Consider the following 57,001-nt stretch of genomic DNA (forward strand, 5'->3'; position numbering starts at 1 on the left):
GGGCGGTCCGGCGTTCCCGGCTAAGGTTCTCACCCGCTCCCCGCCCCCTCCCGCGCTTTCCCCCATCGGTCCCCCTGAGCGGCCCCCGTGCCGGCGTCCCGCCCGCCGCTCCCGGGCGGTGACCGGCGGGCGCCCTTCGCCGCCGTACCGGCTATCCGCTCTCGCGACCCAGGACCCGGCGGGCCGCCTCGGCCTCCGCCGCCGGCGGGGACAGCTCGTCCAGGGTGTCCAGCTCGTCGTCCGCCGCCAGCTCCCGCTCCCAGGCCGCCGCGAGCCGCTCCTGCTCCTGGCGTGGCCTGCCACCGACGGTGTCCCGGTGCTCCGGGTCCAGGGCCGCCAGGAATCGTCCGACCGGGTTCGTCGACATACCGTCCTCCTCGCCGGGAAGGTGCTCCTCACTCCAGAGTCTCAGGGTCTACCGCTCCCGGCCGTCCGGTGCGGCGTCCAGGCCCGTGCAGGCCAGCTCCCCGCCCACCTCGGCACAGGCCTCCACCCCCCGGGGCGAGGCCACCGAGAGCATCGGGCTGCTGTCACCGGTGGTGTCGCCGGCCGGATAGCTCGCCGAGAGCACGTCCTGGCCCGCCCGCACGGACACCTCCCGGCGTCCGGGGGCGCGCGTCCCCACCTCGGACCAGACTGTGCCGCAGGCCGGTGAGTAACGCAGCCGGACGGTGTAGGTCCGGTCGGCGACCGTGCTGCGGGTCTGCGCGTCGCGGGCGCACGCGGAGGCGGCGGGCAACTCGCCCTGACAGGACCGGCGGTGGCAGCGGGGCACCGCCGGCAGGTGCTGCGCGGCGGGGACGGCACCGGGGCGTGGGGACACGGCCAGCGCGGCGGCGAGGGCCGTGGCACCGCCGCCTAGCACCAGCGCCGACAGCGGGAGCCACGGGAGCCACCGGAGCCGGGTGCGCCGTCGGTCCCGGTCCGGCGGGGGTGGGGGCTGGGCTCCGTCGGCGTCCCACAGGGCCAGTACGGCCCCGGGTTCGGCGCCGGCCAGCCGGCACAGCGCCTCCACGGCGGACCGGGGCGGGCGCTGGGCCCCGGACAGATAGCGGTGCCAGGCGGACTTGCTGTACGGGGTGCGCGCCGCCAGCGCCGCGAGGCTCAGCCCCGTACGGCCCCGCAGTTCCCGCAGTTCGGCGGGCAGTTGTCCGTCCGGGGTGATCGACGCTCCGGGGTGGTGCATCCTGCGTTCCTCGACTCCCATTCCGCTATGGGCCATTTCGCCCCTGTTGCCGGAATGGCTTCCCGCTCCCGGGGCGCCTGGAACCCCCCGGGAGGCCCGAGGTGGGTGAGGTGAACGCACGCCCGAAGGCCCGTTCGGGGTCGCCGAACGGGCCTTCGGTGTCAGGGGATAGGACGGTGACGGAGCGTCAGCACCAGGGCAGGGCCCGGTTCGCGCGGACGTAGTGGGCGGAGACGTAACCCCGGTGGTGGGGGAGGCGGTACCAGACGTGGTTGCCGTACACCGCGGAGCCGCGGGTCCGGCAGGTGAGGCCCACCAGCCGGTGCGCGGAGCGGTACCCGACCACCCGGTAGCCGGTGCCCGGTCCCGAGCGGACGTTGAGCCGGGCGCCGCGCGTGACGACCCGGCCTAGGGCCGGGGTGCGGCGGGCCGGAGTGGCGAGCGCGGCGGTCCGGTACGGCGTGCCGAGGGCGGCGGTGCCGTAGACCGCGCGCGGCAGGGACAGGTGGCGCGCCCGGTGGTGGGTGCGGTGCGTGACGCGCCCGCGGTGGTGGTGGGCCCGGTGGTGGGTGTGGTGGTGCCGCACGGTGGCCGTGGCGGCGGGGCGTGCGGTCGCGGCGTTCGCCGGAGCGGCTCCGGCCGCCGTCGGCAGGATCGCGAGTACCGCGACCGCGGCCAGCAGGCCGCCCTTGAGAGTCCGTCGGATCATGGAAACCTCCGCCTGTCGTTCTCGTGACCACGAGTGGTGATCACGACACCCAGCGTTGCCGTGGCCGGCCCCCGCGATGCCGTCCCCGCGTCCCGGGGGACGGCCGGGACGTCCCCCGGGACGCCCGCGGCGGCCACCGGGCCGCCCACCTGGCCGTCCACGCGGCTGTGCCGTGCCGTCCCGCGGCTTGGAACACCGGCGGGGAACACTGGCGGGGAACGGCGACCCCCGTGCTTACCGTCGAGTAATATCCGGCGGCAGGTCACCAGAGGAGGAACCGTGCCCCGGTCCGAACGCTCACCCCTGCTGCTCGCCGGCCTGCTGGCCGCCGCCGGCGTCGTGCACTTCGCCGCCCCGCGGCAGTTCGACGCCACCATCCCCCGGCTGCTGCCGGGCTCGCCCCGGACGTGGACCCACGGCAGCGGGGTCGTGGAGCTGGCGCTGGCCGCCGGGATCGCCGCGCCCCGGACCCGCGCGCTCGCCGCGAAGGCGGCGGCGGCCTTCTTCGTCGGCGTGTTCCCGGCCAACGTGCAGATGGCCGTGGACTGGCGGCACCGGCCCGCGCCGCAGCGGACGGCCGCCCTGGCGCGGCTGCCCCTCCAGGTGCCGCTGGTGCTGTGGGCCCGCTCGGTCGCCCGGAGCGGGGAGGGCCGGCCGTGAAGGACTCCGTCGAGACCGGTGACCTGGTCGAGGACTTCGCGCTCCCCGACGAGACGGGCATCGAGCGCCGGCTGTCCGACCTGCTCGCCGACGGGCCGGTCGTGCTCTTCTTCTACCCCGCCGCCCTCAGCCCCGGCTGCACCGCCGAGGCCTGCCACTTCCGGGACCTGGCCGCCGAGTTCGCCGCGGCGGGCGCCCGCCCCGTGGGCGTCAGCGGGGACGGCGTCGACCGGCAGGCCGAGTTCGCCGGGAAGCACGCGCTCGGCATGCCGCTGCTCTCCGACCCCGACGGCACGGTCCGCGCGCGGTTCGGCGTCCGGCGCGGCTTCGCCCTCGCCCCCACCCGGCGCGCCACCTTCGTCATCGCCGAGGACCGCACGGTACTGGAGGTCGTCCGCAGCGAACTGCGCATGAACACCCACGCCGACCGGGCCCTCGCCGCCCTCCGCGCCCACCGGGGCGGATAGCGGCTGTGGCTCCCGCCCGCCGGGGCGGACAGCGGCCTTGCCGGGCCGGGGCCGGAACAGGGTGCTGCGGGCTCAGCCGGCCGGGCGCTCCCGTGCCACCTCGCGCGGCTTCTTGTCCGTGCGCAGTCCGAGGGACCGGGGATGGCGCAGCATGCCGTCCCGGGTCCACTCGGTGAACGCGATCTGCGCGACCAGCTCCGGCTCCACCCGCCGGCCCCGCGCCTCCCGTACCGCGCCGGTGAACGGCGAGCCGGTCCGGCGGGCGCCCTCCAGCCGCTCGCGCAGCGCGAGCAGGGTGCGCCGGTCGAAGCCGGTGCCGACCTTGCCCGCGTACCGCAGCCGGCCGTCCTCGTCGTGGCCGAGCGGCAGCGCACCCAGGCCGACCCGGCTGCCCGCCGGTTCGGTGAAGCCGCCGATCACGAACTCCTGCCCCTGCTCGCACTTGAGCTTCAGCCACTCCGGCGACCTGCGCGTGTGGTTCGGCCCGCTGGGCGATCAGCCCCGGCCACAGGCATCGGCCGGCAGCTCGGCGCCGCCCGCGTTGCGGTGCGGGGTCAGCCGCAGCGGCGCGCGGCAGGAGAGCGTCAGTTGCAGCGGCGTATGAGTCTCACCCGAGGTGACCGCCACTCCGGACGCCTCGATGTCCTTCGGCCGGGTCAGGCCCATACGCCGCCCGAGAAGGCGGCGACCTCGCCGTCCACCGTGAAGTCCGGGCACTCCTGGGCGGCGAGCGACGCCACGATCTCCCGACAGGCGGCATCCAGCCGCTGACCGGTGCGGGAGAGCAGCCGGACCGTCCCACCCTCGCGGACCGCCGGCAGCCGGACCCCGTCCAGCTTCCGTTCGAACAGCCGGCCGTCGTCGAACTCGCGCCGGTCGCTGAGGGTGGCGAGCATCGGGGAGGCGGCCACTTCGGCACCCGGCGGCGCCGGCCGCAGCAGCCGTCGCCGCTCCTCGGGCAGGGCGGTCACCGGCGCTCACTCCCGTCCGTCGGCCGCCGCCACCTGCGCGAGGGTGCGGCCGGTGCGCACCGAGCGGGCCCGCCGGGGATCGGGCGTGCCGTGCTCCCCGCCGCGTGCCGGGCCCTTGTGCACCAGCAGCCAGGCCTCCTCCTCGTCCGCGCCGCCGCGGAACCGGGTGAGGGCGTACTCGCCGTGCAGCTTCGTGCCGCGCAGCCGGAACGTGGCGTGCCCGCGCTCCAGCGACTCGGCGAAGTCCACGGCGCGGCCCCGCCGGTCGTGGCTCAGCGGCTCGTACGTGCCCCGGTCCCACACGATCACGGTGCCGCCGCCGTACTCGCCCTTCGGGATCACGCCCTCGAAGTTCTCGTAGTCCAGCGGATGGTCCTCCGTCGGCACCGCCAGCCGCTTGTCGCCGGGATCGCCGGACGGCCCCTTGGGAACCGACCAGGACTTCAGCACGTCGCCGACCTGGAGCCGGAAGTCGAAGTGCATCCGGCGGGCGTCGTGGATCTGCACCACGAACCGCGGCCCGGCACTCCCCTCACCGGCCGCGCCGCCCGACGGTTCCCGGGTCCGCTCGAAGTCGCGCTTGCCGCGGTACGTCCGCAGCCGGTCCTCCTCCGCTGCCACCTGCGGCTCCTTCCGTGCGTGCCTCTCGGGCGCCCCGGGTACCCCGCGCGGCGCCGGTCAGCCCGGGATCGCGTCCAGCTCAGAGGTGCCGTGCCCGGCCCGTACCGGGGGCAGGCGGGTGCGCGAGCCGGCCGGCAGGTGTCACGATCTTCCCGGAGCCGGTTCACCACGAGCATCGGAGCGCGTATGACGACGCACAGGGCCACCGAGAACGACACCCCGGAGGTCGAGGGCGTGGAGGTGAGACCGGTCGCCGGGCACATCGGGGCCGAGATCGAGGGTGTGGATCTCGCCGGACCGCTGGACGACGCCGTGGTGGCCCTGATCCGGGCGGCCGTGCTGCGCTGGAAGGTGGTGTTCTTCCGCGGCCAGCGCCTCGACCACACCGCGCACGTGGCCTTCGCCCGCCGCTTCGGCGAACCGGTCGTCCTGCGCCGCCGGGGCAGCGCCTCGCCGGACGGCTTCCCGGAGGTGGAGACCACCGCCGACCGGCTGGAACTGGGCGGCCGGTACGGCATGGAGCACGACGAGTGGCTGCGCCGGCGCCGGCACTCCCTGCTGCGCGGCTGGCACTGCGACCACGGCGCCCGGATCGACCCGCCGGCCGCGACCGTGCTGCGCGCCGAGACCGTCCCGCCCTACGGCGGTGACACCACCTGGGCCAACCTGGCCGCCGCCTACGCAGGTCTGTCGGCGCCGGTCCGGGCCTTCGTGGACGGGCTGCGTGCCGAGCACCGGCTCGGCGTCGGCTACCAGCCGCGCCCCGGCGACGACGCCTACCTGCGCCATCTGCTGGACCACCAGGTGGCGTCCGTGCACCCGTTGGTGCGGGTGCATCCCGAGACCGGGGAACGGGTGCTGTCCGTCAACGGCTACTACCTGGAGCAGATCGAGGACGTCTCCCGGCCGGAGAGCGCGGCCCTGCTGGAGATGCTGCTGGAGCAGGCGGTCCGCCCCGAGTACACGGTCCGCTTCCGCTGGGAGCCCGGCAGCGTCGCCTTCTGGGACAACCGCGCCACCATCCACCTCGCCCCGAGCGACAACGCCCACCTCGGCCACCCCCGGATCATGCACCGGGTGATGCTCGCCGGGGACGTGCCCGTCGGCGTGGACGGCCGGACGTCGCGGGCGCTGACCGGCACCGAGCCGGGCCGCTGGTGAGCCGTCAGCCCGCCGCCGCTGCCGGCCGCCGGCCCAGCGCGGGCCCGAGCCGCGTCGCCATGTCCGTCAGGATCTGCGCGTAGTCCTCGGGCCCGAAGGTGAACGGCAGCGCGAACGCCACCTCGTCCACCTCCCGGAACGCGGCGTGCGCGTGCAGCCGCTCGGCGATCTCCTCGGAGGTGCCGACCAGGTCCGGCGCGAACAGCAGCCGCGCCGGACCCTGCGGGGTGGTGGTGCGGGGCAGCCGCCGGGCCGCGTACTCCGCGTACCGGGCGCGCTGCTCGGGGCTCGCGGAGTCGGTCGGGATGACCACCAGGCCCTGGGAGACCCGGGCCGCCTCGCCGTCGGGGTGACGGGCGCGGAACTCCCTGATGTGGGACAGCTGGATCCGCGCGAAGTCCGGCGGCCCGTCCGACCCCTCGGCGTCCTGCTCCACCTTGACGACGCTGCTGGTCAGCAGGTTCATGCCGTGCTCGCCCGCCCAGCGCGCCGAGTTCAGGCTGCCGCCGCCGTACCACAGCCGGCGGCCGAGGCCGGGGGAGTGCGGCTGGACCACGTCCGAGAACACCTCGAAGCCCTCGACCCCGCTGAAGTCGCTGGCGGGCTTGCCACGCACCAGGTCGAGCAGCCGCCGCACCCGCTCGTACCCGAAGTCCTCCGCGTCGGCGGTGTCCGGGTACAGGGCGTCCTTGACCTGATCGAAGTGCGTCGGCGGCCCCACGCTGACACCCGGGTTCAGCCGGCCCCCGGACAGCAGGTCGACGGTCGCCAGGTCCTCCGCGAGGCGCAGCGGGTTCTCCCAGCCGAGCGGGGTCACCGCGGTGCCCAGTTCGATACGGCGGGTGCGCTGGGAGGCGGCGGCCAGCACGGCGACCGGGGACGAGATGCCGTACTGGAGGTGCCGGTGCCGCAGCCAGGCGCTGTCGAAGCCGAGCCGCTCGCCCAGTTCGATGATCTTCAGCGTGGACTCGTGGCCCCGCGCCGGGTCCGCCGCGTCGAACAGGCCGATCGTCAGGAAGCCCAGCTTGCGCAGCGGGCGGGGGGTGGACGGCACGGGCTCCTCCAGCGGTCGTACGGCGGCTCCCGGCCGATTCTCCCAGGGCAATGTGACAACCGTGTGATCACTTCAGCGGGATGACCACCTCGTCCTCCACCGGCGGCGCCAGCTCCTGCGCCCGGTTGCCGGTCGCCGCGAAGCAGCGCAGCCGGACCTCCTCCTCGCTCACGTCCAGACGCAGGAAGCACTTGAAGAACGGCGGGCTGTAGGTGGTGGAGGACGGCGAGAACAGCTGGGTGTAGACCTTGCGGACCGGCAGCCGGAACCGGGCGGCCCGCTCGGGGCGGCGGCCGGTGCCGAGCAGCGACGCCACCAGCCGGACCCGCCGGGTGACCCGGGCGTCGGCGCCCGGCTTGCGGGCCGGCTCGATCCCGAGACGCTCGGCGACCACGGCGGTCGCCTCGGCCTCGGTCAGTGTGAAGAAGCGGCGCAGCCGCAGCCGGTGGCCGTACAGGCGGCTGTAGAAGGCCAGCGAGTCGCCGCGCAGCGGGTAGCAGCGGAAGTCCCGCTCGGTGACGCCCCCGACGGACACCCGCGGGATGGTGTGGGTGGCGTGCGTGAACGCCCCGCCGCCGCCCGCGACCACGTACTGCACGGTGCGGCCCGCCACCTCGACCGGGTAGCGCTGGTAGTTGTGGATGTCGCCGCCGATCGCGGCCACGTAGTGGTGCGCCGGGTCCCGGACGACGTCGTCCACCGTGCCGCCGCCCTCGACCGGGCACGGGTGGTGCTCCCCGTCGACGTACAGCGGCGACCCGGTGATGAGGATCTTGGGCTTCGGCCCCCGGGACACCTCGCACAGCCACGCGCCCTGCTCGGCGTCGATCGTGCCGAGCAGCCCGGTGTCGATGCCGACGATCCGCACCGGACCGGCGTCGAGCGCCCAGTACGGCCCGGGCTGGACGGCCTGTTGGCCCGGCGCCGACCGCAACTCCCGTGCGGCGGCGAGCCGTTGCTCGTCCACCGGACCGGGCCGGTGCCACAGCAGGTCACGCCACCAGGCGCGGGCGAGCGGGCGGGGCCGGGGCCCCGACGGCGTGTCCTCCCGGCCCTCCGCCGTCTCGCCGCAGAAGACGCGCATGAAGGCGCCGAGGTCCTCGTACCAGTCGTGGTTGCCGGGTATCGCGTAGATCGGCGCCGGGTAGTCCCGGTACGGCCGGAAGAACTTGTCGCCGTAGTCGCCCGCGCTGCCCACCGGGTAGATGACGTCGCTCGCGATGACCGCGAACTCGGTGCCCCGGCCCTCCTTCAACAGGCCCGGCACCACGGCGTACTGGGAGGCGCCGCCCTCGCCCGTGTCCCCGACGACCAGGAAGGAGAACCGCTCGGGCACCTCCCGCCCGACCACCTTGTCGGCGGGCGCCCCGGCGGCCCGCCGGCGCGCGACCCACCGCCCCCGGGTACGGCCGGTGGGATCACCGAACCAGGACGCCAGCACGCCGTTGCGGGCGGCCCACAGGACCCGGGGATCCAGCCAGGACAGCCTCTCCACACGGGCCGGCAACAACCGCTGGTAGACGCCGGGTTCGGCCGCGCCCCAGCCGGCGCCCTGCGGGGTATCACGAGAGGATTCAGACACGCGGTGCACGGTAACAACGCACCCGCCGGACGCGGCGCACGGGTCCGGGTACGCCAACGCGACCGGTGAGCAGGGCGGTTGTCACCGGTATCGAGGTGGCCGTGCGCCGGTGACGGAGCCCGGTGTCACCCGGTGACCCGGGCGGCGAGCGCCTCCAGCAGGTGCCGCTGGTGCCGGTGGCCGACCGTCTCGTAGCCGACGACGGTGACGAAGGGCGCCAGCATGACCACGAGCAGGCAGACCGCGAGCGGGACATGTACCGCGGACAGCAGCACGGCCAGCGCGAGCACGGCGAGGGTGCCGGTGATCAGCAGCAGGTGGAACCGGTCGGCGCGGGACAGCAGCAGCGTGTGCAGCAGGTACACCACGAGCAGGAACAGGCCGACCGGCAGGGCCAGCGCGAGGACCACGGCGACGTCGCCGATCTCCGCGTGGTGCTCCAGCCTCAGGCCGGCCACGTGCAGCCCGGCCCCGGCGCCCGCGATCCCCATGAACACGGGGATGTGCCCGTAGCCGAACAGGTAGCCGCGCTCACGGCGGTGCACCAGCACCTCGCCGAAGGGCGTCGCGAAGTACACCCACCACATGCCGAAGGTCAGCCCGACACCGGCCACGACGACGGCGACCGCGTTTCCCGTCCAGTGCGTCCCGCCGGCCCCGCCCAGCAGGTCACCGGAGGAGGCGACGGTGCCGACCACCCCCTCGCCCAGGGTGATGATCGCGAACAGGCTGTACCGCTCGGCGACATGGTGCGGATGCCACGGGGTGCCGCCCGCACCGCCCTGACTGAGCACCGGCAGCAGCAGTTCCAGCACCCCGAGCAGCGCGAACGCGACGAACACCACCGGCAGCGGCAGCGCCACGAAACCGACGACGAGCCAGCCGGCCTGGGCGGTCGCGGTCCAGCGGATCTGCGCGCCGCCCACCTCACGGAACGCCGGCGACTCCCGGCACGCGCGCCGCCACTGCGCCAGCATCGCGATCCGCATGACGACGTACCCGATCACCATCGCCCGCAGTTCCAGGTGGCCGCCTTCCCGCACGGAGTGGAACATCGCGGGCAGCCCGAGGGCGAACACCACGACGCCGATCATCTGGAGCATCGTCAGGGCACGGTAGAGCCAGTCGTCGGTGTCGAAGGCCGACGCGAACCAGCTGAAGCTGATCCAGGCCACGCTGATCGCGAACATGGCCAGCACGAACGCCGTGACCGCGGCGCCGAAGCGGCCCTCCGCGATCAGCTCGGCGAAGTTCGCCGCGGCGGTGCCGACCGCCACCACGAACGTCAGGTCGAACAGCAGCTCCAGCGGTGTCGAGGCCCGCCCGGGCTGTCTCGGGTCGCGGCCCGTCATGGGCACTCTGCTGTGCGCCAGCCTGCCGCCGCGTGGTTCGGTTGCGCTCATGGGGAGGATCATGCCGCGTCCCCGGGCCGGCGCGCCCGCTTCGTCACTCGTACGCCCATTCGGAGTGCACGGCCCGGACCGGCGGCCCGACCGCCGGCGGCCCGGCCTGCCTTGGCCGAGGCGGCCTTCCGGCGCGTCTCACCGGCCCGTCTCCCGCCCGCCCCGGAGTGCGTGGGCGGTCGGCGCTCCCTACGGTCGGTGCCACGGACCAGCAGACCCCGGAGGCCGCCTGCTGTGGTCAACGGGCCCGTCCGATGCGGGAGGGCGCCCCGAGGCCGCCGGCCGACCAGTCAGGGAGACAGGCATGAGCCGAGCCAGGCGCAGGACCCGCGGCACCGCCCGCACCCAGGCGACCCCGAAGCAGGGCGCCGCCGTCTCCCCGCACTCCCCGCAGGACGGCCCCACCCGCCTCATGCCGGCCCACGATCAGACGCGGGCACGTACGGCCACGGAGACCGGGCACGACGAAGCACCGGCCGCGCCGGGGCGGGCCGGGGGGCGCCCGGAGCCCTCGCAGGGGGCCGGGGACGTCCCGGACGCGTCGGGGTCCGCTGCGGAGCGCGCGGCACTCGTGAAGGGGGCGCGGGAAGTTCCGCGTACGCCGGGGGCGGCCGAGGGAGTCCCGGTGCGCGCGAAGCGTGCCGACCCGCGGGCGTCCAGGCCGGCTGAGGAGCGCGCGGCGTCCGCGAACCGGACCGGTCCCGCGGCCGGTGCCCCCGTGCGGCCGGCGCCGGCGGTCCACCCCGCGCCCGCCGGACCGCGCACGATACGGCTGCGCATAGCCGAGGGCGACCCCTGGTCCGCGATGGTCATGAGCTTCCTGCTGCTGACCGGACTCGGGATCGTCGCCCTCTGCACCACGCTCGCCGTCTGCGTCATCCTCCAGTTCACCGCGCCGGACGTCCTGCCACCGCTGACCACCGTGCTGGCCGTCGGGGCCGCCGTGACCGCCCTGGAAGTGGTCCTCGGCACCTGCCTGGCGACGCTGTCCACCTTCCTCTACAACCTGTCGGCGCCCTACAGCGGGGGCGTCGAAGTGGCCCTGACCGACGACCTGTCCGAGCCGACCCCGGCCGCCGCCCGCGCCCTGCTGCGCCTCGTCCGGGCACGTGTCCGCGCCCGCCGCCGGCTGCGCGCGCACACCCCGCCCTGGGCCGTCGCCGCCGTACGACGCCTGTCCGCCGTACGACGCCTGTCCGCGGTCCGCGTCCCCTGGAGCGGCGGCACCCGGCCCGCGCCGGCCCGGCGCCCGGCCGACGCGCCGAACGGCCGGACCGGCGACGGCCTCGACACGACCCCGGAAGTCTCCGACACGGCGTGACCTGGGCCCGGGCCGCCCGGCCGGCGGGCCCGTCGACGCCGACGGCCTGAAGCCTTCGGCATCTGACGAGGCCGCCTGCCCCTAAGCCCTTCGGCATCTGACGAGGCCGCCCGCCCCTCCGTCACCGGCGCGGACAGAGCCCGTGCACCCGCCCGGGGCCCCTCGAAGACCCGGGCACGCTCCCCTCGACGCGTAGTCGGCCGGCCAGGACCGGAGCTTCCGCGTCCGCGCTCCCCTCCCCGCACCCGGCAAGGGACGCGCCCGCGTTCGCGCTCCTCAGCACGGCCCCGCCACTCCGAGCACCCCCTTGCCCGCAGCCGACCGCCTACGCCACCGCGTTCCACTTCGCGCCCGGCGTCGCACACCCCGTGCCCAAGTCCTCGCACGGGTACGGCGTTTCCGCAGGCTGTCGCCACAGTCGGCGCTCCGCGGGAACCCCGCATAGGGAAAACCCTCGAATGACCCTCACTCGCATGACATGAGCGAGTCAAAGCTGCGACTCTTCCCCCGCGCTCCCGCACAGCTCAGCTCAGCTCGCCCGGGCGGCGGACCCGTCCGCCCGGTCTGTCACCGGCCGCCGTCAGCGGTCGCAGCAGGAGGAGTACGGAGTGAGATCCCTTCCCCACAGACCCCTTCCCCACAGAGGTCACAAGCGGGCCACCGTCGGAGCCGCCCTGGTCTCCGCCGCGGCTTTCATCGCCGTCGGTGTGCAGGCGGTCCCCGCCACCGCCACGCCCGCCGCCTCCCACCCCGGCTCGCTGCGCTCCGGCGGCCTGGAGGCCAAGCTCTCCCCGGCCCAGCACCGGGCGCTGGTGAAGAGCGCCCAGGACAAGACCGCCACGACCGCCCGCACCCTCGGCCTCGGTGCCAAGGAGAAGCTGGTCGTCAAGGACGTCGTCAAGGACAACGACGGCACCGTGCACACGCGTTACGAGCGCACCTACGCCGGCCTCCCCGTCCTCGGCGGCGACCTCGTGGTGCACACCCCGCCCGCCTCCCTGGCCGCGGGAACCGTGAGCACCACCTTCAACGGCAAGCGCACCATCAAGGTCGCGAGCACCACCGCCGCCTTCACCAAGTCCGCCGCCGAGTCCAAGGCGCTCAAGGCCGCCAAGGCCCTCGACGCCGACAAGGCCACCACCGACAGCGCCCGCAAGGTGATCTGGGCCGGCGACGGCACCCCGAAGCTTGCCTGGGAGACCGTGATCGGCGGCTTCCAGGACGACGGCACGCCCAGCCAGCTGCACGTCATCACGGACGCCACCAGCGGCGCGGAGCTGTACCGCTACCAGGCGATCAAGAACGGCGTCGGCAACACCCAGTACAGCGGCCAGGTCTCGCTGACCACGACGCAGTCGGGCTCGAACTACACGCTCACCGACGGCGCACGCGGCGGCCACAAGACGTACAACCTCAACCACGGCACCTCCGGTACCGGCACCCTGTTCTCGCAGACGAGCGACACCTGGGGCAACGGCACCACCTCCAACGCCGCGACAGCCGGCGCCGACGCGCACTACGGCGCCGCGACCACCTGGGACTTCTACAAGAACACCTTCGGCCGCAGCGGCATCCGCAACGACGGCGTCGCCGCGTACTCCCGGACCCACTACGGCAACTCGTACGTGAACGCGTTCTGGGACGACAGCTGCTTCTGCATGACCTACGGCGACGGCTCCGGCAACAACGACCCGCTGACCTCGCTCGACGTCGCGGGCCACGAGATGAGTCACGGCGTCACCGCGGCCACCGCGAACCTGGAGTACTCGGGCGAGTCCGGCGGCCTCAACGAGGCGACCTCCGACATCTTCGGCACCGGCGTGGAGTTCTACGCCAACAACTCCACCGACGTCGGCGACTACCTCATCGGCGAGAAGATCGACATCAACGGCGACGGCACGCCGCTGCGTTACATGGACCAGCCGAGCAAGGACGGCGGGTCCAAGGACAGTTGGTACTCCGGGATCGGCAACCTGGACGTGCACTACTCGTCCGGTCCCGCGAACCACATGTTCTACCTGCTGTCCGAGGGCAGCGGCACCAAGGTCATCAACGGCGTGACCTACAACAGCCCGACCGCCGACGGTGTCGCGGTCACCGGCATCGGGCGGGACGCCGCGCTCCAGATCTGGTACAAGGCGCTGACGACGTACATGACGTCCAGCACCAACTACGCGGGCGCCCGCACCGCCGCCCTGAACGCCGCCGCCGCGCTGTACGGCACCAACTCCACGCAGTACGCGGGCGTCGGCAACGCCTTCGCCGGCATCGCCGTCGGCGGTCACATCAACCCGCCGAGCAGTGGCGTGACGGTCACCAACCCGGGCAGCCAGTCCGCGACCGTCGGCACCGCCGTGAGCCTCCAGATCCAGGCGAGCAGCACCAACAGCGGTTCGCTGACCTACAGCGCCACCGGACTGCCGGCCGGCCTGTCGATCAACAGCTCCACCGGTCTGATCACCGGCACGCCCACCACCGCGGGCAGTTCGAGCACCACCGTCACGGTGACCGACTCCACCGGCGCCACCGGCACCGCGACCTTCACCTGGACGGTCTCCGGCGGTGGCGGCGGGGGCTGCTCGGCGACCCAGCTGCTGGCCAACCCCGGCTTCGAGTCCGGCGGTTCCGGCTGGACCGCGACCAGCGGCGTGATCACCACCGACAGCGGCCAGGCGTCCCACGGCGGCTCCTACAAGGCCTGGCTGAACGGCTACGGCAGCACGCACACCGACACCCTGTCCCAGTCGGTGACGATCCCGGCCGGCTGCAAGGCGACCCTGACCTACTGGCTGCACATCGACAGCGCGGAGACCACCACCAGCACTCAGTACGACAAGCTGACGGTGACCGCCGGTTCGAAGACCCTGGCGACCTACTCGAACCTGAACAAGGCCTCCGGGTACAGCCAGAAGTCCTTCGACCTGTCCTCGCTGGCGGGCCAGACGGTCACGCTGAAGTTCAACGGCGTGGAGGACTCCTCGCTCCAGACCAGCTTCGTGGTGGACGACACCGCCCTCACCACCGGCTGAGCCACCGCACGACCGCGGTCCCGCACCCCGCTGTCCGGGGTACGGGACCGTGCCGTGCCGGGGCTCAGTTCAGCGGGTCCAGCGTCAGGGACGCCGCCTGCGGGTCGCCGTCGTGCACCAGCGACTCCTGGTCGCCGACGTCGTCGAAGGCGAACGCGTAGGCCTTGCCGTCGGCCATCCGCTCGTGGATGGCGCGCGCGTACTGGTTGGTCACCGCGTCCTGGTAGAAGTCGCCCGGCGTGGTGTCCGGCTGGTCGGAGTCGGTCAGCAGCGTCGAGCGGTTGTAACCGGCGCACAGCGTGCGGGAGATGGGTCCGCGCACCTGGTCGTTGGGGGCGTCCAGCAGGTTGTGGCAGCCGAAGACGCTGGAGGCGTCCGGCTTCCGGAAGCTGGTGACGACGGCACCGGAGGAGTCGGTGAAGTTCATGACGTCACCCGAGACCCGCCCGAAGTACTTGGTGTCCGGCTTGTCGGCGAACGGCGTCACGGTCAGCGTCGACGTCGTGTACTTCTGCCAGACCCGGTTCACGTAGTCGTCCATCGCGCCGGCCGGCAGCGCCCCGGTCTCCACGCCGTACAGCGGGGACAGCGCGCGCAGCACCGTACCGTCGGAGCGTGTCTGGATCAGACCGCCCCAGCCGCCGCCCTGGGCGCGCAGCGCGTCGAAGAAGCCCGTGTACCCGCCGGGCTTCAGGTGTCCGGTCTCCGCGGTGGTGCCGCCGCCCCCGCGCACGCCGACCGCGTACGGCGCCGAGAACATGTCGACCTGGGTGCTGTTGAGCCACAGCCCGGAGTCGTTGAGCGTGTACTCCGACCAGTTGAACAGGATGTCCCGGTTGGGGTCCGAGGCGTTCTGCACGGCCGGCTGCACCAGTCCACCGGTGGCCAGGCGGAAGTCGAGCTTGCTGCCGTAGGAGAAGTAGATGCGGCCGGAGAACTTCGGTATCCGGATCGTCGTGGTCTGCCCGGCGGCCGGACCGGGGATCGACGCGTCCGGCGCGGGCGCCGGGGGGTTCGCGCCCGCCGGCCAGGCGTGGAAGGTGCCGTCCGCGTCGGCCCAGCCCTGCTGTCCCGAGGAGAGCTGGGTGCCGAGGTCGTAGAGGTGGACGGGCTCGGAACGGCCCGAGTTGTTCGTGATCGTCAGGGTGATGGTGTCGGGTACGGCGGCATCCGCCCGGTCCGTCGCGCCGAACACGAGCACTCCGCCGACCAGGGCCACCGCGGCCGCCAGGGGCAGCGCGGGGCGCGTGAGCCTGTGAGGCACTCTCCACCTCCGTGTGGGGTCGGGGTCGTACGGACGGGTGGTCCGTACCTAGTGTGAGAGCGCTCTCAGGGTGGTGTGGGGATGCGTCCATGTCAATGATGTGGACGAGATCCGTCCGGCGCCCGCCGTGTGACGGACGCCGTGGACGGATGGCGGAGACCGAGCGGAAGACCCGGCTTGACCTGCTACGACGTCAGCAGACGTCAGAAGGTCCGCTCCAGCAGGGCCAGCAGCGCGCCCCAGTGCCGTTCGTCGGCCGCACGGTCGTACGCGGGGGTGTCCGCCTGCGTGTAACCGTGCTTGGCGCCCGGATAGACCTCGCAGGTGTGCCGCACCCCGGCGTCCGTCAGCGCCGCCTCGAAGCGGGCGATGTCCTCGGGGGTCAGCGAGGGGTCCTCGTCGGCGTGCCCGAAGTACAGCTCCGCGGTGACGCGCGGGGCCCCCAGGTGCGGACTGTCCGACTCGTCGGTCACCAGCCTGCCGCCGTGGAACCCGGCCCCCGCCGCGACCCGGTCCGGGTACGCCGCCGCCGTCCACAGCACGAGCCGGGCGCCCATACAGTAGCCGGTCAGCGCCACCGGCCCGGCGGCCGCCCGCGGACTGTCGGCCAGCCAGCGCAGGTAGGCGCCCGCGTCCCGCCGGACCAGGTCCGGAGTCAGCGCCGACATGACCGGGCCGAGCCGCTCCCAGATCGTCGGGTCGCCGCCCGGGTCGATGAACTCGGGCAGGTCGAGGAGCGGGGCGCGGCCGGACCGGTAGAAGACGTTCGGCACCAGCACCGTGTAGCCCGCGGCGGCGAGCCGGTCGGCCATCGACCTCAGCTGCGGACGCAGGCCGTAGGCGTCCTGGTAGAGCAGCACGGCCGGCCGGGGCCGTCCGTCGGCCGGGTGGACGAGGTAGGCGTCGGCGACGCCGTCCTCGGTGGGGATGTCGACTGCGGTTCCCTGGACGTCGGTCATGGTGAGCGGGCCCTTCCCTCGGCGGACGGGCGTCGGGCGGCGGATGCCTCCTCGACGCCGCGGCTGGGGCCATGCTGTCACGCAAGATCGCCCGCACCGCACCGGGCGGGCCGGTTCCGGCGGGCGCGCCCGCCGGAACCGGCCACGCGGGCCTACTCGAAGCGGCTGGGGTCCCCGGCGCCCCGCCGGACGATCTCCACCTCGCCGCCGGAGAAGTCCACGACGGTCGTCGGCTCGGTACCGCACTCGCCGCAGTCGACCACCGCGTCCAGCGCGTGGTCGAGCCGGTCCTTGATCTCCCAGCCCTGCGTCATCGGCTCCTCCTCGTCCGGCAGCAGCAGCGTGCTGGACAGCAGCGGCTCACCCAGTTCGGCCAGCAGTGCCTGGGCCACCACATGGTCCGGGATGCGCACGCCCACCGTCTTCTTCTTCGGGTGCCAGAGCTTGCGCGGCACCTCGCGGGTCGCCGGGAGGATGAAGGTGTAACTGCCTGGTGTGGCCGCCTTGATGGCCCGGAAGACGTCGTTGTCCACCTGGACGAACTGGCCGAGCTGGGCGAAGTCACGGCACATCAGCGTGAAGTGGTGCCGGTCGTCGAGCCGGCGGACGGACCGGATCCGGTCCATGCCGTCCCGGCTGCCCAGACGGCAGCCCAGCGCGTAGCAGGAGTCGGTCGGGTATGCGATGAGTGCCTCCGAGCGGACCGCGTCGGCGATCTGGGCGATGCTGCGCTGCTGCGGGTTCTCGGGGTGCACGTCGAAGTACTTCGCCATTCACCGAGCTTATGCTGTCCTTGCGCGACGCACGCGCGGGGCCCGCCGCCCGGAGACGGCCCGGCCCGCCGCCTCGTACGCGTCCCGTGCGAATCCGCTGGGTGTACGCCCCCGGATCCGGGGCAACCGACCTCTGAGCAACCCGGGGCCTGTCCCCCCGCCCCGGGTGCGGCAGTCTCCGCCGGCGGCCCATCCCCCCCAGGCCGCCGGCGGAGCCGTGTCCCGGCACAGGACCGGGACCGGGGCGCGTCGGGTAGCGTCCCGAGGCGTATGCCCGATCGATATGCGGACGAGGGGAAAGGCACGTGGCCGGCCGAACGGACGCGGGAGCGGCGCCCCGGGCGCACCGGGGCGGGGGCGAGGACTGGGAGCGGGAACTGCTCGGCCAGCTGCGGCCCGCGGGGCGCGACCTCGGCCGGCTCATCGCGTGGCTGGCCCGTGCCACCGGGGCCGCGGTCTGCCTCCAGGACGCGGACGGCGCGCTGCTCGCCGGGGAGCCGATGGCCCTGGACGCGGCCGTGGTCGCGGATCTCGTCGCCGGCCGGATCTCCGCCGCCGCCCTGGACGACGGCACCCGCCGACTGCGCCTGGCCGCGATCCGCGGCCCCCGGCCGGGCCCGAGTGCGGGAGCCGTCCTCGCCGTGGCCCGCACCGCACCCTTCGACCCGCACACCGCCGAGATCCTCGGCCACACCGCGGGCGTGCTGGAACTGCTGCTGCGGGAGCGGGAACTGACCGCCACCGGCCGCCGGCTGCGCCGGGTCACGGCCGATCTGCGGCTGGCCATCCTGCAACTGCTGATGGTGGAGGACACCGTCTCCGCCCGCCGGGTCGCCGCCGGGCTGTGGCCCGGGCTGCTGGAGGACGACACGGCCCGGGTGTACGTCGTGGAGTGCGCGAGCGCCGAGCGCGACCGGTTCGCCGACGCCTGTGTGGAGGCCACCGAGGGGCTCGCGCTCGTGGTGCGCTGCCCCGCCGTGGACCAGCACGTCATCGTGGTCGGCCCCGCTCGGGCGGTCGGGGAGCGGCTGCGCGCGCTCGTCGCGGGCCGGCCGGAGACCTTCCTCGGCGGCAGCCTCCGCCAGCGCCTCGCCCTGACCGCCACCGCCTACACGCAGGCCGTCACCGCGCTCGCCGTGGCCCGCTTCCACCCCGCCCGGTCCGCCGTCTACGCCGAACGCACCCGCCCGGAACGGCTCATGGACCCCGCCGCCCTGCGGGCCTGGTCGGCCGTCCTGCTGCGCCCGCTCGACGGTCTGCCGCACCAGGTGCGCGCCGAACTGCTCGCCACCACCCGGCTCGGCCTGGAGTTCACCGCCGTCAGCGCCGCCAAGGTGCTCGGCGTCAGCCGCAACACGGTCCGGGCCCGGATGGACCGGGTCGCCGTGCTCGTCGGCGCCGACCTCGCCTCGCCGGCCGTCCGCGCCGCGCTCCGTCTCGCGCTCAACACCGAGGCGGCGCACGGCCCGGCGGACCCGGACGGCCCCGGAGCCCCGCACCCGGTACGGCTCGCGGACCTGCTCGGCACCGGCGCGCTGCGCGCCTGGGCCGGGGAACTGCTGGCCCGGCTCGACGGGGACGGCCGCGACCTGCGCGGCACACTGCGCGCCTGGATCGCCGCCGACGCGAACGCCGAGCGTGCCGCGCTGGCCCGCGGGGTGCACGCCCAGACCGTACGGGAGCACGTGCGGGCCGCCGAACCCGTCCTGGAGCGCCGCCTGCTGACCGGCGGCAGCGATCTGTACGAGGTCGTCCTCGCCCAGCTGATCACGGGCGAACTCGCCATACCTCCGCTGGGCCCGGCGAACCCGGACCAACCGGACGCGGCCGTGCACGGGTGAGTGCCGTACCGGCCGCACCGGGCACCGCTGCGCTGGCCCGGGTCGGGATCCTTGCGTAGTTTCGGCAGTACGCGCGGGGCACGACCGGAACGGGGGACCGGTCGGGGCCCCGCGCTCTCCTTCTCCGGCTCCCGGATGCCTCAGCGCGCGGCCGGTTCGGCCGGCAGGTCGAACACGTGCCGGGGCGAGATGATCCGGGTGATCGCCTGCCCGAACAGGGTGCTGGGCTCCGTGCCGTCGTGCGCGGTGTCCGTGTTGAGCAGCACCACCAGGGTGGTGCGGGTGGCCGGCAGATAGACGGTGAGCGACTCGTAGCCGGGCAGTGAGCCGTTGTGGCCGATCCAGCCCTGGACGTCGAAGATGCCGAGCCCGTACCCGGCGCCCGGGATCGTGGTCGGCGGCGTGACGAGCCGCTGTCTCTGCGTGGCGGGGCTGATCATCCGCTTGCCGTCGGGCAGTTCGCCGGTGGCGACGGTGCGCGCCCAGATCCGCAGGTCGTCCAGGGTCGAGATCATCGCCCCGGCCGCCCAGCCCCAGGACGGGTTCCAGTCGGTGCTGTCGGCGCTCTTCCCGTTCGCCGTCTGGTCGGTGTAGCCCTGCGCGTGTGGACTGGGGAACTCGTTGCCCGTCGGGAAGAGGGTGTCCTTCATGCCGGCCGGGCCGAGGATGTGGTCGTGGACGTAGTCCGCGAGGCTCTGCCCGCTCAGCTTCTCCACCACGAGACCGAGCAGGATCAGGTTGGTGTTGGAGTAGAAGAAGGTGGCGCCCGGCGCGGACATCACCGGGTGCCGGAACGCGTAGCCGAGCAACTCCCGCGGCGTGAAGGACCGTTGCGGATCGGAGGTGAGGGCCTTGAAGAAGCCGTCGTCCTCGGAGTAGTTGAACAGCCCGCTGCGCATGCCGGCCAGGTCCCGCAGGGTGACGCGGTCGCCGTTCGGGACGCCGTCGACGTACCTGCCGATGGGATCGTTCAGGGCCGCCTTGCCCTGGTCCACCAGTTGCAGCAGGGCGGAGACGGTGAACGTCTTGGTCTCGGAGCCGATGCGCATGTACAGGTCGGGAGCCATCTTCCGGCCGTCCGCCTTGTCGGCGACGCCGAACGAGCGGACGTGACTGTTCTGGCCCGGTGTCCTGATGCCCACGGTGACGCCGGGCACGTTCGCCTCGCGCATCACCCGCCGGACCGAGGCGTCCACCTGCCGGGCCACCTCGGGGGTGAGGGCGCGCACGTCCGGCCCGGAGGGGGCGGGACCGGGCGTCTCGGCGGCGAACGCGGGCGGGACGGACGCGGTTTGGGCGGCGAGCGGTGTCAGCAGCGTCCCCGCCGCCAGCGTGGCCAGAACCCCCCGGCGCAGACGCCCGAATCGATGCGGCATGGCCTGACTCCCAGCGCGGGACGGGGCCCTGCGGTGCACGGGACGCCGGAGCCCGCTTCTTCGAGCATAGAAGCGTCCGCACTGCCCCGCCCGCCGGGCGGTACCCGCGGCGCGCGCCCCAACCGGTCGGTTTGTCCGACGGGTGGGACGCACCGTTCGGGCGGCGACCTCACCCGACCCGGTGAGCCCGGGGGAGCGGGGCGTACCGGCGGCGGTTCGCGCGCGTTGCCCCGGGCATGAACCGCTTGGACCCCGGCGACCGGACCGACCGGACCGACCGGACCGACCGGACGCGCGAGCCGATCTACGCCCGGCTCGTCGCGGAGTGGCGGGCACAGGGCCGCACGGTGCCCGCCGGGCCGGACCGCTTGGAGCTGACCCTCCCCGGCCGCCCCCGGCGGGCCCGCGCCGAAGCCGAGTGCCCCTGATCCGTCACGGCCCGCCCAGCGGTGCCAGCACCGCCAGCGTGCCGTTGGCCTGCCGCAACGCCAGCTCCAGGGTGCCGGGCGAGTGCAGGGTGCCGTTGCCGTCCGGCGGCACCAGCCACTCCAGGAATCCCGTGGCCCGGTACGGGGGCGGTACGGCGACCCAGGAGCCCCTGCCGGCATGACGCAGCCCGGCGCCGACCCAGCCCTCGGCCGGGTCGGGGGGCAGGAAGAATCCGACCCGGCCCGACGCCGTGTCCACCAGGGTCGGCCCCGGCACCGGCAGCGAGGGCCGCCACAGCAGGTCCAGCGTGAGCAGTCCCAGCCGCTCGGGCACGCTCAGCATGTCCCAGAAGCGGCCCGCCTCCAGCAGCGCGATGCCCTCCCCGTGATCCCACTCCCATTTGCAGGTGCGCGGGTCCGCCGCCGCCGCGGCCAGCCACTCCACGCCCCGCGTCCACATCCTGTTCGTCATGCACCGCTCCGGTGTCCTCGGGCGCCCGCACAGCGACCCGGCATATGCATGCTCGTAGATATTTCTACCTGGCGGAAGGGGTGGCGAGGCCTGGCGTTTCTGGTGGGGTGTTCGAACTCCGCGCGCTGGTTCGTCAGTTGGGACAGGGGGGATGCGTCACCCGTCCGGTGGGCTCAGGCGGCCGGCGGGTCCGGCGCCAGCACCAGCATGGTGGCGTCGTCCCGGACCTCGTAGCGCAGCCGCAGCAGGTCCGCCCACACGGCGCCGGGCAGCCGGGTGGTCGGCGCGCCGCCGAGCGCGGCCAGCCGCTCGGGCAGCGGGTAGAACACACCGGCCGCGTCCCGGGCCTCCCACACGCCGTCCGAGGCCAGGAACAGCCGGTCACCCGGCCCGAGCGGCACGGTGACCTCCTTCGGCGGACCGACCCCGGCCACCCCGATACCGAGCGGCGGCCCCGGCACGACGCTCACCTCCAGCGCCGCACCGGCGCGCAGCAGCACCGGCGCGGGATGCCCGCAGGCCACCACCCGCACCGAGCGCGCGTCGGCCGAGAACTCCAGCAGCATCCCGGTGGCGAACAGCTCCGCGTGCCGTACCGCCGCCGAGTCCACGCACAGCCGGCGGTCCATCCGCGCCGCCACCGCCGCCAGGTCCGCCTCGTCCAGCGCGGCCTCCCGGAACGCCCCCAGCAGCGACACCACCGTCGCCATCGCCGTGAGCCCGTGCCCCTGTACGTCCCCCATCACCGCCCGCACGCCGTACGGCCCCGCCCGCACGTCGAAGAAGTCGCCGCCCACCAGCGTCCCGTCCTGCGCGGCCCGGTAGAAGCCCGCGCACCCGACACCGCCGACCCGCTCGGGCAGCGGCGGCATGACGGCCCGCTGCACGGCCTCCCCGATGGCCCGTTCCGTGTCGAGCTGGGCGTCCCGGTGGCTGCGCACGAAGGAGACGAACACGCTCAGCGCGGCCACGAAGCCGATGGTCAGCAGATCGGTGTTGCCGGGGCGGTTCAGATGGGCGGAGGGGATGTTCAGCGCCACGACGACCGCCACGCCGAGGACGGCGGTCGCCAGCGGGCCGTAGGACAGGACCGCCAGCGGTGGGATCGCCCCGAGCAGGAAACCGAGATCGCTCGCGTGCGGAGTGATCAAGGACGCCGTGGTCACCCCGGCGAGCAGCAGCAAGGGCAGCACCCGCACCCACCGCGGCGGCGGCGCGCCCCGCAACCAGCCGCGATCCTCCGGGTGACCACGCGACGCCCGGTCGCGCACCGATCGCACAGCACCACGCTACGCCCGCGCCCCCGGCCCGGCCTCCCCTCCATAGGCGGGAGGGGGGCGCGGAAAAGCGCTGGACCGCCGCCGCGCGGACCACAGGGCGTCCCCCTCGCACGCCGGGACCGACGGAAGGAGCCGAGTGTCATCGCGCGCTCTCCCCTCCCCGTCGCCCGGGTGTGCCACGCCTGAGCTGGGCTTCCGCGAGAAGCACCGCCACACCCGTTTCCGCCCCGCGTGGCAGCGCGTCGCCCGGCGCGACGGCCGTCCCGGGGCGCGCGCCGCGTGGTGGGGCGGGCCCGAGGACACCGAGCCGCTGCCGATCAACTGGCTCGACGTCGCCGAGGGCGAGGAGGACGCCGGCGCCGTACTCCTGCGGACCGCGCCCTGGCGGCCCGGCGAACTCGCACTCGACCTGCCCGCCGGCCGGCGCGCGGACCCGGCGCGGCGGGCCGCCGCCGAGACCCGCGACGCGGGCGCACGCCTGGCCGGCTACCAGCCGCTGGTCGAACGCTTCCTGTACCGCTGGACCCCGGGCGACGGCCTGCCCGCACGGCCCGGCCGGCTGCGCTTCGGCCCCGAACCCGACGACACCGCCTTCCTGGGACTGCTGCGCCGCGTCCACCCCGTCACCCTGGACACCCACGCCCGCCGCGCCACCGACGAGGGCGGGGCGGAGCAGGCCGCGCGGGAGGAACTGGCCGTCCTGCGCGGGATGCCTTCGCCGCGCGCGTGGTGGCAGGTCGCCCGCACCCGCGCGGGAGACCCGGTCGGCGGCCACGTCCCGGCGCGCGACTCAACCGGGTCGTGTGTCGGGTCCATCGGCGTGCTGCCCGAGCACCGGGGCCACGGGTACGCCTACGACCTGCTCGCCGCGTGCACCCACTTCCTGACCGGCCTGGGCGCCGTCGCCGCCGCCACCGACCGGGGCAACCTCCCGATGGCCGCGCACTGCGCCGGGGCCGGCTGTCCGGTCGTACGGGAACGCCTGAACTACTGGGCGGCGCGCACCGGCTGAGGCACCAGCAGGTCCTCGGCCGCCGACAGGATCTCGGTGACCCGCAGCCCGAACGCCGCGTCACAGGGATGCGGACGGCCCGAACGGGCGGCCGCCGTCAGGGCGTCCACGGCCCGGGCGAGCGCCGGGACCGCCCCTTCGGAGCTGCCCGGCAGCACCGACACCCCGGCCTCGCCCCGCAGCTCCACCTCGGCCCCGGCCGCCGCGGCCGGGGCCGTCAGGCTCAGCGTCAGCGCGCTGGAGGCGCCGCCGGCGTGCTCCAGCACCAGGTGCACGGTGTCCGCCGGACCGCGCGCCGCCGCCGCGACCCGCCGGGCGTCGCCGAGCACCGGCAGCAGCACCGACAGGGCGTGCGGGCCGACGTCCCACAGGGCGCCCTTCTCCCGCCGCCACGGCGAGGCCGCGAACGGGCTGTCGGTCGTGAACACCGCCCCCAGCCACTGCGCCCGCGCCGTGAACCAGCCCGGCACCGCGGCCTGTTCCTCGATCCAGGCCGCCGGCTCCCGCTGGAACCGGGCGGTGAAGAACACCACCGAGGCCACCCCCGCCGCTGCCACCGCCTTCGCGACCGCCCGCCCCTCGGTGACCGTCAGCGCGAGCGGCTTGTCCAGCAGCAGATGGCGGCCCGCCCGCGCCGCGCGCACCGCCAACTCCCCCTGTACGGCGGGCGGCAGCGCCACCGCGACCGCGTCCACGTCGGCCAGCAGGGCGTCCACGTCGGCGTAGGCGGTGACGCCGTACTCCTTCGCCAGCTCGTCCGCCGCCTCCGGCCGGCGCCCCCACACCCCCGCGAACTCCACGCCGGTGTGCCCGGCGAGGGCGGGGGCGTACGCCGCCCGCGCCCAGGGGCCCGTGCCCAGCAGTCCTATGCGCATGCTGTGTTCCTCGCGTTCCTCGCGTATCTCGGGTGCCTGGCGCTATTCGCGTCCCGCTCGCCGGGCCGTCGCCGCGTGCTCATGATGCCGTGCTCCGGTCGGCGTCCGCGCCCGCGTGGCCCGGCTCCCCGGCACCGGCGAGCCACCGGGCGATGGTCGCGGCGATCGGCTGCCCGGTGTCCATCTCCACGAACCCGAACTGACCGGACTGGTTGCATTCCAGGAACCACCAGATCCCGTCGGCGTCCTCGGCGAAGTCGAAGGCGCCGTAGGCTAGTTCCGCCTCCCGCAGATAGCGCGAGACGCCCTCGGCGACCCGCGGGGGCACGTCCACGGGCGCCCAGGGGGAGGACGCCGGGGCGAACCGGACGTCCACCTCGTCCGGATGGGCGTCCGGGGCGACGGGCATGCGCGCGGCCAGCAGGGTGTCGCCGACCGCGGTCAGCCGGATGTCCGCCCGCTTGGCCACCCGCCGCTGCAGCAGCGTCGGTCCGAAGGCCACCGTCGAGAAGTCGGCGTCCGGCGCGACCCGGCTGGTCGGCACCGCGCGCGGCGGCTCCTGGGGATGCGCGCCGGACACCGGCTTGACCACCAGGTCCGGGAAGCGCTCCGCGAACTCCCGCGCCGCCTGCGGGAACGTTGTGATCAGGGTGGCCGGTACCGCCAGCCCGACCTGCTGCGCGAGGTGCAGCTGCCAGGGCTTGTGCCGGGCGCGGCGGGCGGCGTCCGGATGGTTCATCCAGCGGGCCCCGGTGGCCCGCAGCATGCCGTACAGGGCCTGCGCGGACTCCTCCGTCAGCCAGGCGGACGGGTGCGCCGCGCGGGCGGCCGGCACGCCGGGTCTGCGCACCCAGACGGAGCGCAGGCCGCTCATGCTCACCAGGCGCCCGCCGACGGACAGGTGTCCGCGGCAGGCGCCCCGCACGTACTCACCCGACAGCGCCACCCCGTTCGTCAGGTCGGCGGGATCGAGCCGGACGACGGGCACGCCGGCCTCGCGCAGCCGGAGGACCACCATGTCCGCCGTCACGTCCTCTTCACTGGTCAGGATGAGCACGGTCATCGTCTCGGGCCTGTGGCTCAGTCGTCGAAGTGCGTCTTGGAACCGGCGGTCGACGTGGTCGTCCCCAGTGCTCTCAGGGTCGCGTGGTCGGTGGCGGCGATCCGCCCGTCCGGGAGGACGTTCAACTGCAGTCCGGAGTCGTACGCATACGGTGCGGTGACGTCCAACTGCACTGCGGGCCGCGCGTAGTTGAGCGTGAACGGTTGCATGGGTCTCTCCCTGATTCGGCTTTCACGTCCTTATACGAATCGAACGGGTGATTGGTTTCCTTACTCTCCGTGACCATGGTCCGGAGCGGGTCCCCCGTCGGTGCCGTGCGGTTGCCGTACATAAGGAAGCAGTGCGGGGTTATGCGGTTGCGCCGGTCTGCCGATCGCCGTCGCGTCGGTGACAGAGTGTCGTATGTCACAGCCGATGCGGCCGGATGGAGGGGGTGTGTCGGGGGCGGTTCAGTGCGCGAGTGCTTCCTGTGCCGCCGTCAGGGCCTGTTCCGCGTAGCCGCGTCCGAACAGGACGGCGTGGACCAGGAGAGGGAAGAGCTGGTGCAGGGCCACCCGCTCCCGTCGGCCCTCGGCGAACGGCGCCACCTCCTCGTACCCGGCGAGCACCCGGTCAAGGTGGGGGCAGCCGAACAAGCCCAGCATGGCCAGATCCGTCTCCCGGTGTCCGCCGTGCGCGGCCGGGTCGATGAGCCGGACGGCGCCGTCGGCACCCCACAGCACGTTCCCGTTCCACAGGTCGCCGTGCAGCCGCGCCGGCGGCTCGGCGGGTCCGGCCAGCTCCGGCAGCCGCGCGCAGACCCGCTCGAACACGCCCGCCTCCGCCGGGCGGAGCGTGCCGCGCTCGACGGCGGCACGCACGTACGGCAGCACGCGGTGCTCCGCGTACCAGTGCGGCCAGTCGGTGCCCGGCGCGTTGCGCATCGGGGCGCGGCCGATGTAGGCGTCCTCGGGGCCGCCGGGCGGCGCCGCCCCGAAGTGCGGTGCGCCGGCGGCGTGCAGCTTGGCCAGCCCCTGGCCGAAACGCAGCGCCGCTTCGGGACCGGGACGCCCGGTCGGCACCCGCTCGGTCACCATCCAGCGCTCGTCGTGCCCGAGCACCGCCGGCACCCGGACCGCACCGGCCGCGGCCAGCCAGCGCAATCCGGCCACCTCCGCGCGTACGGCGCCGGGTGCGTCGCCGCGCTTGACCATCACCGGGGTCCCGCCGTCCAGCGTGACCTCGGCCGGCGACCCGGAGGCGGCCCCGGCGCCGGTGGCCGGGCGCCCGGTGAGCCGCGACGCCACCCGCGCGGGGTCGTCGTCTCGAACCTCGTCTCGGTTGACCACGGCCCCAGAGTACGGCCGGGACAAACGCTTTCCCCAGCTCACTTCGAGCGTTGCTACGACGACTTCCGGCCAAACACCGCCGGGCCCCGCCGGGGCGCGGGGCCCATTGGGCCGGACGAGGGGCCCCGAGGGGCGGGTGCTGGGGCAGACGGGTGGTGCGGTGCCCCGGCTGGACGGCTCGGATGGTGGGACCGGGAGCCCTCACTGACGGTGGTTCATGTCGAGACCGGGTCTGACGGCGGATGAGGTATCCGCTGCCCGGCCACGTCGGAAGGACATCACTATGCGTTCTGCCCGCATGCTTTTGGGCACGGCGGCCGCCTCGGCGGTGCTCGCCCTCGCCACGCCGGGCGCCGCGCTCGCCGCCCACGGGGGCGACGACGGGGGCCGTGACGACTCCGCCTACAGCCGCGAGTCCGGCGGCGACCGGGACAAGGGGTCCGGCGGCGACCACGACAAGGGGTCCGGCGAGGACCACGACAAGGACTACGGCAAGGAGCGCGACGACGACGGCGGACGCGACGAGCCGCGCGGCGGAATGCACACGGGTGGCGGAGCGCTCGCCGGTGTGGTGCGCGGCGGCGACTGGGGTTCGGGCTCGGACTCCGGCTCCGGCCGCGACGACAGCCGCTTCGACCCCGACAGCTACAAGGAGAAGGACAAGGGCGGCGACAGCGGCCGCGGTGGCGGCGGTGGCGGGGGCGGCGGCAAGGGTGACGACTGGGGCGGCGGTGGCGACCAGGAGAAGCCGCGCGGCGGTATGCACACCGGTGGCGGCGCGCTGGCCGACCCGGGTGTGACCGCGGGCGGCCTGGCCGTGCTCGCCGTGGGCGCGACCGGCATGTACGCCATGCGCCGCAAGAAGGCCGGCGCCGCGGCGTCCTGACGCGGCGCCACGTTCCAGGGGCTGCGGACGCCGTCGGCGCGTTCCCCGTGCCGACGGCCCGCACCCCCGGCCCCGTACGACCGTCACCCCCCTGGCCGTCCCGTACGGCCGGCCCGGCGCTGCCATCTCCCGGCGGCCCGCTGCCGGTAGCCGCCTGCGGCCGATCCGGCGTGAGCCCTCCCGACGACCGCCGCCCGCGGCCGTCCCCCGGCCCCGCTCCGCCGCGTCCCGCGACGACCCTCGCGTGGCCACCCCCGGCGACCGCCCCGGCGTCGCCGCTCCCCGCGACCGCCGCCCCGCGGCCGTCCCGTACCACCGGCACCGTGCCGCGGACGCGTCGACGCGTCCGCCGGTCCGGTCCCCGTGCTGCCGCACCCGAGAGAGGTGATGCCCGATGGCAGCAGATCCGTCCTCGCAGGCCCCCGCCGACCCGGCGCCGGACGCGCCCGACCCCGGCCGCGGTGGGCGGCTGCTCCTGTGGGGCGTGGCGATCGCCGTGCTCGGTGTCAGTGTGTTCGGCGGCCACCACACGTCCGACGACGGCGCCTCCGGCGCGGCCGGCATCCCCCGCACCACCGCCACCGCACCGGCCGACCCGCGTGAACCCGCCGGCGATTCGCTGCCCCGCTCCGAGCCGACCCGCCTGCGCATCCCGAAGATCGGGGTGGACGCGCCGTTCACCGAGCTGTCGCTGGCCGCCACCGGCCAGTTGGAGCCCCCGCCGGCGGCCGACACCAACCTCGTCGGCTGGTACTCCAAGGGCGCCGCGCCGGGGGAGCGGGGCACTTCGATCATCGCCGGGCACGTCGACACGACGACCTCCGCCGCCGTCTTCGTCAACCTCGACCAACTGGAGGCCGGCGACCGGTTCTCCGTGGAGCGCGCCGACGGCCGCGAGGCGGAGTTCGTCGTCGACGAGAAGGAGTACTTCCCGAAGGACGACTTCCCCAGCAAGCGCGTGTACGCCGACACGGACCGCCCCGAGGTCCGGCTGATCACCTGCGCCGGTGACTACGACCACGCGGTGCGGGACTACACCGAGAACCTGGTGGTCTTCGCGCACCTGGCCTGATCGGGCGCCGTCACCGCGCGAAGGGGCCGCCCGGCGCGAAGGCCAGCGCCGCGAACCGTTCGCCCATCCGGGCGTGCGCGGCGGCGTCCGGGTGCAGGCCGTCGGGGAGCGGCAGTTCGCCGGCGTCGGCCTCGCCGTACAGCGCCCGGCCGTCGAGGTGGTGCAGCCCCGGGTCGTCGGCCGTCCGCTCGCGCACGATCCGGGACAGTTCCGCGCGGATGACGGCGAGGGTGAGCTTCCCGTCCGCGACCTCCGCGGGGTCGCCGGCCGCCCGGAACCGCAGCTGGCCCTCCGCGAGCGCGGCGAAGTCCGGGGCGGTCGGGCCCGGGGTGTCCTCGTGCAGGGGGCACAGGATCGGCGACACGACGAGCAGCGGTGTACGGGGGTGACCCTCGCGGATGGTGTCGAGGAAGCCGTGGACGGCGGGCCCGAAGGCGCGCAGCCGCATCAGGTCGGCGTTGACCAGGTTGATGCCGAGCTTGACACTGATCAGGTCGGCGGGGGTGTCGCGCAGCGCGCGGGCGGTGAACGGGTCGAGCAGGGCGCTGCTCCCGAGGCCCACGTTGACCAGGTCCACCCCGCCGAGGGCGGCGGCGCGGGCCGGCCAGGTGCCGGTGGGACTCGCCGCGTCGGAGCCGTGGCTGATCGAACTGCCGTGATGCAGCCACACCTTGCGGCCCCGGTCGGGTACGGCGTCCACGGGCGCGTCGGTGCGCAGCGCGACCAGTTCGGTCGTCTCGTTGTGCGGCAGCCAGATCTCCACGTCCTTGACGGTGCCGGGCAGGCCGGCGAAGCGGACCGTGGCGACCGGGCCCGGCCGGTGCTCGGTGGCGCCGCTGCGCAGGTCGACCGTGAGCGTGTCGCCGCCGTCGGCGGTGGCGCTGCCCGCCGGGAGGCCGTCCACGAGCAGGTCGTAGACGCCGTCGGGGCGTGGTGGTGCGCCGGCGTAGATCCGCTTGGTGGGTACGGTGTCCAGCTCGACGGTGGTGGCGCGGGTGCGGAAGGCCAGCCGTACGCCGGAGGGCTGGGACTCGGCGAGGGCGAGCTGCGGATCGGCACACTGGGCGCGGGCCCGGGCGGGCAGCCGGTGCGGCAGCAGTCCCCGGGGAGTGCGCTCCAGGTCGAGGGCGCCGCGGATCAGCTCGGCGGTCAGGGTGGTGGTGTGCATGGCCGTCCTGGTGCTTCCGGGGGTGGGGGAGTGGGGTCAGGGGCGGGGCCAGGCGCGCAGCAGGGCGTCGAGGGCGTCCAGGACCCGGTCCCACGACTCCTGCGAGTCGGGGGCGCTGTGGCGGAAGCCGCCGGCCGACTCCAGGCTGACGTAGCCGTGGAAGACGCTGCCGAGGAGGCGGACCGCGTGGGTCTCGTCGGGCTCGGACAGGTCGTAGCCGCGCAGGATCGCCCGGGTCATCTGGGCGTGCCGGCCGCCCGCGCTCGCCGCGGCGGCCTCCGGGTCCAGCGGGTGGCGGGCGGCCGTGTAGCGGCCCGGGTGCTCGCGCGCGTAGTCGCGGTACACGTTGGCGAAGGCGGTCAGGGCGTCCTTCCCGGCCCGCCCGGCGAGCGCGTCGGCGGCCCGGTCGGCCAGCTCCTCCAGCGCGAGCAGCGCGATCCGTGTCTTCAGGTCCCGCGAGTTGCGCAGGTGCGAGTACAGACTGGCGACCTTGACGTCGAAGCGCCGGGCCAGCGCCGACACGGTGACCTGGTCGAAACCGACCTCGTCCGCCAGCTCGGCGCCCGCCCGGACCAGGCGGTCGGGGGTGAGACCCGCGCGAACCATGAGTGTCCTCCTGTCTTTCCGCCGCCGATTATGAACGTACCTAATAGCTTTAGGCAAATTCCATACAGGCGTAGGCGGCGGCGGGTCGCGCGCGCCGGGCACAATGGAGCGCCCCCGGCCGCCGGCCGCGCGGGCAGGGGCCCGCGAACCGGACCGGGAGGCGTCGGATGGAGCTGGAGCTGCGGCACCTGCGGGTGCTGTGCGCGATCGCCGACGCGGGCAGCGTGGGCCGCGCCGCCGCACAGCTCGGGTACTCGCAGCCCGCCGTCAGCACCCAGCTGCGCCGCATCGAACGCCATCTCGGGGAGCCGCTGTTCGAGCGCGGCCCGAGCGGGGTGCGCCCCACCCGCTACGGCGCCGAGGTGGTCGCCCAGGCCCGTGACGTGCTCGCCCGCGCCGACGCCATCGGCCACCGCCCGGCGGCCCCGGGGGCCGCCCGCACCCTGCGTCTGGCCACGACCAACTCGCCCCTGCTGTCCGGCACGCTGTCCCGCGTCCGCGCCCGGCTGCCGGAACTGTCCCTGGCGGTCCACAGCGTGTACGCCTCCTCGCGGATCGTGGAACTCCTGGAAGAGGGTGCCGCGGACCTCGCCATCGCCGCCGACTACCCGGGCATGGAGCTGCGCCACTCGCGTGCCGTACGACACCGGGGGATCGTCACCGAGCCCACGTTCGTCGCCCTGCCCGCCCGGCACCGGTTGCGGCAGCGCGCCCAGGTGCAGCTCGCCGATCTGGCCGAGGACGCCTGGTTCGTGACCCCGGACGACGGCGCGGGCTGGCCCGGGGTGTTCTACGACGCCTGCGCCGCCGCCGGGTTCACCCCGGTCACCGTGCACGAATTCCTGGGCGACCAGACCCAGTTGCAGAGCATGATCGCCGACGGGGTCGGCGTCTCGCTCGTCCAGCCGACGCTGCGGCCGCTGCCGCATGTCGTGGTCAAGCCCCTGGCCGGCACCCCGCTGTGGTGCCGGTACGTGCTGGCCTGGCGGCCCGACACCGTCGCGGACGACCTGGTGGAGACGGTCTGCCAGTCCGCCACGGCCGCCTACCGCGACCTCGTCGCCCAGGCACCCCACCTGCGCACCTGGGCCTCCCGGACCTGGAGCGGCGCCGGCGCCTGAGTGCCGGTCACGGGGGCACCGCGATGTTATGAGCCGTGGGTGTCATGTGCTATGTCACACGCCATTGTTGGGGCGGCCGGGCCGCTGAGACAGTGCCTGACACGCCTCGCCACCCCACAGAGGCGCACCCCCTTCGTGGAGGATCCCCCATGCGCTTTCGCTCTCGCTTCGCGCTGCCCGGACGCGGGTCCGGGCGCCGGCCGGCCCGCACGGCTAGAGGTCTGGCCGGCGCCGCCGTCGTCTGCGCCACCCTGACCGGCCTGTCGGCCGGCCCGGCCCTGGCGGCACCCCGGCCGCACACCACCTCGTCCGCGACCACCGCCCGGCAACCGGCTCCCCAGCCGCCGCCCACCGGCGCGACCACCACCCCCACCGAACGCCCCGCCACCCAGCCCCGGCGCCTGAGCATCCCCCAACTTCCCCCGCAGCAAAGCACCGTGAAGCTCATACGGGGAAGCAAGCGTGCCGCCTCCTGCACGCCGGGCGACTTCGGCGGCCGTACCGGCTCCGCCCTCGTCTCCTTCGTGAAGGCCTCCACCACGGACTGCGTCAACACGCTGTTCTCGGTCACCGGCACGGACGCCCACGGCATCTTCCGTGAGCCCCAGATGCTGACCGTGGCGAACGCGTACACCCGCGCCGCCGGCCAGTACCGCGGCGACAACTCCGGGAGCCTGGAACAACTGGTGCTGTTCCTGCGCGCCGGCTACTACGTGCAGTTCAACCACCCCGGTGACGTGGGCCCGTACACCGCGAGTCTGACCGGTGCCGTCACCGCGGGCCTGGACGCCTTCTTCGCCCGCTCCCACAGCCGGGACGTCAGCGCGGCCAACGGCGAGATCCTCGGCGAGAGCGTCATCCTCACCGACAGCGCCGACCAGCAGGGCCGCTACCTCTCCGTCTACCGGCGGCTGCTGGACGACTACGACAGCTCCTACGACGCGGTCGACAGCATGCTCACGGCCGTCAACGACGTCTACACCCCGCTGTGGCGCGGCAACTGGAACCCCGCGTACGTGAGCGCCGTGGCGGCCGACCCGCGCGTCATCGACACCCTGTACGACTTCGCGCGCTCCAACACCGACCTGCTGGGCACCACCTGGGCCGTCCTGGACTCCAACGCCGGGATGAATGTTGGCCGTTACGTCGAGCATCCCGAACTGCGCGACACCGCAGCCCCGTTGGCCAAGGACCTGCTGGACGCGACCCGGATCGACGGGCCGACGGCCGGGCTGTGGGTCGCCGTGGCCACACAGGTCGACTACTACGACGGCGCCGACTGCGCGTACTACGACGTGTGCGGCCTGCCCGACAAGCTCACCCGGGCCGTGCTGCCCACCACCCATCGCTGCGACGCGCACGTCACCCTCCGCGCCCAGGCCCTGACCGCCGCCGACCTCGACGCCGCCTGCGCGAGTGTCCTGGGCCAGGACGCCTACCACCGCGCACTGGTGAGGTCCGCCGGGCCGATAACCGGCCAGTACGTGTCCGACATCCAGCTCGTGGTGTTCGCGAGCCGCGCCGACTACCAGACCTACGCGGGCGCGATCTACGGCGTCAGCACCGACAACGGCGGCATCACCCTGGACGGCGACCCGTCCGACCCGGCCAACCAGGTCACCTCGATCATGTACCAGAAGGACTACGACGACGGTTTCGTGGCCCGCATCTGGAACCTCAACCACGAGTACACGCACTTCCTCGACGCCCGCGACGACATGAAGGGCGACTTCGGGCAGCAGATCTCGGTGCCGGACGTGTGGTGGATCGAGGGCCTCGCCGAGTACGTCTCCTACAGCTACCGGGGAATCACCGACGCCGAGGCGGTCCAAGAGGCCGGCAAGCACACCTACCGGCTCAGCACCCTCTTCGAGAACACCTACGACAACAGCGACACGACCCGGGTCTACCCCTGGGGCTACCTCGCCGTCCGGTACATGACCGAGCGGCACCCCGACGACGTGCAGCGCATGCTCGCCCGCTTCCGCGCCGGTGACTACGCCGGCGGGTACGCCGTCTACCACGACGGCATCGGCACCCGCTACGACGCCGACTTCGACCAGTGGCTCACGGCGTGCGCCGCCGGCGCCTGCGCCAGGCCTCCCGCGGCCTGAGCGCACCCTCGCACCCGCCGCACACGACGGCCGCCGACCGGAACCCCGGTCGGCGGCCGTCGCCGTGGCCGTACGCGGCCGCCGTCGGTGTCAGTGCGCCGTCACCGGGAACGTCGGGTACTCCACGCCCGAGACGTGCTGGACGACCCGGACGACCTGGCAGGAGTAGCCGAACTCGTTGTCGTACCAGAGGTAGAGGATCGCGTTGTCGCCGTCGACCTTCAGCGCGCCGGCGTCCACGATCGAGGCGTGCCGCGAGCCGATGAAGTCGCTGGAGACCGCGTCGGGCGCGGTGATGAAGTCGATCTGGCGCTTGAGCGGCGAGGTCAGCGAGACCTCGCGCAGGTAGTCGTGGACCTGCTCGCGGGTCGTCTCCCGGGCCAGCTGGAGGTTGAGGATGGCGATCGACACGTCCGGCACCGGGACCCGGATCGAGCTGCCGCTGATCTTCGCCTTCAGCTCGGGCAGCGCCTTGGCGACCGCGGAGGCGGCACCGGTCTCGGTGATCACCATGTTCAGCGGCGCGGAACGGCCCCGGCGCTCGGACTTGTGGTAATTGTCCAGCAGATTTTGGTCGTTGGTGAACGAGTGGACCGTCTCCACGTGGCCGCGCAGCACGCCGTACTCGTCGTCCATCGCCTTCAGCGGCGGCACGATGGCGTTGGTGGTGCAGGAGGCGCAGGACAGGATCTGCTCGTCCGGCTTGATGGTGTCGTGGTTGACGCCGTGCACGATGTTCGGGACGTCGCCCTTGCCGGGCGCGGTCAGCACGACCTTCTCGATACCGGGGCGCAGGTGCCCGGACAGGCCCTCGCGGTCGCGCCACTTGCCGGTGTTGTCGATGAGGATGGCGTCGCGGATGCCGTACTCGGTGTAGTCCACGTGCGACGGGTCGTCGGCGTAGATCACCTTGATGGCGTTGCCGTTGGCGACGATCGTGCTGCTGCCCTCGTCCACCGTGATGGTGCCCTGGAACTGGCCGTGGATGGAGTCGCGGCGCAGCAGCGAGGCGCGCTTGACGAGATCCCCGGCGGCCCGGGGGCCGCCGCCGCGCACGACGATGGCGCGCAGTCGCAGGCCGTTGCCGGAGCCGGACTTCTCGATCAGCAGCCGGGCGACGAGCCGGCCGATGCGGCCGAAGCCGTACAGCACGACGTCGCGGGGCGCGCGGCGCTCGATCTTGTTGCCGCCGGTGGCGCCGGCGACGGCCTCGGCGGTGAACTCGGCGACGCTCAGGCCGCGTTCGTCGGCCCGGTGCAGCGTGGCCAGCATGCCGAGGTCGATCTGCGCGGGCCCGAGGTCGAGGGCGGCCAGGGCCTGGAGGTAGGGCATCGTCTCGGTGACCGACAGCTCGGCGCCGGCGATCTGCCGGGCGAAGCGGTGGGTCTTCAGGATGCTGACCACCGACTTGTTCACCAGGGAGCGGCTGTGCAGCAGGACGGTGACGTCCCGCTCGCGGTGCAGCTTCCCGATGAGCGGGATCATCGACTCCGCGATCTCCTCGCGGATCTTCCAGTTGGTGAACGAGTCGTCGTTGACAGTCACAGATCTATCTTTCGAGCTAGGCAGCGCTCATATGGTAACCACACCCTACGACGATCATCCGAACGGTCTTCCGGCGGGGGCGGGGGACGAGGATCCGCGCAGGTCACGGGCGTGATTCCTGAATCAGGGTGGAAGTGAGCGGGAAACCCGGGTCGTGCGTTGCACCGGCGCGGAGGCCCGCCCAAGGTCGGGAACGTGAGCACCTCATCCGTCCCCCGGCCGGAACCGGCCGCCCCCGCTCGGCAGCGGCGCCGGGTGCCCCTGCCGCGGATCGCCCGGCGCGGGGTGCCCGAGGGCGTCCTCGCCGCCCTCGCCCTGTTCACCGCCGTCCGGCTCGCCGGAATCCTCGCCGTGGTCCTCGCCAACGGCCTCCGCGGCCACCCGCTGGTCAGGAACCTGGCCCACTCCTGGGACTCCCGCTGGTACCTGCACATCGCCGACCGGGGCTACGGGCACCTCATCTACATCACCCCCGACGGCGCCGTACAGACCGACTGGGCGTTCTTCCCGCTCTACCCGGCGCTCATCAGGGCGCTGACCACCGTCTCGCCCCTCACCCCGGGGCAGGCCGGCATGGTCCTCGCCGGCGCGGCGGCGCTCGCGGCGGCCTGCGGCGCCTACGCGGTCGGCCACCACCTGTACGGGCGGGGCGTCGCCACGGCACTGGTCGCACTGTGGGCCGTACTGCCGCACGCCGTCGAGCTGACCATCGCGTACACCGAGTCGCTGTTCGCCGCGCTCGCCGCCTGGTCCCTGTACGGGGTCCTCAAGGGCCGCTGGCTGTGGGCCGGTTCGCTGGCCGCGCTCGCGGGTCTCGTCCGCCCGAGCGGCTTCGCCGTGGCGGTCGCCGTCGCGCTCGCCGCCGTCCACGAGGTGCTGCGCCGGCGCGGCCGGGTCCCGGCGCGCCTGTGGGCCGGGGCGGTGCTGGCCCCGCTGGGCTGGCTCGGCTATGTGCTGTGGGTGGGCACGCGGACCGGCGACCCGCTCGGCGGCTATCTGGAGGTGCAGAGCGCCTGGGGCTCCCGCTTCGACTTCGGCGCGGGCGCGCTGCGCTTCCTGCGCGCCCTGCTGCTGCACGGCGGCGGCCTGGTCTATCCGGCGGCGCTGCTGATCGTCGCGACCAGCGTGCTGCTCTTCGCTCTGCTGTGCCTGGACCGGGCCCCGCTGGTCCTGGTGGTCTACGCCGGGGTGCTGATCCTGCTCGCGCTCGGCGGCTCCGGCTCCTTCTCCTCCAAGCCGCGCTTCCTGCTCCCCGCCTTCCCCCTGCTGATCCCGGCCGCCCGCGCCCTGGCCCGCTCCTGGCGCCTGCACCCGGCCCAGGCGGTGTGCCTCTACGGCGCCCTCGCCGCCGCCTCCCTGGGGTTCGGCGCCTATGTCCTGGCGGTGGCCCACTCCCCGCTGTGAACCACCGCCGCCGTCCGGCGCGCCGGGTTCAGTGCGGGGCGTTCAGCGCGGGTTGATGGTGAGGCTCGCGAACTTCTGCCCGGCCGGGGCCGCGTGTCCGGGCGCGCGTCGCGACGCGGTGCCCCGGCACTTCTTCCGGCTGTACAGGGTGACCGGCTTCTTGGCGGAGTCACGGGCGCCATGGGCCTCCTGCGCCATGCGGCCTCATCCCACCCCCGGGCCCCGCGCCCGCCCGAGGTCGACAAGGGGCGGCCCGCCGTCCGGGCGTCGCACGGATGGACGCGGCCCGGTGCGAAGGCCGGGATTCGGGGTAGGCGAGGGTGGCCCGAGGAAAGGATCGTCATGACCACCTACGTGATCAGCGTCCCCGGCACGTTCACCGGGGACGTCGGGCCGGATGCCCGGACCAGGCTGGCCCGCGCGCTGCGGCCCGCCGACCCGCACGGCACGCGGATGGGCAACGCCGAGGACCTGGACGTGCTCAGCGTCAACGATGACAACACCTTCACCCTCCGCCTGTCCGTCGAGGCCGACACCGGCCCGCACGCCGAGGAGGAGGCCCGCCGGCTCGCGGACGCCGCGCTGCGGGACGTCGGACTGGACGACGGCAGCGTGCCACTGGGCCCCGCCGTGATCACCGGCATCGACTCCCAGGTCCACTGACCGGGGCGACAGGCACTCCGCGAGGCGCGATCATCGGAAATGGATAAAATCTAGACATTCGCCGAACGTCCAGGTGGCCGGCCCACACGGGCCACCGCCCCGACGGAAGTGATCGATGCCCCGCAAGCACTCCCCGGACGAAGGCGACGAGCTGCTGGCCAGACTCGGTTCGCTGACCGCCCAGGCACGCCGGCGCGCCGAGTTGCAGCGCACCCAGGTCGAGCTGGCCATCGCGCTGCAACGCGGCATGCTGCCCCGGGACCTGCCCGCCGCGCCCGGCCTGCACCTGGCCGTGCGGTACGCGCCCGCCAACCTGGGCCTCAACGTGGGCGGCGACTGGTACGACGCCTTCGCCCTGCCGGACGGCCGGATCGGGCTCTCCATCGGTGATGTGCAGGGGCACAACATCGAGGCCGCCGCCTTCATGGGCCAGGTCCGGGCCGGGCTGCGCGCCCTCGCCTCCGTCACCGGCGAACCCGGCGAACTCCTCGCCCGCACCAACGACCTGCTGGTCTCCCTCGGCAGCGAACTCTTCGCCACCTGCACCTTCCTGCGGCTCGACCCCGCCACCGGGGTGCTGGAGAGCGCGCGGGCCGGCCACATCCCCTTCGTATGGGCCACGGCGGACGGCAAGTCCGGCGTCGTCGACGACCGGGGCGGCCCGCCACTCGGCATCCAGCAGGGCGTGGAGTACCCGGTCACCCGGCACCGGCTGGCCACCGGCGGTGTCTTCGTCCTGGTCACCGACGGGGTGGTGGAGGGACCGCTGCTCGACATCGAGGACGGGCTCGACCAGGTGGTGCGGCTGGCCGGCATCGCCGCCGTGGCCAGGCTGGAGACGAACGCCCTGGCAGCCGCCGTGATCAAGGGCGCCGAGAACGTCGGCCACGACGACGACGCCGCCGTACTGGTCGTGGGCCTGGACAGCCTCCGGGCCCCGGACTGACCGGCCCTGCCGAGCAGGGCGGGCGCCCGGTATTCAGCCATCGGGGCGGCCCGCACCGGTTCTCGCCTCGCCGTCGCGGCACGGCCGGTGTGAGATGGCTGCTGTGGTGGGTATCGAGCATCCGCGCCGGCCGGGCGAGTACCTCGCCCTGGTGCTGGCCGTCGCGGCCTGCTACTACGGCGCGGGCCGCCTCGGCCTGCTGCTGGAGCTGTCCGTCGAGGGCGCCGTCGTCACCCCCATCTACCCGCCGACCGGTGTCGCCGTCGCCGCCCTGCTGGTCTTCGGTCTGGGCTGCTGGCCGGGTATCACCCTCGGCGCCTTCCTCGTCGTCCTCTCCCTCACCACGCCCGGCCTCGACGTGCTCGCTCTCCTGGTCGGCCACACCGCCGCACCCGTGTGCGCGGTCCTGCTGCTGCGCCGGGCCCGCTTCCGCACCGACCTGAGGCGACTGCGCGACGGCGTCGCCCTGGTGTTCCTGGCCGCCTTCACGGCCATGCTGATCAGCGCCACCCTGGGCACCGGGCTGCTCGTCCTCACCGACAAGCTGGCCCCGCAGGGCTTCTGGGCCGTCTGGCTGGCCTGGTGGGTCGGGGACGCGATGGGCGTCCTGATCGTGACACCCCTGCTGCTGTTGCTGCGCGGCGCCCGCTGGCCTCCACCGATGGCCCGCTGGAAGGAGGCGACCGCGCTGGCCGTCGCCGCCTGCCTGCTGGTGCCGCTGGCCGCCTACAGCTCGGTCAGCATGCTCTTCCTGGTCTATCCGCTGATCATCTGGGCCGCGCTGCGCTTCGAACTCGTGGGCAGCGTGCTGGTCGCGCTGCTGACCTCCGTCCTGGCCACCATCGCCGCCACCGACCGGGCGGGCGCGTTCACCGGGCTGAGCCGGATCGGGGTCATGCTGGAGCTGCAGGCCTTCAACGGCGCCATGGCGCTGACCGCGCTGCTGCTGTCCGCCGTGATCACCGAGCAGCGCAACACCCGGCGCTCGGTGGAGAAGGCCTGCCAGGAACTGGTCGAGGTGCTGGAGCACCTCACCGCGGGCGACTCCCCGCCGCCCCGGCCGTACCCCGGCCCCGCCGACGCCGACGAACGCTCGGGACGCGATCCGTAGAGTTCCGCGCCCCACGCCGGCCCCGGCGTGTCGAGACGCCGGCCCTGGGCACTGGGAGACGATGGACGGGGCCCGCACGGGCGGCGGGCACCGGACCGGAGGACGAGGGCGGCGGCATGGAGCAGCGGCGGGACACCGTGGAGCGGCGGCCCGGGACGACGGGCCCCGGACAGTGCCGCGCCGACAGTCCCGTACGGCCCGAGGGCGGCGACGCCACCGACGTACGCCGCCGCATCCCGCGCACCGACCTGCTGCTGCGCGACCCCCGGCTGTCCGAGGCCGTCGGCCGGCTCGGCGCGGACGTCGTCAAGGCCGCCGTCCGGCAGGCGCAGCAGCGGGCCCGCGACGGCCGCGTCGCGCCCGAAGAGGTACCGGACACGGCACTCGCCCTGCTGCCCGGCACCGCCGGAGGCCTGCGCCCGGTGCTCAACGCCACCGGGGTGCTGCTGCACACCAACCTTGGTCGCGCCCCGCTCTCCGCCGCCGCCCGGCAGGCCCTGGCGGAGGCCGCCGGACCCACCGACGTCGAACTCGACCTCGCGACCGGGCGGCGGGCCCGCCGGGGGCGCACCGCCCTCGCCGCACTGCGCGAGCGGGTGTCGGCCGCCGGCGCCGCGCACGTCGTCAACAACGGCGCCGCCGCGCTGGTGCTCGCCGCCACCGCGCTCGCGGCCGGCCGGGAGATCGTCGTCAGCCGGGGTGAGATGGTGGAGATCGGGGACGGCTTCCGGCTGCCCGACCTGCTGGTCTCCACCGGCGCCCGGCTCCGCGAGGTCGGCACCACCAACCGCACCACCGCGGCCGACTACGCCGACGCGATCGGCCCCGAGACCGGCTTCCTGCTCAAGGTGCACCCCTCCAACTTCCGTATCACCGGCTTCACACGGGCGGCCGAGGTCGCCGAACTCGCCGGCCTCGGCGTCCCGGTCGTCGTCGACATCGGCTCCGGACTCCTCGCCCCGCACCCCGCGCTGCCCGAGGAACCCGACGCCGACACCCAGCTCCGCGCCGGCGCCGCCCTCGTCACCGCGAGCGGCGACAAACTCCTCGGCGGACCCCAGTGCGGGCTGCTGCTCGGCGACCCCGACCTGGTCCGCACCCTCGCCCGGCACCCGCTGGCCCGAGCCCTGCGCGTCGACAAGCTCACCCTGGCCGCACTGGAGGCCACCCTCACCGGGCCGCCCACCCCCACCGCCCTCGGCCTCACCGCCGACCCCGCCCGGCTCAGGGCCCGCGCCGAGCGGCTGACCGGCGCCCTCGCCGCCGACGGCGTCGACGTACGGGCCGTCGAGAGCGCGGCCACCGTCGGCGGCGGGGGCGCGCCCGGCGTCACCCTGCCCAGCGCGGCGCTCTCGCTGCCCGAGCCCTACGCCGTCGCGCTGCGCACCTGCGCCACCCCGGTCGTCGGACGCCTGGAGGGCGGCCGCTGCCTGCTGGACCTGCGGGCGGTGCCGGAGGAGGACGACGAACGGCTCGCGCGGGCCATCCGCTCGGTACCGCGGAGGGAGGAGTGAGCGGGATGCGGGTCCTCGCCACCGCCGGACACGTCGACCACGGCAAGTCGGCCCTGGTCCGCGCCCTGACCGGCATGGAGCCCGACCGGTACGAGGAGGAGCGGCGCCGGGGCCTCACCCTCGACCTGGGCTTCGTGTGGACCCGGCTGCACCCGGGCGGGGACCACCTGGCCTTCGTGGACGTCCCCGGGCACGAGCGGTTCGTCGCCACCATGCTGGCCGGCGTCGGGCCCGTACCCGCCGTGCTGTTCGTGGTCGCCGCCGACCAGGGCTGGCAGCCCCAGTCCGAGGAGCACCTCGCCGTCCTCGACGCCCTCGGCGTCCGGCACGCCGTCCTCGCCGTGACCCGCGGCGACCTCGCCGACCCCGGGCCGGTGCGCGCGGACGCCGTCGAGCGGCTCGCCGCGACCAGCCTCGGGAAGGTGGCCTCGGTCGCGGTCAGCGCCGTCACCGGCGCCGGCCTGGACGACCTGCGCACCGAACTCGCCCGACTGACCGCCGCGTTGCCGCCGCCCGACCCGGAGGCCGACGTCCGCCTCTGGCTGGATCGCGCCTTCACCGTCCGCGGACACGGCACCGTCGTCACCGGCACCCTCGGCGCGGGCACCCTGCGGGTGGGGGACCGGCTGGTCACCGGGGACGGCACATCCCTGCGGGTGCGCGGGCTCCAGAGCCTGAACGAGGAGCGGACGGCCGTCGGCGGGGTCGCCCGTGTCGCCGTCAACGTCCACGGCGCCGGCACGGACGGGCTGCGCCGCGGCCAGGTCCTGCTGGCCCCGGACCGCTGGCTGACCACCGACACCGTCGACGCCCGCATCACCGGCGAACCGGCCGCCGGCCTGCCCCGCTCGGTCACCCTGCACATCGGCACCGCCGCCGTGCCCGTGACCGTCCGGCCGCTCGGCACCGACACCGCCCGGCTGACCCTGTCCAGGGCGCTGCCGCTCCGGGTCGGCGACCGCGCGGTGCTGCGCGAACCCGGCGGCGGCCGGACGCCCCGCGCGGTCACGGTCCTCGACGTACGGCCGCCCCGGCTGGCCCGGCGCGGCGCCGGCCGGGCCCGCGCGGCCGAACTCGCCGCCCTGACCGGCCGCCCGGACGGCGCCGCCGAACTGCGCCGCCGGAAACTGGTGGCCGGCACGGAACTGCGGGCGATGGGCGTCCCCCCGCCCGCCGCACCCGGCACCGCCGACTGGCTCGCCGCCCCGGACCACTGGATGGCCCTTCGGCAACGCCTGCTCACCGAGACACGGCGACACGCGAGCACCCATCCACTCGACCCGGGCCTGCCCACCGAGGCCGCCCGCCACCTGCTCGGTCTCCCCGACCGCGCCCTGATCGACGCCCTGGCCGCCACCCTCCCGCAACTCACCTGCCGCCAGGGCCGGTTGTTCCCCACCGACCACCAGCGGCCCGACCTGCCCCCACCCGTCCGCACCGCCGTGGACGCCGTACGCCGGGACCTCACCACCACCCCGTTCCGCGCCCCCGAGGCCGGCCGTCTCGCCGAACTGGGCCTGCACCGAAGGGCGTTGGCCGCCGCCGTGACCGCCGGCGCCCTGCTGCGCATCGCCGACGGCATCGTGCTGCTCCCCGGCGCCGACACCGAGGCCGCCACCGTGCTGCGCAACCTTCCGCAGCCGTTCACCCTCAGCGAGGCCCGGCGCGCCCTCGACACCACCCGCCGGGTGGCCGTACCGCTCCTGGAACTCCTGGACGCCCGGGGACACACCGAGCGGCTCGACGACCAGCACCGACGCTGCCGGCCGGACGCGGGGGACGGAGGCGGACAGGAATCGAACCTGCCTGTCCGAGATCCTCGGACACCTCGGTTTTGAAGACCGGGAGGGCCACCAGGCACCCGCACGCCTCCACCGTCCGCCAGGCTACCGCTCCAGGAGACAGGGATGACACCAGCGACCCGGCAAGCTCCCGTTCGCCTCACGCAGTTCGCTCATGGGGGTGGCTGTGCCTGCAAGATTCCGCCGGGGGAGTTGGAGGAGGTGGTCGCAGGGCTGGTTCCGCCGCGGGGCATCGGGGGTGACACCCCGCTGCTGGTCGGGCTCGCCACCGGTGACGACGCGGCCGTGGTCGTGCACGCGGGGACGGCCATCGTGTGTACCGCCGACTTCTTCACGCCGGTCGTGGACGACGCCTACGACTGGGGGCGCATCGCCGCCGCCAACGCGCTGTCCGACGTGTACGCGATGGGCGGCCGGCCCGTGCTCGCCGTCAACCTGCTGGGCTGGCCCCGCGACCGGCTCCCCTTCGACCTGGCCCGCGAGGTGCTGCGCGGCGGGCTGGACGTCGCCGCCGAGGCCGGCTGCCACGTCGGCGGCGGGCACAGCGTGGACGACCCCGAACCCAAGTACGGCATGGCCGTCACCGGCATCGCCGACCCGGACCGGCTGCTGCGCAACGACACCGGCCGGCCCGGACTCCCGCTGTCGCTGACCAAACCGCTGGGCACCGGCGTCCTCAACAACCGGCACAAGGCCACCGGTGAGCGGTTCGAGCAGGCCATCGCCACCATGGTCGCCCTGAACCGGGACGCCTCGGAGGCCGCGCTCGCCGCCGGTGCCACCTGCGCCACCGACATCACCGGCTTCGGCCTCCTCGGCCACCTGCGCAAGCTGGCCCGCGCCTCCGACGTCACCGCCGTCATCGACACCGCCGCCGTGCCCTGCCTGGACGGCGCCCGGGAGGCCGTACGGGACGGGTACGTCAGCGGCGGCACCCGGCGCAACCTCGCCTGGGTCACCCCGGGCACCGACTTCGGTCCGGCCGACACCGACACCCGCCTCCTGCTGGCCGACGCGCAGACCTCCGGCGGCCTCCTCGTCGCCGGGGAGGTGCCCGGCGCCCCGGTCGTCGGCGAACTGGTACCCCGCGGCACCCACTCCGTCGTCCTGCGGTGACGCCTCCTAGGGTTCCGTCCCGGTGTGCTCGTCGATGCCCGCCCGGGCCCGGTACGCGCGCACCAGGGCGAGGGCGGCCGGGCCGCGCGGACGGCGGCCGGGGCGGATGTCCACCGTGAACGCCTTCGCCTCCTGGATGTGCGTGTTCGGGTCCAGGGACAGGTGCAGCAGTTCGTTCGCCGCGTCCCCGGTGCTGTAGCCGTTCGGCCCCCAGTGGTAGGGCAGGCCCACCTGGTGCAGCCGGCGTCCGCGCACGGTCAGCGGCGTCATCCGGTCCGTCACCAGCACCCGCGCCTCGATCACCCCGCGCGCGCTGACGATCGTCGCCCACCCGGTGTGCGCCAGGCCCCGCTCGGCGGCCAGCTCCGGGGAGACCTCGCAGAAGAACTCCGGCTGCAGCTCCGCCAGATACGGCTGCCAGCGCGACATGCCGCCCGCCGTGTGGTGCTCGGTGAGCCGGTAGGTGGTCGCCACGTAGGGGAACACCTGGGCGCCGGGTTCGTCGCCGCTCGGCTGGTAGCGGTTGTCCGGGTGCGGGGGCAGCAAGTGCCGTACGGGATTGCGCTGCTGGTCGTACAGCCGGTTCCGGAACGGCGAGTCCTGCGGCTCGTAGTGCACCGGCAGCGGCCCGTCCGTCAGCCCCGAGGGCACGTACAGCCACGCCTTGCCGTCGGCCTGCATGATGAACGGGTCCGTGCCCGACAGCGCCTCGGGGCCGGACGCGTCCTCGGGCGGCCGGTAGCCGGGCGGCTTGTCCTTCTTGAAGTCGGGCACGTCGTACCCGGACCACTCGCCCCGCTCACCCTGGTCCGGGTCCCACCACACCAGCGCCTTGCGCGCGCTCCAGGGCCGGCCCTCGGGATCGGCGGAGGCCCGGTTGTACAGGATGCGGCGGTTGGCCGGCCAGGCCCACGCCCACTCGGCCGCCACCCAGTCCTGCTCCCGGCCGGGCTTGCGGCGCGCGGCCTGGTTGACGCCGTCGGCGCGCACCCCGCAGTAGATCCAGCAGCCGCAGCTCGTCGACCCGTCCGGCTTGAGCTGCTCGTACGAGGAGAGCGGGCGGCCCTCGGCGTCCCGGCCGTTGATCTCGGCGAGGACGGCCTCCGCGTCCGGCTCGGCGAGCGGGCCCTTGACCGGGTAGTCCCAGGCGAGGTCCAGCACCGGCCGGTCCATCTCGTCCGCCGACCCGGCCAGCTTCTCCCGGATCCGCCGCCCCAGGTGGTAGGCGAACCACAGCTCGCTGCGCGCCTCGCCGGGCGGCTCGACCGCCTGGTGGTGCCACTGCAGCAGCCGCTGGGTGTTGGTGAAGCTGCCGTCCTTCTCGGTGTGCGCGGCGGCCGGCATGAAGAACACCTCGGTACGGATGTCCTCCGTACGCAGCTCCCCGGTCTCGATCTCGGGGCCGTCCCGCCACCAGGTCGCCGACTCGATCAGCGAGAAGTCCCGCACCACCAGCCAGTCCAGGTTGGCCATGCCGAGACGCATCAGCTTGGCGTTGGCGTTGCCCACCGCCGGGTTCTCACCGACCAGGAAGTAGCCCTTGCAGACGCCGTCGAGCTGGACCATCGTCGTCTCGTACGTCGAGTGCGAGCCGGTCAGCCGCGGCAGGTAGTCGAAGCAGAAGTCGTTCTCCGCCGTCGCCGCGTCGCCCCAGTAGGCCTTCAGCAGGCTCACCAGGTACGCGCGCATGTTGCCCCAGTAGCCCTTGCGGGTCGACTCGGCGCGCACGTAGGCCTCCAGGTCCTGGTTCTGGTGCGCGTGTGGCATCGGGATGTAGCCGGGCAGCAGGTTGAACAGGGTCGGGATGTCCGTCGAGCCCTGGATCGACGCGTGTCCCCGCAGCGCGAGGATGCCGCCGCCCGGCCGGCCGATGTTCCCCAGCAGCGTCTGGAGCACGGAGGCCGCGCGGATGTACTGCACGCCCACGGTGTGCTGCGTCCAGCCGACCGCGTAGGCGAAGGCCGTCGTACGCTCCCGGCCCGAGTTCTCCGTGACCAGCTCGCACACCTGCCGGAACAGGTCCCGCGGCACCCCGCAGACCTCCTCGACCATCTCCGGGGTGTAGCGGGCGTAGTGCCGCCTGAGCACCTGGAAGACACAGCGCGGGTGCGTCAGCGTCTCGTCCCGCTCCGGCTCGCCCTCGCCGATGTCCGCGCCGCCCGCACCGTGCGCCTCGCCGCGCGCGGCCTCCTTGACCGAGTTGCCGCCGTCGGCGCGCTCCGTGTCCCCGTCGTCCGGCTCGTCCGGCCCGTCCTCGTCGTCGCGCTCGCCCGAGACGGCCCACATCCCGGCGCCCTCGTACTGCCAGCTGCCGTTGTCGTAGCTGCGGGTACCGGTGTCCAGGCCCGAGAACACCCCGGGCAGGTCCTCACTGTCGCGGAAGTCCTCCCGCAGGATCACCGGCGCGTTGCTGTACGCCACCACGTAGTCCCGGAAGTACTTCTCCCGCTCCAGGACGTAGTGGATGATCCCGCCGAGGAAGGCGATGTCCGAGCCCGCGCGCAGCGGCACGTGCACGTCGGCCAGCGCGCTGGTGCGGGTGAACCGCGGGTCGACGTGGATCACCTTCGCGCCCCGCGCCTTGGCCTCCATCACCCACTGGAACCCGACCGGATGGCACTCGGCCATGTTCGAGCCCTCGATGACGACGCAGTCCGCGTTGCGCAGGTCCTGCTGGAAGGTGGTCGCGCCGCCGCGACCGAACGAGGTTCCCAGACCGGGAACGGTGGAGGAGTGTCAAACGCGCGCCTGGTTCTCGATCTGGATCGCGCCCAGCGCCGTGAACAACTTCTTGATCAGGTAGTTCTCTTCGTTGTCGAGCGTGGCTCCGCCGAGGCTCGCGATGCCCAGCGTGCGCCGGGTACGGGTCTGGTCGGCCTCCCACTGCCAGCCGGCCCGCCGCGCCGCGATCACCCGGTCGGCGATCATGTCCATCGCCGTGTCGAGGTCCAGGCGCTCCCACCCGGTGCCGTACGGCCGCCGGTAGCGGACCTGGTGCTCGCGGGCGTCCCCGGTGGTGAGCTGGAGGCTCGCCGAGCCCTTGGGGCACAGCCGGCCGCGCGAGACGGGGGAGTCCGGGTCGCCCTCGATCTGGGTGACCTCGCCGTCCTCGACGTACACGTTCTGCCCGCAGCCCACCGCGCAGTACGGGCACACCGACTTCACCACCCGGTCGGCCGTGGCCACCCGGGGCTTCAGACGGGCGCTGCGCCCGCTCTTGGCGGCGGCGCCCCGGCCCAGCGGGTCCTGGCCGGTGAGCTGGCGGTAGACCGGCCAGGAGTCGATCCAGGTGCGTACGCCCACAGCCGCACCTCCTCCTGCTGTCCGGTCGAGGTCCTGTTTCCTGCGCCGCGAGTACCCCTGTGCGGGTGCGGCGAACCGGTCCCGGCCGCGGGATCAGCCGTCGGCGGACCGGGCCCGGAGCCGCTCGCGCTGCGGGACGACCGTGTACTTCGGGTCCCTGGCCGAGGCGACCCCCGCGTGGAACACCGCGAACCGCAGCGCCGCCGACCCGCCCAGCAGGGCCGCGCCCGCCACCGCTGCCGACCGCCGGTCCCGCGGCCGGCCCGACAGGGCCGCCAGCGCGGCGCCGCCCGAGGTGAGTACCTCCGCCACCCGCAGCAGACGGTGCGCCCGGCCCTGCTCGAAGGGCTCCGCCGCCAGTCCCATACGCCGCTTCATGACCTGGAAGGCACCCAGCTCCAGGGCGGCCCCGAGCACGGCCATCCGGCGCGCCGGACCCGCCTCGCCGACCGGTGCCGCGACGAGCGCGAGTCCGGCCGCGGCGGTCGCGCCGGACCCGGCGAAGACGAACGGCAGCTCCCGGTAGCCCTCGTGCCAGGACGGCACCGCCGTGTCCGCGACCAGTACCGCGGTGTAGGTGGCGACCGCCGGTCCGAGGACGGCCGCGGCGGCCGTCGCGGCGGAGCCCGGCAGCCGGTACCGGCCGGCCACGTCGGCCGCCGCCGCGGCCACGGTGAGCGGCGCGTACCCGGCCAGCAGCCACGAGCCCACGCTCATCGGCGAGGTGGGCTTGAACACCCGCAGCATGTTCAGGAACCGGGCCGGCCGGCCGAGGTCGTGGACCAGCGCCGCCAGCGACAGCGAGATCGCCCCGGCGGCCCCCAGCTTCGCCGGCCGGCCCAGCGCCGGCCGGCCGGTGGCCTCCGCGCCCGCCGCCAGCAGCGAGGACGCGCCGGCCAGACCGCCCAGGTACAGATAGCCGGCGATGTCCAGCGCCCGCCACGTCGGCTCGTTCAGCACCGGCCTGCCGTAGTACGACGAGAACGCCGCGTCCGGCACCATCGGCTGCTCGCCCCGGCCGCGCCGTCGCCTGCGGCGGCCCGCCCGCTCGCCCGTCACCGCGTCCCGGGCCGCCTCCGCGCCCCGGGTCTCGTCCGGCTCGATCACCGCGGCCTCCGGACGAAGCCGCCCACCGCCAGCGCCGCCAGGGAGACGGCCGCCAGTGCCGCATGCCGCCACATGCCGGGCAGGTCACGGGTGGTGACCACCGGGTCCGGGGGCAGCCCGTACACCTCCGGCTCGTCCAGCAGCAGGAAGAACGCCCCGTCGCCGCCGACCCCGTCGTCCGGGCTCTCGCCGTACAGCCGGGCATCGGTCACGCCGGCCGCGTGCAGCCGCGCCACCCGGGCCGCCGCCCGCTCGCGCAGCTCCGCGAGCGGGCCGAACTGGATGGAGTCGGTCGGACAGGCCTTGGCGCAGGCGGGTTCCATGCCGGCCCCGAGCCGGTCGTAGCAGAGCGTGCACTTCCACGCCCGGCCGTCGTCCCGCCGCTGGTCGATGACGCCGTAGGGGCAGGCCGGCACGCAGTAGCCGCAGCCGTTGCAGACGTCCTCCTGGACCACGACCGTGCCGAACTCGGTGCGGAACAGCGCCCCGGTCGGGCACACGTCCAGACACGCCGCGTGGGTGCAGTGCTTGCACACGTCCGAGGACATCAGCCAGCGCAGTTCGGTACGGCCGTCGGGAGCCACCGGTGAGATCTGCCCGGCCGGAGTGCCCTCGGGTGCCCGGTCCGGCGGGGGAGTGGTGGTGCCGGGACCAGGGGCGGCGTCGGTGCCGAGCCGGGCGGCGGCCGCGAAGACGTCTGTGTCCTCGGCGTTCTCGGCGTTCTCGTGCCACACCCCGGGCTCCTGGCCGCCGAGCGGCTTGCGCTGCTCGATGAACGCCACGTGCCGCCAGGTGTCGGCGCCGAGCCCCCCGGTGTTGTCGTAGGACATGCCGGTCAGCCGCAGACCGTCCTCCGGGACCGCGTTCCACTCCTTGCAGGCCACCTCGCAGGCCTTGCAGCCGATGCACACCGAGGTGTCGGTGAAGAAGCCGACCCGTGGCGGGGCGTCCGGGTAGCCGGCGGCGCCGGCGACGTCCGGCTGCGGGCCGTACAGCAGATGGCCCGGGTCCTCGCGACCGCTCATCCGTCGCACCTCCTCGTGCCCCGGTCGGGCAGGCCGCCCGCCGTTCGGTGCCTCGCGTCGAGCCTGGCACGGGTGCCCGGGCGCCGCGCGGCCGAAACGAACCGGCGGGCCCCCTCGCCGTCCCCCGGCTGCCGCCGAACGCCCTCGGCCGAACTCCCTCGACTACCCCGCTCGTCCGCTCCCATGCCTCCCGCCCGCGAGGAGTCGCAATGATCGCCCCGGTTCACCGACGGCTTTGTCCGGGGCCCCGGAGGTGGGTTAGCCTGCGACGTATTTCTCTCATCACGCACCTCCGTGAACTGCGGAGATGCACACACCAGTCGTCGGGTCAGGCCGCGTGCCCGGCATTGGTTCCGAGCCCTTGGCGCAAGGGCTCCTGGGGAGCGGAACGAGGGTGCTCATGGCCGGCAAGGCGACCGGGACGACCGACGTGGTCCCGGGTGACCACGAACTGAGAAGACTGCTCGCGGGGCTGACCGCGGTGCGCGACGGGGACTTCGGCACGCGGCTGCCGGACGACGCGACCGGGCTCATGGGCGACATCGCCACCGTCTTCAACGGCATGGTGGACCAGTTGTCCGTGTTCACCTCCGAGGTCACCCGCGTGGCCCGGGAGGTCGGCACCGAGGGCACCCTCGGCGGGCAGGCGCAGGTGCCGGGTGTCTCGGGCACCTGGGCCGATCTGACCGACTCGGTCAACGCGATGGCGGGCAACCTCACCACGCAGGTCCGGGACATCGCCCAGGTCGCCACCGCCGTGGCCAAGGGCGACCTCTCCCAGAAGATCGACGTGCCCGCGCGCGGCGAGATCCTCCAGCTGAAGGAGACCGTCAACACGATGGTCGACCAGCTGTCCGCGTTCGCCGACGAGGTGACACGCGTGGCCAAGGAGGTCGGCACCGAGGGCCGCCTGGGGGGTCAGGCACAGGTTCCCGGAGTCGCCGGTGTCTGGCGTGACCTCACCGACTCGGTGAACTTCATGGCGGGGAACCTGACGGCGCAGGTCCGCAATGTCGCCCAGGTGACGACCGCGGTGGCGCAGGGCGATCTGTCGCAGAAGATCACGGTGGACGCCCGGGGCGAGATCCTGGAGCTGAAGAGCACCATCAACACGATGGTGGACCAGCTCTCGGCGTTCGCGGACGAGGTGACCCGCGTCGCCCGGGAGGTCGGCACCGAGGGCCGGCTCGGCGGCCAGGCAGACGTGAAGGGCGTCAAGGGAACCTGGCGTGACCTCACCGACTCGGTGAACTTCATGGCGGGGAACCTGACGGCGCAGGTCCGCAACGTCGCCCAGGTGGCCACCGCGGTGGCGCAGGGCGATCTGTCGCAGAAGATCACGGTGGACGCCCGGGGCGAGATCCTGGAGCTGAAGAACACCATCAACACGATGGTGGACCAGCTCTCGGCGTTCGCGGACGAGGTCACGCGCGTCGCCCGGGAGGTCGGCACCGACGGCCGGCTCGGCGGCCAGGCGCAGGTGCGGGGAGTCGCCGGCACCTGGAAGGACCTCACCGACAACGTCAACGTGATGGCCTCCAACCTGACCGGCCAGGTCCGGTCCATCGCCCAGGTGGCCACCGCCGTCGCCAAGGGCGACCTCTCGCAGAAGATCATCGTGGAGGCCGAGGGCGAGGTCGCCGCGCTCGCCGACGTCATCAACACCATGGTCGACACCCTGTCCGCGTTCGCGGACGAGGTGACCCGGGTGGCCCGGGAGGTCGGCACCGAGGGCCGGCTCGGCGGCCAGGCGCACGTGCCGCACGTCGCCGGCACCTGGAAGGACCTCACCGACAACGTCAACTCCATGGCCAACAACCTCACTGGCCAGGTGCGCAACATCGCGCAGGTGACGACCGCGGTGGCGCAGGGCGACCTGTCGAAGAAGATCGACGTCGACGCCCGGGGTGAGATCCTGGAGCTGAAGACGACCATCAACACGATGGTGGACCAGCTCTCCGCGTTCGCCGACGAGGTCACCCGTGTCGCCCGGGAAGTCGGCACCGAGGGCCGGCTCGGCGGGCAGGCCGAGGTGGAGGGCGTCTCCGGCACCTGGAAGCGGCTGACCGAGAACGTCAACGAACTCGCCGGCAACCTCACCCGGCAGGTTCGCGCCATCGCCGACGTGGCCAGCGCCGTCGCCGAGGGCGACCTGACCCGGTCGATCACCGTCGACGCCTCCGGTGAGGTCGCCGACCTGAAGGACAACATCAACTCCATGGTGGAGTCGCTGCGCGAGACCACCCGGGCCAACCTGGAACAGGACTGGCTCAAGTCCAACCTCGCCCGGATCTCCGGCCTCATGCAGGGACACCGCGACCTGCCCGTCGTCGCCGAGCTGATCATGGACGAGCTGGTGCCGCAGGTCGCCGCCCAGTACGGCGCCTTCTACCTCGCCGAGGACGCCTCCGGGGGCCCCGAGCTGCGGCTCGTCGGCGCCTACGGCCGGCCCGAGAACGACACCCGGCCCGACCGGCTCAGGTTCGGCCGCTCCCTGGTCGGCCAGGCCGCGCGCAGCCGCCGTACCATCGCGGTGGACGAGCTGCCGGCCGGGTACGTCACCATCTCCTCCGGTCTCGGACACACCGAGCCCACCGCCCTGTTGCTGCTGCCCATCGTGTTCGAGGAGCAGGTGCTCGGCGTCATCGAGCTGGCCGCGGTGACCCCGTTCACGCACGTCCAGCGGGACTTCCTCCAGCAACTCGTCGACACCATCGGCGTCAACGTCAACACCATCGTCGCCAACGCCCGCACCGACGAACTCCTCCAGGAGTCGCAGCGCCTGACCAGCGAACTCCAGTCCCGCTCGGCCGAGTTGCAGGCCCGGCAGGAGGAACTCCAGAGCTCCAACGCGGAACTGGAGGAGAAGGCCTCGCTGCTCGCCGAGCAGAACCGCGACATCGAGGCGAAGAACCTCCAGATCGAGCAGGCCCGGCAGGAACTGGAGGCGCGCGCCCAGCAGTTGTCGCTCGCCTCCAAGTACAAGTCCGAGTTCCTCGCCAACATGAGCCACGAGCTGCGCACCCCGCTCAACAGCCTGCTCATCCTCGCCCAGCTGCTCGCGCAGAACCCCTCCCGCAACCTCACCCCCAAGCAGGTCGAGTACGCGGGCATCATCCACTCGGCAGGCTCCGACCTGCTCCAGCTCATCAACGACATCCTCGACCTGTCCAAGGTCGAGGCCGGCAAGATGGACGTCACCCCCGAGCGGGTGCCGCTGCGCCAGCTCATCGAGTACGTCGAGGCCACCTTCCAGCCGATGACCTCGCAGAAGAGCCTGGACTTCACCATCACCACGGCTCCCGGCGCCCCCGCCGACCTGCTCACCGACGACTCCCGGCTCCGCCAGATCCTGCGCAACCTGCTGTCCAACGCGGTGAAGTTCACCGAACAGGGCGGGGTGGAACTGCGGGTCGAACCGGCCGCCGACGACGAGGTGCCGGCCGGCGTGGTGCGCGGCGGCGCGATCGCGGCCTTCCGGGTGAAGGACACCGGCATCGGCATCCCGGAACAGCAACTGGAGACCATCTTCGGCGCGTTCCAGCAGGCCGACGGCACCACCAGCCGCAAGTACGGCGGCACCGGGCTCGGCCTGTCCATCACGAGGGAGATCGCCCACCTGCTCGGCGGCGCCGTCACCGTCGACAGCATCCCCGGCAAGGGCAGCACCTTCACCCTCTTCCTGCCGGTCGCCCGGCCGGACTTCGAGGAGGCCCTGGGCAGCCCCCGGATCGCCGCGAAGCCCCCGCGCGAACTGCCCACGGGCACCGGCGGGCCCGAGATCACGGCCGGACCGCCGCTGGTCACCGCCAAGCGGCAGCGCGCCCGCCGGCTGCTGGTGGTGGAGGAACGGCCGCGCGGCCTGCTCACCCTCGTCGCCGAGAGCGTGGTCGGCGACCTCGCGCACGGCCAGCCCGAGGCCGGCGGACCGCCCGTCGACATCATCACCGCGGTCGGCGCCCAGGAGGCGGCCGGCGCCCTCGCCGCCGAACCCTGCCACTGCGTGGTCGTCGAACTCGGCATGCCCGAGGGGGAGTCGGCCCGCTTCCTGGAGGCGCTGCGCGGCGACTCCGCCCTCGCCGGCGTCCCCGTCCTGGTGCACGGCACCCAGCGCACCGAGGAGCCGGCCGCCGGCCCGGACGGCACCCTGGAGTACCTGTACAGCCTGGACGAACTGCGCGAGCGGATCGCCCTGCACCTGTCCGCCGAGGAGCCCGGCGAGGTGCTCACCCTCGTCCGCAACGAGGAACCCCAGCGGACGGCACCGCACCTGATCGACGAGCACACCCGGGGCCGTACCGTCCTCGTCGTCGACGACGACGCCCGCAACCTGTTCGCGCTCAGCGGCATCCTCGAACTGCACGGCTTCCGCGTCCTGCACGCGGAGAACGGCCGCAAGGGCATCGAGACGCTGGTGAACAACCCCGACATCGAACTCGTCCTGATGGACGTGATGATGCCGGAGATGGACGGGTACACGGCGACCGCCGAGATCCGCAAGATGCCGCTGTACGCCGACCTCCCGGTCATCGCCGTGACCGCCAAGGCCATGCAGGGCGACCGGGAGAAGAGCCTCGCCTCCGGCGCCAGCGACTACGTCACGAAACCGGTGGACACCCATGACCTCATCGACTGTGTCCGCCGCTGGCTCCCCGCATGAGGACGCCACGGCCGACCTGCCGGTACCCGGGCGGAGGAGTACGCAACCGGTGAACACCCCTGACATCTCCCCGGCATCCACCGGGCAGCCGCCCGACGCGCCCGGCACCCCGGTCGGGCGGCTCGCGGCCACCGTCGAGCGGCTGCGCCGCGAGGTACGCACCGCCCAGGCCGAGGCCGAGGGCCGGGCGCTGATCGAACTGGCCAAGGGCATCCTGGTCGAACGCCTGGGCTGCGGCCCGGCCCAGGCCGCCCGCCAGCTCGCCGAACTGGCCGAGCACGCCCAGGTGACCCCGCTGGAGTTCGCGGTCGACGTCATCAACCAGGCGGCCCGGGACCGGGTCACCGAGGTGACCGAGGCCTTCCTGTCCCTCGCCGCCGACCCGGCCGGGCCGGTGGACGAGTCGGCCGCCGTACGGCTGCGCGCCGCCGAGAGCGGGGTGCTGGCCGCGAGCGACGCCCAGGCGATGGCCGACTCCCTGCTGGAGCACGCCCTCAGGCCGCTCGGCGCGGTCGCCGTCGCCATCTGGGCCCTCGGCCCCGACGGCTCGCTGACCCTCGCCGGCAGCGCGGGCTTCCCGCCGGGCGAGGCCGCCCGCTGGCGCTATGTGCCGCCGGACGTGGCCACCGTCGCCCGGCGCGGCCTGACCCAGCCCGGCGGACAGTGGCTGGCCTCGCTCGCCGCCTCCGGACTGCCCACCCTGGGCCGCCGGGAGTACGCCGAGGGCGCCCGCATCGCCCTGCCCGCAGGCAGAGGCGGCCGGCTCCACGGCGTCCTGGAGATCGCCTGGCCCAAGCCGGAGGAGCCGCTGCCGCGCCCGGTGATCCGGCAGGTCGAGGCGCTCGCCGAACTGTGCGCCCACACCCTGGAGACCACGGCGCTGCCGCCCGGCGCCGGACCCGAGCCCCGGGTGCTGCCCGACGTGGTCGAGCTGATGGACCTGGCGGACGGACTGCACGACCCGGCCCTCGTCCTGGTGCCGCACCTGGACGCGGACGGGCGGCTCGTGGACTTCCGGATCCAGCACGTCAACAGCCGCTTCCTGGACCCGGCGGGCCGCTCGCGCGCCGTCGTCAGCGGCGCCCTGCTGCTGGAGGCCTACCCGATGGCGGCCGGCGCCAGCGAGCTGTTCCAGCGCGTCGAGCGGGTCTACGGCACCGGCGAGCCGTTCCGCGCCCACCGGATGCGGCTCACCGCCCTGGTCGACGAGGTGCCCCTGTCGGCCATCGCGGACATCAGCATCAGCCGGCACGGCGCCGCGGTGCTGCTGATCTGGCGCATCGAGGACGAGTCCGCCCGCCTGGCCAGCCTGCTCCAGCACGCCCAGCGGCTCGGCCGGATCGGCGGCTTCGAGGAGAACCTGCTCACCGGCGAGATCACCTGGAACGGCCAGCTCTTCGACCTGTACGGCCGCCCCGCCACCAGCACCCCGGTCGCGCTGGAGGAACTGGCCGCGCACGCCCACCCCGACGACGCGGTCTCCATCGGCCGCTTCCTGCGCACCCTGGTGCACCACCGCAGGCCCGCGTCCGCCGACTTCCGGCTGCAACGCCCCGACGGCGTGACCCGGCACATGCGCCTGGTCGCCGAACCCGTCCTGGACACCGACGGCCAGCTGCTCGTGCTGCGCGGCGCCTACCAGGACATCTCCGCCCAGCACTGGACCGAGGTCGCGCTCGCCGCCACCCGCGACCAGCTCGCCCACACCGAGCAGCAGGCCGACGAGCGCAACCGGCTGGCCCTGCAGCTCCAGCACGCCATCATGCCGCCCACCCAGGCACCCCTGACCGCGCCCGACCTCCAGGTGGCGGTGCGCTACCGGCCGGCGGAGACCGAGCACCTGGTCGGCGGCGACTGGTACGACGCCGTCCTGCTGCCCTCCGGCCTGGTCCTGCTCTGCGTCGGGGACGTCGCCGGGCACGGCATCGAGGCGGCCACCAGCATGGTCGTCCTGCGCAACGCGCTGCGCGGCCTCGCCGTGACCGGAGCGGGCCCGGGGCAGCTGCTGTCGTGGCTGAACATCGTCGCCCACCATCTGACGGGCGCCGTCACCGCGACCGCCGTCTGCGGCCTGTACGACGGCGAGCGGCGGACCCTGCGCTGGGCCCGGGCCGGCCATCTGCCACCGGTGCTGGTGCGGGACGCGGAGGCCACCGCCCTGCCCACGCTCAAGGGCCTGCTGCTGGGCGCGCTGCCGGAGGCGGAGTACGAGGAGACGGAGGTCCAGCTCGCCGTCGGGGACACCCTGCTGATGTACACCGACGGTCTGATCGAACGCCGGGACCGCTCGGTGGAGGAGTCCCTGTCCCACCTGCTGGAGACGGCGCGCTCGGCGCCCAGGAGGCTGGACCAGCAACTGGACCGGCTGCTCACCTACAGCCGCTCGGACACCGACGACGACACCTGCATCGTCGGCATCCGGGTCGGCTGAGACGCGCGGTCCCGGTCCTCAGCCGGCCGGCGCGCCGGTCAGCGGCACGGTGGCGGTGACCCGCTTGCCCTGTGGCAGCGGGATCACCTCCAGCTCGGTGGCGAGCATCGTCACCAGGTGCAGGCCGTGCCCGCCGACCCGCCGGGGGTCGGGCGGGCGCCGCAGGGGCGGCTCGGCGCTGGTGTCGGTCACGCTGATGCGCACCGCGGAGCCGTCCGGCGTCACTTCCAGCCGCAGCCCGCACGGCCCGGGGGCATGCTTGGCCGCGTTGGTGACGAGTTCGCTGACGGTGAGCTGGGCATCCTGCACCGAGCGACGGTCCGGCGCCGGACGCGCGCGGGAGAGCAGGGCCGCCACGGCGTCTCTCGCGTCCCCGATACCGGTCACGCCGGTGTCCCAGGTGCGGCTGTAGCGCAGCGCCGGGGGACGGTGCGGTGCCGTCGCCTGCTTGGTGAGCGGGATGTCCATACCTCGTGCCCTTTTCCTCCGGGGTCAGGGTCCCTTCCTGTGCACACGGGGGGTTCGTGGCCGTCCTCGCTCCGGCTACCCCCTGGACCGTCGATCAAGGGGAC

Annotated in this window: 48 protein-coding genes, 1 tRNA gene and 1 pseudogene; 21 read left to right on the top strand and 29 right to left on the bottom strand. The window is 74.0% G+C overall.

What is annotated here, in order from left to right:
- Positions 1-151: 151 nt before the first annotated feature.
- From NX794_RS26750 to NX794_RS26760, 3 genes are all read right to left on the bottom strand, one after another.
- The gene (locus NX794_RS26750; RefSeq protein ID WP_258781590.1) at positions 152-367 is read right to left on the bottom strand and encodes a hypothetical protein; all 216 of its coding nucleotides are present in this window, start codon (positions 365-367) and stop codon (positions 152-154) included.
- Positions 368-415: 48 nt separating this feature from the next.
- Positions 416-1,186 carry an XRE family transcriptional regulator gene (locus NX794_RS26755; protein WP_258781591.1) on the bottom strand — a complete coding sequence of 257 codons (771 nt, stop codon included), beginning with the start codon at positions 1,184-1,186 and terminating at the stop codon, positions 416-418.
- Between the two features lie 187 nt (positions 1,187-1,373).
- A complete protein-coding gene (locus NX794_RS26760) occupies positions 1,374-1,895 on the bottom strand; it encodes an SH3 domain-containing protein (protein WP_258781592.1) in 522 nt (173 codons plus the stop codon).
- A gap of 279 nt (positions 1,896-2,174) precedes the next feature.
- Here NX794_RS26760 and NX794_RS26765 point away from each other — a divergent pair, with 279 nt between their 5' ends.
- Both NX794_RS26765 and NX794_RS26770 read left to right on the top strand, forming a co-directional pair.
- A complete protein-coding gene (locus NX794_RS26765; RefSeq protein ID WP_258781593.1) occupies positions 2,175-2,555 on the top strand; it encodes a DoxX family protein in 381 nt (126 codons plus the stop codon).
- Positions 2,552-3,022 carry a peroxiredoxin gene (locus NX794_RS26770; RefSeq protein WP_258781594.1) on the top strand — a complete coding sequence of 157 codons (471 nt, stop codon included), beginning with the start codon at positions 2,552-2,554 and terminating at the stop codon, positions 3,020-3,022. The genes NX794_RS26765 and NX794_RS26770 overlap by 4 nt, the downstream gene beginning before the upstream one ends.
- Positions 3,023-3,094: 72 nt before the next feature.
- On the opposite strand, the gene NX794_RS35940 is transcribed toward NX794_RS26770, so the two are convergent.
- The 4 genes from NX794_RS35940 to NX794_RS26780 all read right to left on the bottom strand — a co-directional run bounded on the left by NX794_RS35940 (position 3,095) and on the right by NX794_RS26780 (position 4,614).
- Positions 3,095-3,442, bottom strand: a complete 348-nt coding sequence (locus NX794_RS35940; protein ID WP_309506026.1) for an ATP dependent DNA ligase — start codon at positions 3,440-3,442, stop codon at positions 3,095-3,097.
- 75 nt (positions 3,443-3,517) lie between these two features.
- On the bottom strand, positions 3,518-3,688 hold the full coding sequence (locus NX794_RS35945; protein WP_309506027.1) for a hypothetical protein: 171 nt from the start codon (positions 3,686-3,688) through the stop codon (positions 3,518-3,520).
- Positions 3,679-3,993, bottom strand: coding sequence for an ATP-dependent DNA ligase (locus tag NX794_RS35950; RefSeq protein WP_309506028.1), 315 nt, complete (start codon positions 3,991-3,993; stop codon positions 3,679-3,681). The genes NX794_RS35945 and NX794_RS35950 overlap by 10 nt, the downstream gene beginning before the upstream one ends.
- 6 nt (positions 3,994-3,999) lie before the next feature.
- Positions 4,000-4,614 carry a DNA polymerase ligase N-terminal domain-containing protein gene (locus tag NX794_RS26780; RefSeq protein WP_258781596.1) on the bottom strand — a complete coding sequence of 205 codons (615 nt, stop codon included), beginning with the start codon at positions 4,612-4,614 and terminating at the stop codon, positions 4,000-4,002.
- Between the two features lie 186 nt (positions 4,615-4,800).
- On the opposite strand from NX794_RS26780, the gene NX794_RS26785 reads away from it, so the two are divergent.
- Entirely contained in the window at positions 4,801-5,775 is a 975-nt protein-coding gene (locus NX794_RS26785; protein WP_258781598.1) for a TauD/TfdA dioxygenase family protein, read from the top strand.
- Positions 5,776-5,779: 4 nt separating this feature from the next.
- On the opposite strand, the gene NX794_RS26790 is transcribed toward NX794_RS26785, so the two are convergent.
- The 3 genes from NX794_RS26790 to NX794_RS26800 all read right to left on the bottom strand — a co-directional run bounded on the left by NX794_RS26790 (position 5,780) and on the right by NX794_RS26800 (position 9,814).
- Positions 5,780-6,829 carry an LLM class flavin-dependent oxidoreductase gene (locus NX794_RS26790; RefSeq protein WP_258781600.1) on the bottom strand — a complete coding sequence of 350 codons (1,050 nt, stop codon included), beginning with the start codon at positions 6,827-6,829 and terminating at the stop codon, positions 5,780-5,782.
- Positions 6,830-6,896: 67 nt separating this feature from the next.
- Complete coding sequence (locus NX794_RS26795; RefSeq protein ID WP_258781601.1) at positions 6,897-8,411, bottom strand: metallophosphoesterase family protein; 1,515 nt, start codon at positions 8,409-8,411, stop codon at positions 6,897-6,899.
- Between the two features lie 125 nt (positions 8,412-8,536).
- A complete protein-coding gene (locus tag NX794_RS26800; RefSeq protein WP_258781602.1) occupies positions 8,537-9,814 on the bottom strand; it encodes a low temperature requirement protein A in 1,278 nt (425 codons plus the stop codon).
- A gap of 304 nt (positions 9,815-10,118) precedes the next feature.
- Here NX794_RS26800 and NX794_RS26805 point away from each other — a divergent pair, with 304 nt between their 5' ends.
- Together NX794_RS26805 and NX794_RS26810 are read left to right on the top strand one after the other, a co-directional pair.
- On the top strand, positions 10,119-11,135 hold the full coding sequence (locus NX794_RS26805) for a DUF3566 domain-containing protein (RefSeq protein ID WP_258781603.1): 1,017 nt from the start codon (positions 10,119-10,121) through the stop codon (positions 11,133-11,135).
- Positions 11,136-11,743: 608 nt separating this feature from the next.
- Positions 11,744-14,164, top strand: coding sequence for a M4 family metallopeptidase (locus NX794_RS26810; protein ID WP_428985963.1), 2,421 nt, complete (start codon positions 11,744-11,746; stop codon positions 14,162-14,164).
- A 64-nt stretch (positions 14,165-14,228) separates the two neighbouring features.
- On the opposite strand, the gene NX794_RS26815 is transcribed toward NX794_RS26810, so the two are convergent.
- The 3 genes from NX794_RS26815 to NX794_RS26825 form a co-directional block, all read right to left on the bottom strand.
- Positions 14,229-15,428 (bottom strand): beta-1,3-glucanase family protein, encoded by a 1,200-nt coding sequence (locus NX794_RS26815; RefSeq protein WP_258781604.1) that lies wholly within the window; start codon positions 15,426-15,428, stop codon positions 14,229-14,231.
- A gap of 203 nt (positions 15,429-15,631) precedes the next feature.
- Complete coding sequence (locus NX794_RS26820) at positions 15,632-16,387, bottom strand: dienelactone hydrolase family protein (protein ID WP_258781605.1); 756 nt, start codon at positions 16,385-16,387, stop codon at positions 15,632-15,634.
- Positions 16,388-16,539: 152 nt separating this feature from the next.
- A complete protein-coding gene (locus tag NX794_RS26825; protein ID WP_258781606.1) occupies positions 16,540-17,160 on the bottom strand; it encodes an L-threonylcarbamoyladenylate synthase in 621 nt (206 codons plus the stop codon).
- A 305-nt stretch (positions 17,161-17,465) separates the two neighbouring features.
- Between NX794_RS26825 and NX794_RS26830 the strand changes: the two genes are divergently transcribed.
- Positions 17,466-19,001: a helix-turn-helix domain-containing protein gene (locus NX794_RS26830; RefSeq protein ID WP_258781607.1), complete on the top strand. Its 1,536-nt coding sequence runs from the start codon at positions 17,466-17,468 to the stop codon at positions 18,999-19,001.
- A gap of 140 nt (positions 19,002-19,141) precedes the next feature.
- Here NX794_RS26830 and NX794_RS26835 read toward each other — a convergent pair whose 3' ends face one another.
- Positions 19,142-20,377 (bottom strand): serine hydrolase domain-containing protein, encoded by a 1,236-nt coding sequence (locus tag NX794_RS26835; RefSeq protein ID WP_258781608.1) that lies wholly within the window; start codon positions 20,375-20,377, stop codon positions 19,142-19,144.
- A gap of 236 nt (positions 20,378-20,613) precedes the next feature.
- On the opposite strand from NX794_RS26835, the gene NX794_RS26840 reads away from it, so the two are divergent.
- Positions 20,614-20,805, top strand: a complete 192-nt coding sequence (locus tag NX794_RS26840) for a hypothetical protein (RefSeq protein WP_258781609.1) — start codon at positions 20,614-20,616, stop codon at positions 20,803-20,805.
- Between the two features lie 4 nt (positions 20,806-20,809).
- Here the strand turns inward: NX794_RS26840 and NX794_RS26845 are convergent, their stop codons facing one another.
- Together NX794_RS26845 and NX794_RS26850 are read right to left on the bottom strand one after the other, a co-directional pair.
- Complete coding sequence (locus tag NX794_RS26845; protein ID WP_258781610.1) at positions 20,810-21,277, bottom strand: hypothetical protein; 468 nt, start codon at positions 21,275-21,277, stop codon at positions 20,810-20,812.
- 173 nt (positions 21,278-21,450) lie between these two features.
- Entirely contained in the window at positions 21,451-22,557 is a 1,107-nt protein-coding gene (locus tag NX794_RS26850; RefSeq protein WP_258781612.1) for a PP2C family protein-serine/threonine phosphatase, read from the bottom strand.
- A 136-nt stretch (positions 22,558-22,693) separates the two neighbouring features.
- Here NX794_RS26850 and NX794_RS26855 point away from each other — a divergent pair, with 136 nt between their 5' ends.
- Positions 22,694-23,569 (top strand): GNAT family N-acetyltransferase, encoded by an 876-nt coding sequence (locus NX794_RS26855; RefSeq protein WP_258781613.1) that lies wholly within the window; start codon positions 22,694-22,696, stop codon positions 23,567-23,569.
- Here NX794_RS26855 and NX794_RS26860 read toward each other — a convergent pair.
- From NX794_RS26860 to NX794_RS26875, 4 genes are all read right to left on the bottom strand, one after another.
- On the bottom strand, positions 23,545-24,444 hold the full coding sequence (locus NX794_RS26860) for a Gfo/Idh/MocA family protein (protein ID WP_258781614.1): 900 nt from the start codon (positions 24,442-24,444) through the stop codon (positions 23,545-23,547). The genes NX794_RS26855 and NX794_RS26860 overlap by 25 nt on opposite strands.
- 79 nt (positions 24,445-24,523) lie before the next feature.
- Positions 24,524-25,507: an ATP-grasp ribosomal peptide maturase gene (gene tgmB, locus NX794_RS26865; protein WP_258781616.1), complete on the bottom strand. Its 984-nt coding sequence runs from the start codon at positions 25,505-25,507 to the stop codon at positions 24,524-24,526.
- Positions 25,508-25,524: 17 nt separating this feature from the next.
- Positions 25,525-25,716, bottom strand: a complete 192-nt coding sequence (gene tgmA / locus NX794_RS26870; RefSeq protein WP_014670659.1) for a putative ATP-grasp-modified RiPP — start codon at positions 25,714-25,716, stop codon at positions 25,525-25,527.
- A 240-nt stretch (positions 25,717-25,956) separates the two neighbouring features.
- Positions 25,957-26,835, bottom strand: coding sequence for a fructosamine kinase family protein (locus tag NX794_RS26875; RefSeq protein WP_428985964.1), 879 nt, complete (start codon positions 26,833-26,835; stop codon positions 25,957-25,959).
- Between the two features lie 283 nt (positions 26,836-27,118).
- On the opposite strand from NX794_RS26875, the gene NX794_RS26880 reads away from it, so the two are divergent.
- Positions 27,119-27,721 carry a hypothetical protein gene (locus NX794_RS26880; RefSeq protein ID WP_258781617.1) on the top strand — a complete coding sequence of 201 codons (603 nt, stop codon included), beginning with the start codon at positions 27,119-27,121 and terminating at the stop codon, positions 27,719-27,721.
- A gap of 394 nt (positions 27,722-28,115) precedes the next feature.
- Entirely contained in the window at positions 28,116-28,793 is a 678-nt protein-coding gene (locus tag NX794_RS26885) for a class F sortase (RefSeq protein ID WP_258781618.1), read from the top strand.
- A gap of 10 nt (positions 28,794-28,803) precedes the next feature.
- On the opposite strand, the gene NX794_RS26890 is transcribed toward NX794_RS26885, so the two are convergent.
- Together NX794_RS26890 and NX794_RS26895 are read right to left on the bottom strand one after the other, a co-directional pair.
- The gene (locus NX794_RS26890; RefSeq protein WP_258781619.1) at positions 28,804-29,961 is read right to left on the bottom strand and encodes an SGNH/GDSL hydrolase family protein; all 1,158 of its coding nucleotides are present in this window, start codon (positions 29,959-29,961) and stop codon (positions 28,804-28,806) included.
- A 36-nt stretch (positions 29,962-29,997) separates the two neighbouring features.
- Entirely contained in the window at positions 29,998-30,567 is a 570-nt protein-coding gene (locus NX794_RS26895; protein WP_258781620.1) for a TetR/AcrR family transcriptional regulator, read from the bottom strand.
- A 167-nt stretch (positions 30,568-30,734) separates the two neighbouring features.
- On the opposite strand from NX794_RS26895, the gene NX794_RS26900 reads away from it, so the two are divergent.
- Both NX794_RS26900 and NX794_RS26905 read left to right on the top strand, forming a co-directional pair.
- Entirely contained in the window at positions 30,735-31,688 is a 954-nt protein-coding gene (locus NX794_RS26900) for a LysR family transcriptional regulator (RefSeq protein WP_258781621.1), read from the top strand.
- 149 nt (positions 31,689-31,837) lie between these two features.
- Positions 31,838-33,802, top strand: coding sequence for a collagenase (locus NX794_RS26905; RefSeq protein WP_258781622.1), 1,965 nt, complete (start codon positions 31,838-31,840; stop codon positions 33,800-33,802).
- Positions 33,803-33,892: 90 nt separating this feature from the next.
- Here the strand turns inward: NX794_RS26905 and NX794_RS26910 are convergent, their stop codons facing one another.
- Positions 33,893-35,347: a glyceraldehyde-3-phosphate dehydrogenase gene (locus tag NX794_RS26910; protein ID WP_258781623.1), complete on the bottom strand. Its 1,455-nt coding sequence runs from the start codon at positions 35,345-35,347 to the stop codon at positions 33,893-33,895.
- 195 nt (positions 35,348-35,542) lie between these two features.
- Here NX794_RS26910 and NX794_RS26915 point away from each other — a divergent pair, with 195 nt between their 5' ends.
- The gene (locus NX794_RS26915; RefSeq protein WP_309506029.1) at positions 35,543-36,751 is read left to right on the top strand and encodes a hypothetical protein; all 1,209 of its coding nucleotides are present in this window, start codon (positions 35,543-35,545) and stop codon (positions 36,749-36,751) included.
- Between the two features lie 42 nt (positions 36,752-36,793).
- Here NX794_RS26915 and NX794_RS26920 read toward each other — a convergent pair whose 3' ends face one another.
- Entirely contained in the window at positions 36,794-36,949 is a 156-nt protein-coding gene (locus tag NX794_RS26920) for a hypothetical protein (protein ID WP_258781625.1), read from the bottom strand.
- Positions 36,950-37,093: 144 nt separating this feature from the next.
- Between NX794_RS26920 and NX794_RS26925 the strand changes: the two genes are divergently transcribed.
- From NX794_RS26925 to NX794_RS26945, 5 genes and pseudogenes are all read left to right on the top strand, one after another.
- A complete protein-coding gene (locus NX794_RS26925) occupies positions 37,094-37,414 on the top strand; it encodes a hypothetical protein (protein ID WP_258781626.1) in 321 nt (106 codons plus the stop codon).
- A 115-nt stretch (positions 37,415-37,529) separates the two neighbouring features.
- Entirely contained in the window at positions 37,530-38,360 is an 831-nt protein-coding gene (locus NX794_RS26930) for a PP2C family protein-serine/threonine phosphatase (RefSeq protein WP_258781627.1), read from the top strand.
- Positions 38,361-38,454: 94 nt separating this feature from the next.
- A complete protein-coding gene (locus NX794_RS26935) occupies positions 38,455-39,471 on the top strand; it encodes an MASE1 domain-containing protein (protein ID WP_258781628.1) in 1,017 nt (338 codons plus the stop codon).
- 116 nt (positions 39,472-39,587) lie between these two features.
- Positions 39,588-40,985: an L-seryl-tRNA(Sec) selenium transferase gene (gene selA / locus NX794_RS26940; protein WP_258781629.1), complete on the top strand. Its 1,398-nt coding sequence runs from the start codon at positions 39,588-39,590 to the stop codon at positions 40,983-40,985.
- Between the two features lie 5 nt (positions 40,986-40,990).
- Positions 40,991-42,682 (top strand): annotated as a pseudogene (locus tag NX794_RS26945) (GTP-binding protein); the annotation flags it as partial.
- Between the two features lie 83 nt (positions 42,683-42,765).
- On the opposite strand, the gene NX794_RS26950 reads toward NX794_RS26945, so the two are convergent.
- Positions 42,766-42,858: transfer RNA gene (locus NX794_RS26950), tRNA-Sec, on the bottom strand.
- 34 nt (positions 42,859-42,892) lie between these two features.
- Between NX794_RS26950 and selD the strand changes: the two genes are divergently transcribed.
- Positions 42,893-43,903, top strand: coding sequence for a selenide, water dikinase SelD (selD, locus tag NX794_RS26955; protein WP_258781630.1), 1,011 nt, complete (start codon positions 42,893-42,895; stop codon positions 43,901-43,903).
- Positions 43,904-43,909: 6 nt separating this feature from the next.
- Here selD and fdh read toward each other — a convergent pair whose 3' ends face one another.
- The 3 genes from fdh to NX794_RS26970 form a co-directional block, all read right to left on the bottom strand.
- Positions 43,910-47,206, bottom strand: coding sequence for a formate dehydrogenase (gene fdh, locus NX794_RS26960; protein WP_258781631.1), 3,297 nt, complete (start codon positions 47,204-47,206; stop codon positions 43,910-43,912).
- A gap of 93 nt (positions 47,207-47,299) precedes the next feature.
- On the bottom strand, positions 47,300-48,208 hold the full coding sequence (gene nrfD / locus NX794_RS26965; protein WP_309506033.1) for an NrfD/PsrC family molybdoenzyme membrane anchor subunit: 909 nt from the start codon (positions 48,206-48,208) through the stop codon (positions 47,300-47,302).
- 101 nt (positions 48,209-48,309) lie between these two features.
- Positions 48,310-49,338 carry a 4Fe-4S dicluster domain-containing protein gene (locus NX794_RS26970; protein ID WP_258781633.1) on the bottom strand — a complete coding sequence of 343 codons (1,029 nt, stop codon included), beginning with the start codon at positions 49,336-49,338 and terminating at the stop codon, positions 48,310-48,312.
- Between the two features lie 400 nt (positions 49,339-49,738).
- Here NX794_RS26970 and NX794_RS26975 point away from each other — a divergent pair, with 400 nt between their 5' ends.
- Both NX794_RS26975 and NX794_RS26980 read left to right on the top strand, forming a co-directional pair.
- On the top strand, positions 49,739-53,998 hold the full coding sequence (locus NX794_RS26975; protein ID WP_258781634.1) for a HAMP domain-containing protein: 4,260 nt from the start codon (positions 49,739-49,741) through the stop codon (positions 53,996-53,998).
- Positions 53,958-56,429 carry a SpoIIE family protein phosphatase gene (locus NX794_RS26980; RefSeq protein ID WP_258781635.1) on the top strand — a complete coding sequence of 824 codons (2,472 nt, stop codon included), beginning with the start codon at positions 53,958-53,960 and terminating at the stop codon, positions 56,427-56,429. Before NX794_RS26975 ends, NX794_RS26980 begins: the two co-directional genes overlap by 41 nt.
- Positions 56,430-56,447: 18 nt before the next feature.
- On the opposite strand, the gene NX794_RS26985 is transcribed toward NX794_RS26980, so the two are convergent.
- Positions 56,448-56,897 carry an ATP-binding protein gene (locus tag NX794_RS26985; protein WP_258781637.1) on the bottom strand — a complete coding sequence of 150 codons (450 nt, stop codon included), beginning with the start codon at positions 56,895-56,897 and terminating at the stop codon, positions 56,448-56,450.
- Positions 56,898-57,001: the final 104 nt, after the last annotated feature.

It is taken from the genome of Streptomyces pyxinicus, assembly GCF_024753135.1.
Classification (GTDB): domain Bacteria; phylum Actinomycetota; class Actinomycetes; order Streptomycetales; family Streptomycetaceae; genus Streptomyces; species Streptomyces pyxinicus.

Excerpts from the sequence above, each read along its gene's own strand:
- NX794_RS26900 (WP_258781621.1), top strand. The coding sequence starts at position 30,735 with ATGGAGCTGGAGCTGCGGCACCTGCGGGTGCTGTGCGCGATCGCCGAC.
- NX794_RS26805 (WP_258781603.1), top strand. The coding sequence starts at position 10,119 with ATGAGCCGAGCCAGGCGCAGGACCCGCGGCACCGCCCGCACCCAGGCG.
- NX794_RS26930 (WP_258781627.1), top strand. The coding sequence starts at position 37,530 with ATGCCCCGCAAGCACTCCCCGGACGAAGGCGACGAGCTGCTGGCCAGA.
- NX794_RS26935 (WP_258781628.1), top strand. The coding sequence starts at position 38,455 with ATGGCTGCTGTGGTGGGTATCGAGCATCCGCGCCGGCCGGGCGAGTAC.
- NX794_RS26925 (WP_258781626.1), top strand. The coding sequence starts at position 37,094 with ATGACCACCTACGTGATCAGCGTCCCCGGCACGTTCACCGGGGACGTC.
- NX794_RS35945 (WP_309506027.1), bottom strand. The coding sequence starts at position 3,688 with ATGGGCCTGACCCGGCCGAAGGACATCGAGGCGTCCGGAGTGGCGGTC.
- NX794_RS26880 (WP_258781617.1), top strand. The coding sequence starts at position 27,119 with ATGCGTTCTGCCCGCATGCTTTTGGGCACGGCGGCCGCCTCGGCGGTG.
- NX794_RS26840 (WP_258781609.1), top strand. The coding sequence starts at position 20,614 with ATGAACCGCTTGGACCCCGGCGACCGGACCGACCGGACCGACCGGACC.
- NX794_RS26895 (WP_258781620.1), bottom strand. The coding sequence starts at position 30,567 with ATGGTTCGCGCGGGTCTCACCCCCGACCGCCTGGTCCGGGCGGGCGCC.
- NX794_RS26825 (WP_258781606.1), bottom strand. The coding sequence starts at position 17,160 with ATGGCGAAGTACTTCGACGTGCACCCCGAGAACCCGCAGCAGCGCAGC.
- selD (WP_258781630.1), top strand. The coding sequence starts at position 42,893 with ATGACACCAGCGACCCGGCAAGCTCCCGTTCGCCTCACGCAGTTCGCT.
- NX794_RS26785 (WP_258781598.1), top strand. The coding sequence starts at position 4,801 with ATGACGACGCACAGGGCCACCGAGAACGACACCCCGGAGGTCGAGGGC.
- NX794_RS26985 (WP_258781637.1), bottom strand. The coding sequence starts at position 56,897 with ATGGACATCCCGCTCACCAAGCAGGCGACGGCACCGCACCGTCCCCCG.
- NX794_RS26755 (WP_258781591.1), bottom strand. The coding sequence starts at position 1,186 with ATGCACCACCCCGGAGCGTCGATCACCCCGGACGGACAACTGCCCGCC.
- NX794_RS26760 (WP_258781592.1), bottom strand. The coding sequence starts at position 1,895 with ATGATCCGACGGACTCTCAAGGGCGGCCTGCTGGCCGCGGTCGCGGTA.
- NX794_RS26970 (WP_258781633.1), bottom strand. The coding sequence starts at position 49,338 with ATGAGCGGTCGCGAGGACCCGGGCCATCTGCTGTACGGCCCGCAGCCG.
- NX794_RS26835 (WP_258781608.1), bottom strand. The coding sequence starts at position 20,377 with ATGCCGCATCGATTCGGGCGTCTGCGCCGGGGGGTTCTGGCCACGCTG.
- NX794_RS26890 (WP_258781619.1), bottom strand. The coding sequence starts at position 29,961 with ATGCACACCACCACCCTGACCGCCGAGCTGATCCGCGGCGCCCTCGAC.
- NX794_RS26975 (WP_258781634.1), top strand. The coding sequence starts at position 49,739 with ATGGCCGGCAAGGCGACCGGGACGACCGACGTGGTCCCGGGTGACCAC.
- nrfD (WP_309506033.1), bottom strand. The coding sequence starts at position 48,208 with ATGGTGCCGGACGCGGCGTTCTCGTCGTACTACGGCAGGCCGGTGCTG.
- selA (WP_258781629.1), top strand. The coding sequence starts at position 39,588 with ATGGAGCAGCGGCGGGACACCGTGGAGCGGCGGCCCGGGACGACGGGC.
- NX794_RS26980 (WP_258781635.1), top strand. The coding sequence starts at position 53,958 with ATGACCTCATCGACTGTGTCCGCCGCTGGCTCCCCGCATGAGGACGCC.
- NX794_RS26920 (WP_258781625.1), bottom strand. The coding sequence starts at position 36,949 with ATGGCGCAGGAGGCCCATGGCGCCCGTGACTCCGCCAAGAAGCCGGTC.
- tgmB (WP_258781616.1), bottom strand. The coding sequence starts at position 25,507 with ATGACCGTGCTCATCCTGACCAGTGAAGAGGACGTGACGGCGGACATG.
- NX794_RS26820 (WP_258781605.1), bottom strand. The coding sequence starts at position 16,387 with ATGACCGACGTCCAGGGAACCGCAGTCGACATCCCCACCGAGGACGGC.
- NX794_RS26860 (WP_258781614.1), bottom strand. The coding sequence starts at position 24,444 with ATGCGCATAGGACTGCTGGGCACGGGCCCCTGGGCGCGGGCGGCGTAC.
- NX794_RS26905 (WP_258781622.1), top strand. The coding sequence starts at position 31,838 with ATGCGCTTTCGCTCTCGCTTCGCGCTGCCCGGACGCGGGTCCGGGCGC.
- NX794_RS26800 (WP_258781602.1), bottom strand. The coding sequence starts at position 9,814 with ATGAGCGCAACCGAACCACGCGGCGGCAGGCTGGCGCACAGCAGAGTG.
- NX794_RS26885 (WP_258781618.1), top strand. The coding sequence starts at position 28,116 with ATGGCAGCAGATCCGTCCTCGCAGGCCCCCGCCGACCCGGCGCCGGAC.
- NX794_RS26750 (WP_258781590.1), bottom strand. The coding sequence starts at position 367 with ATGTCGACGAACCCGGTCGGACGATTCCTGGCGGCCCTGGACCCGGAG.
- NX794_RS26845 (WP_258781610.1), bottom strand. The coding sequence starts at position 21,277 with ATGACGAACAGGATGTGGACGCGGGGCGTGGAGTGGCTGGCCGCGGCG.
- tgmA (WP_014670659.1), bottom strand. The coding sequence starts at position 25,716 with ATGCAACCGTTCACGCTCAACTACGCGCGGCCCGCAGTGCAGTTGGAC.